At 66.0% G+C, this 56,872-nt stretch carries 52 protein-coding genes (1 of these 52 cut by a window edge); 35 read left to right on the forward strand and 17 right to left on the reverse strand.

The genetic code is table 11. The annotated features are described in order from the left end of the window. The first annotated feature begins 207 nt into the window (after positions 1-207). The 10 genes from P2G62_RS15010 to P2G62_RS15055 all read left to right on the forward strand — a co-directional run bounded on the left by P2G62_RS15010 (position 208) and on the right by P2G62_RS15055 (position 11,226). On the forward strand, positions 208-1,344 hold the full coding sequence (locus P2G62_RS15010) for an aminomethyltransferase family protein (protein WP_275735729.1): 1,137 nt from the start codon (positions 208-210) through the stop codon (positions 1,342-1,344). A 58-nt stretch (positions 1,345-1,402) separates the two neighbouring features. Next, complete coding sequence (locus tag P2G62_RS15015) at positions 1,403-2,005, forward strand: dimethylamine monooxygenase subunit DmmA family protein (protein ID WP_275735730.1); 603 nt, start codon at positions 1,403-1,405, stop codon at positions 2,003-2,005. Next, on the forward strand, positions 2,002-2,949 hold the full coding sequence (locus tag P2G62_RS15020) for a PDR/VanB family oxidoreductase (RefSeq protein WP_275735731.1): 948 nt from the start codon (positions 2,002-2,004) through the stop codon (positions 2,947-2,949). The genes P2G62_RS15015 and P2G62_RS15020 overlap by 4 nt, the downstream gene beginning before the upstream one ends. A gap of 9 nt (positions 2,950-2,958) precedes the next feature. Beyond that, complete coding sequence (locus tag P2G62_RS15025; protein ID WP_275735732.1) at positions 2,959-3,999, forward strand: DUF3445 domain-containing protein; 1,041 nt, start codon at positions 2,959-2,961, stop codon at positions 3,997-3,999. A gap of 160 nt (positions 4,000-4,159) precedes the next feature. Then, positions 4,160-5,371, forward strand: a complete 1,212-nt coding sequence (locus P2G62_RS15030) for a tetratricopeptide repeat protein (RefSeq protein WP_275735733.1) — start codon at positions 4,160-4,162, stop codon at positions 5,369-5,371. 494 nt (positions 5,372-5,865) lie between these two features. After that, the gene (locus tag P2G62_RS15035; RefSeq protein WP_275735734.1) at positions 5,866-6,945 is read left to right on the forward strand and encodes a UDP-glucuronic acid decarboxylase family protein; all 1,080 of its coding nucleotides are present in this window, start codon (positions 5,866-5,868) and stop codon (positions 6,943-6,945) included. Then, positions 6,942-7,940, forward strand: coding sequence for a UDP-glucose 4-epimerase GalE (galE, locus tag P2G62_RS15040; protein WP_275735735.1), 999 nt, complete (start codon positions 6,942-6,944; stop codon positions 7,938-7,940). Before P2G62_RS15035 ends, galE begins: the two co-directional genes overlap by 4 nt. Before the next feature lie 8 nt (positions 7,941-7,948). Then, positions 7,949-9,775, forward strand: coding sequence for a glycosyltransferase (locus tag P2G62_RS15045; RefSeq protein WP_275735736.1), 1,827 nt, complete (start codon positions 7,949-7,951; stop codon positions 9,773-9,775). A 30-nt stretch (positions 9,776-9,805) separates the two neighbouring features. After that, entirely contained in the window at positions 9,806-10,693 is an 888-nt protein-coding gene (locus P2G62_RS15050; protein WP_275735737.1) for a glycosyl hydrolase, read from the forward strand. Between the two features lie 242 nt (positions 10,694-10,935). Continuing rightward, positions 10,936-11,226 carry a hypothetical protein gene (locus tag P2G62_RS15055; RefSeq protein ID WP_275735738.1) on the forward strand — a complete coding sequence of 97 codons (291 nt, stop codon included), beginning with the start codon at positions 10,936-10,938 and terminating at the stop codon, positions 11,224-11,226. Positions 11,227-11,326: 100 nt separating this feature from the next. On the opposite strand, the gene P2G62_RS15060 is transcribed toward P2G62_RS15055, so the two are convergent. Next, the gene (locus P2G62_RS15060) at positions 11,327-11,755 is read right to left on the reverse strand and encodes an Lrp/AsnC family transcriptional regulator (RefSeq protein WP_275735739.1); all 429 of its coding nucleotides are present in this window, start codon (positions 11,753-11,755) and stop codon (positions 11,327-11,329) included. A 115-nt stretch (positions 11,756-11,870) separates the two neighbouring features. Here P2G62_RS15060 and rocF point away from each other — a divergent pair, with 115 nt between their 5' ends. From rocF to P2G62_RS15110, 10 genes are all read left to right on the forward strand, one after another. Further along, positions 11,871-12,797, forward strand: a complete 927-nt coding sequence (gene rocF, locus P2G62_RS15065) for an arginase (protein WP_275735740.1) — start codon at positions 11,871-11,873, stop codon at positions 12,795-12,797. Continuing rightward, entirely contained in the window at positions 12,797-13,849 is a 1,053-nt protein-coding gene (locus P2G62_RS15070; RefSeq protein WP_275735741.1) for an ornithine cyclodeaminase, read from the forward strand. Before rocF ends, P2G62_RS15070 begins: the two co-directional genes overlap by 1 nt. 153 nt (positions 13,850-14,002) lie before the next feature. After that, positions 14,003-14,887 carry a MurR/RpiR family transcriptional regulator gene (locus P2G62_RS15075; RefSeq protein WP_275735742.1) on the forward strand — a complete coding sequence of 295 codons (885 nt, stop codon included), beginning with the start codon at positions 14,003-14,005 and terminating at the stop codon, positions 14,885-14,887. 41 nt (positions 14,888-14,928) lie between these two features. Beyond that, entirely contained in the window at positions 14,929-15,705 is a 777-nt protein-coding gene (locus tag P2G62_RS15080; RefSeq protein WP_275735743.1) for an ABC transporter substrate-binding protein, read from the forward strand. Between the two features lie 30 nt (positions 15,706-15,735). Then, positions 15,736-16,443 carry an ABC transporter permease subunit gene (locus P2G62_RS15085; protein ID WP_275735744.1) on the forward strand — a complete coding sequence of 236 codons (708 nt, stop codon included), beginning with the start codon at positions 15,736-15,738 and terminating at the stop codon, positions 16,441-16,443. Beyond that, positions 16,440-17,153 carry an ABC transporter permease subunit gene (locus tag P2G62_RS15090; protein WP_275735745.1) on the forward strand — a complete coding sequence of 238 codons (714 nt, stop codon included), beginning with the start codon at positions 16,440-16,442 and terminating at the stop codon, positions 17,151-17,153. Before P2G62_RS15085 ends, P2G62_RS15090 begins: the two co-directional genes overlap by 4 nt. Continuing rightward, on the forward strand, positions 17,153-17,920 hold the full coding sequence (locus P2G62_RS15095) for an ATP-binding cassette domain-containing protein (RefSeq protein ID WP_275735746.1): 768 nt from the start codon (positions 17,153-17,155) through the stop codon (positions 17,918-17,920). The genes P2G62_RS15090 and P2G62_RS15095 overlap by 1 nt, the downstream gene beginning before the upstream one ends. 15 nt (positions 17,921-17,935) lie before the next feature. After that, positions 17,936-19,063: an o-succinylbenzoate synthase gene (gene menC, locus P2G62_RS15100; RefSeq protein ID WP_275735747.1), complete on the forward strand. Its 1,128-nt coding sequence runs from the start codon at positions 17,936-17,938 to the stop codon at positions 19,061-19,063. After that, positions 19,060-19,776 (forward strand): GNAT family N-acetyltransferase, encoded by a 717-nt coding sequence (locus P2G62_RS15105; RefSeq protein WP_275735748.1) that lies wholly within the window; start codon positions 19,060-19,062, stop codon positions 19,774-19,776. Before menC ends, P2G62_RS15105 begins: the two co-directional genes overlap by 4 nt. A 96-nt stretch (positions 19,777-19,872) precedes the next feature. Then, a complete protein-coding gene (locus tag P2G62_RS15110; RefSeq protein WP_275735749.1) occupies positions 19,873-20,541 on the forward strand; it encodes a GntR family transcriptional regulator in 669 nt (222 codons plus the stop codon). Between the two features lie 3 nt (positions 20,542-20,544). Here P2G62_RS15110 and P2G62_RS15115 read toward each other — a convergent pair whose 3' ends face one another. The 5 genes from P2G62_RS15115 to dctP are packed head-to-tail and all read right to left on the reverse strand — an operon-like array spanning position 20,545 to position 25,918. Then, complete coding sequence (locus P2G62_RS15115; RefSeq protein ID WP_275735750.1) at positions 20,545-21,372, reverse strand: sulfite exporter TauE/SafE family protein; 828 nt, start codon at positions 21,370-21,372, stop codon at positions 20,545-20,547. 2 nt (positions 21,373-21,374) lie between these two features. Continuing rightward, positions 21,375-22,961 carry a gamma-glutamyltransferase gene (locus P2G62_RS15120; RefSeq protein WP_275735751.1) on the reverse strand — a complete coding sequence of 529 codons (1,587 nt, stop codon included), beginning with the start codon at positions 22,959-22,961 and terminating at the stop codon, positions 21,375-21,377. Between the two features lie 3 nt (positions 22,962-22,964). Further along, positions 22,965-24,290: a TRAP transporter large permease subunit gene (locus P2G62_RS15125; protein WP_275735752.1), complete on the reverse strand. Its 1,326-nt coding sequence runs from the start codon at positions 24,288-24,290 to the stop codon at positions 22,965-22,967. Positions 24,291-24,303: 13 nt separating this feature from the next. After that, the gene (locus P2G62_RS15130) at positions 24,304-24,837 is read right to left on the reverse strand and encodes a TRAP transporter small permease subunit (RefSeq protein ID WP_275735753.1); all 534 of its coding nucleotides are present in this window, start codon (positions 24,835-24,837) and stop codon (positions 24,304-24,306) included. 1 nt (position 24,838) lies between these two features. Beyond that, positions 24,839-25,918, reverse strand: a complete 1,080-nt coding sequence (gene dctP / locus P2G62_RS15135) for a TRAP transporter substrate-binding protein DctP (RefSeq protein WP_275735754.1) — start codon at positions 25,916-25,918, stop codon at positions 24,839-24,841. 445 nt (positions 25,919-26,363) lie between these two features. Here dctP and P2G62_RS15140 point away from each other — a divergent pair, with 445 nt between their 5' ends. From P2G62_RS15140 to P2G62_RS15175, 8 genes are all read left to right on the forward strand, one after another. Continuing rightward, positions 26,364-27,107, forward strand: a complete 744-nt coding sequence (locus P2G62_RS15140; protein ID WP_275735755.1) for an FCD domain-containing protein — start codon at positions 26,364-26,366, stop codon at positions 27,105-27,107. Continuing rightward, positions 27,100-28,110, forward strand: coding sequence for an ABC transporter ATP-binding protein (locus P2G62_RS15145; RefSeq protein ID WP_275735756.1), 1,011 nt, complete (start codon positions 27,100-27,102; stop codon positions 28,108-28,110). Before P2G62_RS15140 ends, P2G62_RS15145 begins: the two co-directional genes overlap by 8 nt. Then, entirely contained in the window at positions 28,107-29,213 is a 1,107-nt protein-coding gene (locus P2G62_RS15150; protein ID WP_275735757.1) for an oligopeptide/dipeptide ABC transporter ATP-binding protein, read from the forward strand. Before P2G62_RS15145 ends, P2G62_RS15150 begins: the two co-directional genes overlap by 4 nt. A gap of 17 nt (positions 29,214-29,230) precedes the next feature. Continuing rightward, positions 29,231-30,739 (forward strand): ABC transporter substrate-binding protein, encoded by a 1,509-nt coding sequence (locus P2G62_RS15155; protein ID WP_275735758.1) that lies wholly within the window; start codon positions 29,231-29,233, stop codon positions 30,737-30,739. Positions 30,740-30,801: 62 nt separating this feature from the next. Next, positions 30,802-31,749, forward strand: a complete 948-nt coding sequence (locus tag P2G62_RS15160; protein WP_275735760.1) for an ABC transporter permease — start codon at positions 30,802-30,804, stop codon at positions 31,747-31,749. Next, positions 31,746-32,615: an ABC transporter permease gene (locus P2G62_RS15165; protein ID WP_275735761.1), complete on the forward strand. Its 870-nt coding sequence runs from the start codon at positions 31,746-31,748 to the stop codon at positions 32,613-32,615. The genes P2G62_RS15160 and P2G62_RS15165 overlap by 4 nt, the downstream gene beginning before the upstream one ends. A gap of 66 nt (positions 32,616-32,681) precedes the next feature. Beyond that, positions 32,682-34,472, forward strand: coding sequence for a gamma-glutamyltransferase family protein (locus P2G62_RS15170; protein ID WP_275735762.1), 1,791 nt, complete (start codon positions 32,682-32,684; stop codon positions 34,470-34,472). A gap of 12 nt (positions 34,473-34,484) precedes the next feature. Further along, complete coding sequence (locus P2G62_RS15175; RefSeq protein ID WP_275735763.1) at positions 34,485-35,210, forward strand: DUF1028 domain-containing protein; 726 nt, start codon at positions 34,485-34,487, stop codon at positions 35,208-35,210. A gap of 43 nt (positions 35,211-35,253) precedes the next feature. On the opposite strand, the gene P2G62_RS15180 is transcribed toward P2G62_RS15175, so the two are convergent. Beyond that, positions 35,254-35,898 carry a cupin domain-containing protein gene (locus P2G62_RS15180; RefSeq protein ID WP_275735764.1) on the reverse strand — a complete coding sequence of 215 codons (645 nt, stop codon included), beginning with the start codon at positions 35,896-35,898 and terminating at the stop codon, positions 35,254-35,256. 151 nt (positions 35,899-36,049) lie between these two features. Between P2G62_RS15180 and P2G62_RS15185 the strand changes: the two genes are divergently transcribed. From P2G62_RS15185 to P2G62_RS15215, 7 genes are all read left to right on the forward strand, one after another. Then, on the forward strand, positions 36,050-37,234 hold the full coding sequence (locus P2G62_RS15185; protein ID WP_275735765.1) for a branched-chain amino acid ABC transporter substrate-binding protein: 1,185 nt from the start codon (positions 36,050-36,052) through the stop codon (positions 37,232-37,234). Between the two features lie 70 nt (positions 37,235-37,304). Then, positions 37,305-38,225: a branched-chain amino acid ABC transporter permease gene (locus P2G62_RS15190; protein WP_275735766.1), complete on the forward strand. Its 921-nt coding sequence runs from the start codon at positions 37,305-37,307 to the stop codon at positions 38,223-38,225. A gap of 4 nt (positions 38,226-38,229) precedes the next feature. After that, entirely contained in the window at positions 38,230-39,411 is a 1,182-nt protein-coding gene (locus P2G62_RS15195; RefSeq protein WP_275735767.1) for a branched-chain amino acid ABC transporter permease, read from the forward strand. After that, entirely contained in the window at positions 39,408-40,184 is a 777-nt protein-coding gene (locus P2G62_RS15200; protein ID WP_275735768.1) for an ABC transporter ATP-binding protein, read from the forward strand. Before P2G62_RS15195 ends, P2G62_RS15200 begins: the two co-directional genes overlap by 4 nt. Next, the gene (locus P2G62_RS15205; RefSeq protein ID WP_275735769.1) at positions 40,184-40,891 is read left to right on the forward strand and encodes an ABC transporter ATP-binding protein; all 708 of its coding nucleotides are present in this window, start codon (positions 40,184-40,186) and stop codon (positions 40,889-40,891) included. The genes P2G62_RS15200 and P2G62_RS15205 overlap by 1 nt, the downstream gene beginning before the upstream one ends. Before the next feature lie 4 nt (positions 40,892-40,895). Beyond that, positions 40,896-41,999: a M20 family metallopeptidase gene (locus P2G62_RS15210; RefSeq protein WP_275735770.1), complete on the forward strand. Its 1,104-nt coding sequence runs from the start codon at positions 40,896-40,898 to the stop codon at positions 41,997-41,999. Then, positions 41,996-43,294, forward strand: coding sequence for an amidase (locus tag P2G62_RS15215; RefSeq protein WP_275735772.1), 1,299 nt, complete (start codon positions 41,996-41,998; stop codon positions 43,292-43,294). The genes P2G62_RS15210 and P2G62_RS15215 overlap by 4 nt, the downstream gene beginning before the upstream one ends. Positions 43,295-43,366: 72 nt before the next feature. On the opposite strand, the gene P2G62_RS15220 is transcribed toward P2G62_RS15215, so the two are convergent. The 10 genes from P2G62_RS15220 to P2G62_RS15265 form a co-directional block, all read right to left on the reverse strand. Then, positions 43,367-44,716, reverse strand: coding sequence for an esterase-like activity of phytase family protein (locus P2G62_RS15220; RefSeq protein ID WP_275735773.1), 1,350 nt, complete (start codon positions 44,714-44,716; stop codon positions 43,367-43,369). 147 nt (positions 44,717-44,863) lie between these two features. Then, on the reverse strand, positions 44,864-47,587 hold the full coding sequence (locus P2G62_RS15225; protein WP_275735774.1) for a DUF2339 domain-containing protein: 2,724 nt from the start codon (positions 47,585-47,587) through the stop codon (positions 44,864-44,866). 230 nt (positions 47,588-47,817) lie between these two features. After that, on the reverse strand, positions 47,818-49,080 hold the full coding sequence (locus P2G62_RS15230) for an enoyl-CoA hydratase-related protein (RefSeq protein WP_275735775.1): 1,263 nt from the start codon (positions 49,078-49,080) through the stop codon (positions 47,818-47,820). A gap of 10 nt (positions 49,081-49,090) precedes the next feature. Further along, positions 49,091-50,296, reverse strand: coding sequence for an acetyl-CoA C-acetyltransferase (locus tag P2G62_RS15235; protein ID WP_275735776.1), 1,206 nt, complete (start codon positions 50,294-50,296; stop codon positions 49,091-49,093). Positions 50,297-50,306: 10 nt separating this feature from the next. Continuing rightward, positions 50,307-51,068, reverse strand: coding sequence for an SDR family NAD(P)-dependent oxidoreductase (locus P2G62_RS15240; protein ID WP_275735777.1), 762 nt, complete (start codon positions 51,066-51,068; stop codon positions 50,307-50,309). 39 nt (positions 51,069-51,107) lie between these two features. Next, positions 51,108-52,259, reverse strand: a complete 1,152-nt coding sequence (locus tag P2G62_RS15245; protein ID WP_275735778.1) for an acyl-CoA dehydrogenase family protein — start codon at positions 52,257-52,259, stop codon at positions 51,108-51,110. Positions 52,260-52,282: 23 nt separating this feature from the next. After that, on the reverse strand, positions 52,283-54,088 hold the full coding sequence (locus tag P2G62_RS15250) for an AMP-binding protein (protein ID WP_275735779.1): 1,806 nt from the start codon (positions 54,086-54,088) through the stop codon (positions 52,283-52,285). An 11-nt stretch (positions 54,089-54,099) separates the two neighbouring features. Beyond that, positions 54,100-54,924 (reverse strand): ABC transporter ATP-binding protein, encoded by an 825-nt coding sequence (locus tag P2G62_RS15255; protein ID WP_275735780.1) that lies wholly within the window; start codon positions 54,922-54,924, stop codon positions 54,100-54,102. 3 nt (positions 54,925-54,927) lie between these two features. After that, positions 54,928-56,115, reverse strand: coding sequence for an ABC transporter substrate-binding protein (locus tag P2G62_RS15260; protein ID WP_275735781.1), 1,188 nt, complete (start codon positions 56,113-56,115; stop codon positions 54,928-54,930). A 67-nt stretch (positions 56,116-56,182) separates the two neighbouring features. Beyond that, positions 56,183-56,872: the 3' portion of a branched-chain amino acid ABC transporter permease gene (locus P2G62_RS15265; RefSeq protein ID WP_275735782.1), read on the reverse strand. It continues 354 nt past the right edge of the window; 690 of the gene's 1,044 nt are visible here — the last part of the coding sequence; its start codon lies off the right edge, out of view; its stop codon occupies positions 56,183-56,185.

A 56,872-nucleotide genomic window follows, 5' to 3' on the forward strand; every position in this document is an offset into this window, starting at 1 on the left:
GATCTACGCAGGCTTCGGCAGCGCCGAACTGTTCTGGATCGCCCTGTGCTACCTCTGCGTCCTGATCGCCGTCATCCTCGGATGGAAACACGAAAAACACGCTTATGACACGGCCAAAAACGGCCACCACTAAGCAAGATACCCACGGGCGGTAGGCCCGCCCGTGGGACCACACAAACGACTGATGACAGGACAAGGAAGCGAAACATGACCGCATCGTGGAGATTTTCGACGCTGGCCGACCGGCACCGCGCGCTCGGCTCCGGCCTCGAAGACTGGAGCGGGATGGGCACCGCATGGTCCTATGACGGCGACCCGCTGGCCGAATATATGGCGATCCGCACCAAAGCGGGGATCATGGATGTCTCGGGGCTGAAGAAGGTGCATATCACCGGCCCCGCCGCCAGCCATGTGATCGACCGCGCCACCACCCGCAATGTCGAAAAGCTGATGCCGGGGCGCGCGGTCTATGCCTGCATGTTGAATGACGCAGGCAAGTTCGTCGATGACTGCGTGATCTACCGCACCGGGCCCAATGCCTTCATGGTGGTGCATGGCGCGGGCGCGGGGCACGAGCAACTGACCATGGCCGCGACCGGCCGCGATGTGTCGATCCGGTTCGACGACAACCTGCACGATCTGTCGCTGCAGGGCCCGCTGGCGGTGGATTTCCTGGAGAAATACGTCCCCGGCATCCGCAACCTGACCTATTTCAGCCATATGCCGACGTCGCTGTTCGGCGTGCCCGCGATGATCTCGCGCACCGGCTATACCGGCGAGCGGGGGTATGAGCTGTTCGTGCGCGGTCAGGATGCGCCGATGGTGTGGGACCGGATCGTGGCGGAAGGTGCCGAAATGGGGATCATCCCCTGCCGGTTCACCACGCTCGATCTGCTGCGCACCGAAAGCTATCTGCTGTTCTTCCCCTATGACAATTCCGAGGCCTATCCGTTCGAAAACGAGCCCTGCGGCGATACGCTGTGGGAGCTGGGGCTCGATTTCACCGTCAGCCCGGGCAAGACCGGGTTCCGGGGCGCGGAAGAGCATTACCGCCTGAAGGGTCGCGAACGGTTCAAGATCTGGGGGCTGAAGATCGACGGCACGGTGCCGCCCGAAAACGGCGCGCCGGTGCTGCGCGACGGCCAGCAGATCGGTGTCGTGACGCAGGCGATGTATTCGCCGCTGAACGACTGGACCGTCGCCATCGCCCGCCTGCCGGTCGATTGTGCGAACGAAGGCACCCGGCTGGTCGTCGACAGCAAGGATGCGGGCCGGATCGGTGCCGTCACTGCGCCGATGCCCTTCTTCGACCCCGACAAGAAGCGCCGCACCGCCAAGGGCTGATGCGTCAGGGCAGGGGCGGCATCAGATCGCCCCGCCCGCAACCAACAGGGACCATGCCATGCCTCGAACTCAATTTTCCCCCTCGATCACGACCCGCCCGGTCTATCCCGGGCTGACCTCGCAGGGGGCCACGCCTGCGATCCTGCTGGCGGACGGCGCGGGTGCCGAGGCGATCCTGGATCTGGCGGCGCAGGACCGCTCGGTCATGGATCGCGCGCATCTGATGTTCATTCCCGCGGGCACCGATTTCGGCCCCCGGCTGGCGGCGCTGAACCCGCGGATGTATCGCGAGGCCCCCAGCTTCGCAGCCTGTCTGGAACGCTTCCGCAAGGCGCTGGCGGATGCGCATATGGGCACGCAGCTGTATCTGGCGGGGACCGAGGGGCTGATCGGGCAGGCCACGGCCGAGGCGCTGGCGGCGGGGCTGCCCGCCGATGCGATCCAATCCGAACACCGCGGCCATATCGCGCGGCGGATGCAATGCGTGCATTGCAAGGGGATGACCGAAAACGTCACCACCGACCCGTTCGTCTGTTCGCACTGTGGCCTGACGCTGTTCGTGCGCGACCATTTCTCGCGCCGTCTGGGGGCGTTTCAGGGCGTCTGCGTCGATGCCGAAACCCCCGGCCTCATCCCCCCCGTGCAGGAGATCAAACCATGAGCGCCCAGATGTTGCGCGTCACCGCGCGCGAAGCCTTGTCGCCGCTGGTCACCCGGTTCCGGTTCGAGCACCCAGAAGGCGCCGATCTGCCGCTGTTTTCCGGCGGCGCGCATGTCGTCGTGGAAATGCCGGACGGGGACATCCTGCGGCGCAATGCCTATTCGCTGATTTCCGATCCGCTGGATGGGTCGGGCTATGAAATCGCCGTGCGGCGCGAGGATGGCGGCCGCGGCGGTTCGGTCTTTTTGCACCGTCAGGTCGCGGTGGGGGACATGCTGCGGATTTCCGCACCGCTGAACCTGTTCGCGCTGGACCTGCGCGCGAAGAAACATGTGATGATCGCGGGCGGCATCGGCATCACGCCCTTCGTGGCGCAGCTGAAACAGCTGGCCCGCCTGCAAATGCCGTTCGAGCTGCACTATGCCGCGCGCTCACGCAGCGAAGCCGCGGGGCTGGCGCTGCTGCCCGATCTGCCGCAGATCCATGTGCATATCTCGGACGAGGGCAACCGGATGGATCTGGGCGCGGTGCTGGGCGGGCAACCGCTGGGCACGCATGTCTATACCTGCGGCCCCGAGGGCCTGATCGACGCGGTGGCGGAAACGGCTGCGCGGCTGGGCTGGCCCCGGGGCGCGCTGCATTCCGAGGTGTTCATGGCACCGCCCCCCGGCACGCCCTTTACCGTGACCCTTGCACGCTCGGGCCGGACGGTGACGGTGGGCGCGCATCAAAGCCTGCTCGAAGCGCTGGAGGCCGCGCAGGTGCCGGTCGACTGGTCATGCCGGGGTGGTGCCTGCGGGCGCTGTGAAACCGGGGTCAGCGCCTGCCACGGGCAGATCGAGCATCACGATCACTGGCTGTCGGATGACGAAAAATCCAGCCAGACCAAGATCATGCCCTGCGTGTCGCGGTTCCGGGGCGACACCCTCATTCTCGACCTCTAGGAGGCACTGATGACGCTGCAATTCCACGACGAAACCTTCCGCGACGACTATACCTTCCACAATTCGCCCGAAGGCATCCGCCGCTTCCCGTTCCCGTTCGACCAGGACAGCTACATGTATTCGGTCAACCTGGAGCCGCACGCCGGCGGGCGCGCGGGCAGCCCGTTCGAGAAACGCTTCGATGTCGACGAACATTATGTGGCCGAGATGCGCGATCGCGAAATCACCCTGCGTGACGATCCGCTGCGCTGCCAGTCGCTGCCGCATATGGAACTGGCAGGCTGGGATTTCCTGGAGCTGGTGATGGTGTCGAAATCCGAGGATTACCCGGATCTGTTCGAACTGCACCGCGACGGCGACCGCTGGCACTGGATCAACCGCCCGCTGGGGATCGAGCAGCGCTTCACTTTTCTGGATGCGACCACGCTGCCCTGCGGGCCGCTGGAATATATCACCCGCCAGACCCAGGGCGACCACGCGCTGCTGGATCAGCGTGAGGGCAATCTGTGGATGGATGCGGGCATGATTACCAGCCAGGCCGACTGGTCGCTGGATTTCGACATCGGGATGAACTTCTTCGAATGGCACGCCCCGGTGCCCAAGGCCAATGAGATGGGGGTGTTCCAGCGCGCGCTGAAATTCCTGCTGAACCTGCAACAAGGGGCGCCGACGCGGCGGCTGAACTGGACGATGACGGTCAATCCGCGGCTCGATACCAGCCCGGAAAACTACCATAAATGGGGCCCGGAAAAGCGCACGATCACGCCCGCGACGGTGGGATCGAAGCAATACCTGCGGGTCGAGTTGCAGACGCTGTGGCGGTTGCCGCGCTCGAACGCGATCGCCTTTCCGATCCGCTGCTACCTGTGTTCGCTGGAGGATATCGTGACGGTGCCGAAATGGGGCCGCCGTCTGCACCGGGTGCTGCGCGACCTGCCCGACGAGCTGGCCGAATACAAGGGCTTTGCGGTCAACCGGCCGGTGATCGTCGATTATCTGGAACACTTCGACGATGGCGCCGAAACCTCGCCCGGGATCTTCCCGGACTGAGCAAGCCTGCGATATCCGACACCTTTGCACTGCACAATTGCGCGAATATGTGCTAAGAACAGCGCAGGTCACGATCCATTCCGAATCCTGCACCGGGGCTTGCCGGTGCAGCGCGTGGTGTTCTGCTGCGCGTGCAAGATCAACGAACGGGAGGGTGATCATGACGAGTTTCGTTTCCAGGCAGTTGTGGCGGACGCGGGGGCTCCGGATCGGGGTTTGCGTTGCGGCCTTGGCGGTGTTCGCGGTCGATGGCACCCTTGCGCAAACCGGGGCGGCGCCGACGCATGCACAGGGCATGGCCCTGATCTATGGCGCCGAGGGCGTCACCCCGGATGTCGATGCCGGAATGGCGATCCTGCGGGATCTGGCCGCTGCGGGCGATGTCGTGGCGCAGCGCGATCTGGGCGAGATGCTGATCGGTGGCTGGGCGGGGCCAAGCGATCCCGCGACCGGGCGCGCGCTGCTGGAGACCGCCGCCGCGGCCGGGGATGTCAAGGCGCAGCTCTCGCTGGGGACGTTTCTGCTGTATGGCTCCGGCCTGCCGAAGGACATGGAACGCGCGCGCGAGCTGTTCGAACAGGCGGCCGACCGGGGCGATCCGACCGGGTTGCGGCTCTATGGCGAAGCGCTGATGTGGAGTCAGAAAGACCCCAAGGCCGCACAGGCCTATCTGGTTCGCGCCGGAGAGATGGGGCAGGGTGCAGCCTGGGCCATTCTGGCCGAGGGCGCGATGTATGGCTACCTGGGCGGCGGCAAGACCTCGCGGATGAAATTCGACGATTTTGCCCGCCGGGCGCGCGCCATGGGTAATGAGCGGATCGAGGTGCTGGATGCCATGCGGCAGATGTGGGGCATCTCGATGCGCGCCGACGGTCCGGCCACGCTGGCGAAACTGGGGGCGGCTGCGGATGCGGGCAACGCCGAGGCCGCGCGGTATCTGATCGGGTTGGTGCGGGATGGCAACGGCCTGAACATCCGCAAAGAGCCCGCCCGTGCCGCGACCCTGGTCGAGCGTCACGCCGCGCTGCTGAGCCCGGTCGAGCAATGGCGCTATGGCTTCACCATCGCTACGGCCAAGACCAAGCAGCTGCGCGCCTATGCCGGATTGCAAGAGCAATTGGCGGCTGCGCCCGAGCCGGTGGACGCGGATTTCGGCAAGGATCTGTTCAAGGCCAACCCGAATTTCGCGATCTACCTGCTGCAAGCGCGGATGAAACAGGCCGGGCAATATACGGGCAAGCTTGACGGGCTGGCGGGGGAAAAGACACTGCGCGGCCTGTCGCGGATGTGTCGTGCGACACTGGACCGGAACGATTGCGGTCATGGGGTGTTGCGCGGTGAACTGATCGGCGCGCTGATCGCCGCGCAGTAGCCAGGGGCGCCGTGGGGCATTTTGGACCGATTCGGACCCTGTGGGCGGTGGGGGGTGTTGGCTTGATGCCGAAATGACCGGGAACTAAATGATTTCCGGTCATTTTTTGCCAAACAGCAGACGGCAGCGGGGCAGGCGCGGCTGTGGATGAACGCGGTAAATAGAATGTAAAAACAGTCCCTTGGCTCGAAAAAGGGCTGTTTGCAAGGACGATATGATCGCCACCCGCCGTTTCGCGGCTGACGATGCGTGGCCGGTCGCGACACTATCCAAAAGGTTAAGTGGCGTTTCTGTAATAAAAATATTATAGTGAGGTCTTGGGGATCGAATATCCTCGCTGCGAAGATCGGAGGTGCTGGGGGGCACATCTGAGATAACGAAATCAAAAACTGTTTGGGATCTGATGAGACGCTATCTTCATCCGTGAGGGATGGAGGGTTATGGGATGTTTGTGTTTTGAAGCAAGCGCCCTCGTCTCAATTTGGGGGGCTAAAATGGGGAAGGATTATGTTTACACGCCCGATTTCGGGGGTGTTCCTAGGGCTTTGCGTTCGACAAGTAAGGAGCGGGGCAAAGAGCGGACGGTTCTGATTGCCGGGGGGGCCGGCTTTATCGGATCCAACCTGAGCCGACGCCTGATCGCCCGGGGCGACCGGGTCATCTGTCTGGATAATCTGGAAACCGGGCGCAGCGAGAATATCGCAGCCCTGTTGCCGCATCCGCGGTTTGCTTTCGTGCTGCACGATGTGGTCACGCCGTTCCGGGTGAACGGTCCGATCGACCAGATCTACAATCTGGCCTGTCCGGCCTCGCCGCCGAAATACCAGCGCGATCCGCTGCACACTTTCAAGACCAGCATCTTCGGCGGGCTGAACCTGCTGGCGCTGGCTCGCGAAAAGGGCGCGCGAATCCTGCAAAGCTCGACCTCCGAGGTCTATGGCGACCCCGATTGCCCGTTGCAGTCCGAAGATTATCGCGGGCTGGTCAACACGGTCGGGCCACGGTCGTGCTATGACGAGGGCAAGCGCGCGGCCGAGACGCTGTTTTACGAAACCAACCGTCAGCATGGGATTGATGTGCGCATCGCGCGGATCTTCAACACCTATGGTCCGCGGATGGACCCGGGCGACGGGCGCGTGGTGTCGAACTTCGTGGTGCAGGCGCTCAGCGGTGCGCCGATCACGATCTACGGCGAAGGTCTGCAGACGCGGTCGTTCTGTTATATCGACGACATGCTCGACGGGTTGATGGCGCTGATGGATGCCGACGAGCATCTGGCCACGATCAACGACCCGGTCAATCTGGGCAATCCGGGCGAGTTCACGATGATCGAGCTGGCGCAACTTGTGCTGCAGATGACCGGCTCGAAATCGGCGCTGACCTATCGCGACCTGCCGGTCGACGACCCGCGCCAGCGCCGCCCCGACATTTCCCGCGCCGGGCGTCTGCTCGACTGGGCGCCGAAGATCTCGCTTGCCGAAGGGCTGGTTCCGACCATCGCCTATTTCAGCGCCGAACTGGCGCAGATGCAGGGACTGGCAACCGCACGGCGCGCGGGGGAGGCGGTGTCATGACAGCCGCGCCGCGCATTCTGGTGACCGGCGGGGCCGGCTACATCGGGGCGCATTGCTGCAAGGCCCTTGCCCGCGCCGGGATCGAGCCGGTCAGCTTCGACAACCTGTCGCGCGGGCATCGTGATGCGGTGAAATGGGGCCCGCTGGAGGTCGGCGATCTGCGCGACCGGGATGCGGTGCTGGACGCGCTGGTCCGGCACCGGATCGAGGCGGTGATCCATTTCGCGGCCCTTGCCTATGTGGGCGAAAGCGTGACGCAGCCGACGCTGTATTACGACAACAACCTTGGCGGGATGGTCGCGCTTCTGGGGGCGATGGCGCAGGCCGGGGTTCGGCAGATCGTGTTTTCGTCAAGCTGCGCGACCTATGGCGTGCCGCAGGTGCTGCCGATCGACGAGGCGACGCCGCAAAACCCGATCAACCCCTATGGCCGCACCAAGCTGTTTTGCGAATGGATGCTGCGCGATGCGGCGGCGGTGGGCGATCTGCGCTATGTCGCGTTGCGCTATTTCAATGCGGCGGGCGCCGATCCGGAGGGCGAAATCGGCGAGCACCACACCCCCGAGACCCACCTGATCCCGCTGGCGTTGATGGCGGCCTATGGCACGGGGCCTGCGCTGCGGGTCTTCGGCACCGACTACCCGACGCCCGACGGCACCTGCATCCGCGATTACATCCATGTCGACGATCTGGCGCAGGCGCATCTGCGGGCGCTGACCCATCTGGCCGATGGCGGCGACAGTCTGGCCGTCAACCTGGGCACGGGGCAGGGGGCCTCGGTGCGTGCGGTGATTGCCGCGGTCGAGCGGGTGACCGGGCGCAAGGTTCCGGTCACGTTCGAGGCGCGGCGCCCGGGCGACCCGGCCGAGCTGACGGCGGACCCGCGGTTGGCGGAGGCGCGGCTGGGCTTTCGCGCGCGCCACCGCGATCTGGATCGCATCGTTGCCGATGCGGCACCCTGGTTTGCGCCGCAGTCCGAGGTCGCGTGTAGATGACTGCAGAAATGACCCATTCAAGGCTTGGCCATCCCGCCACCGAATCCCGCCCGTTTCTTGTCCCCATCCTGTCCGGGCGGCGTGCGGTGAAATATTATGTGGTGGCTGGGCTTTGGATGGTCGCGGCGGGTTGGTTTTGGGCATGGTGGCTGCGGCCTTCCCATGTCCTTGGTCTGGGGCGCTATTGGATCGTGACCGGCGCCATGCTCTGGATCTGGGGGATGCAGCTCTATTTCGTGCTGGTCTTCCTGGCCGCCCGCCGTTCATCTGCCCCCGATCCGGTGCCCGGGCGCTGGCGGGTGGCGATGGTGACGACAAAAACCCCGTCAGAGCCGTTTGCGGTGGTGCGCAAGACGCTGGAGGCGATGCTGGCGCAGGACTACCCGCATGACACCTGGCTTGCGGATGAGGCACCCGATGACGCCACCCGCGCCTGGTGTGCGGCGCATGGGGTGCGGATTTCGTCGCGGCAGGGGATCGCGGCCTATCACCGCGCCGAATGGCCGCGCCGGACCCGCTGCAAAGAGGGCAATCTGGCCTATTTCTACGATACCTGGGGTTATGACACTTACGACATCGTCGCGCAGCTCGACAGCGATCATGTGCCCCAGCCCGGTTATCTGCGCGAGATGCTGCGCCCTTTTGCCGATCCGAAAGTGGGCTACGTCTCGGCACCCTCGATCTGCTCGGCCAATGCACGGGAAAGCTGGGCCGCGCGCACGCGGCTCTATTCCGAAGCGGCGTTTCACGGCGTCTTTCAGGCGGGCTATTCAGCGGTGCTGACGCCGATGTGCATCGGGTCGCATTACGCGGTGCGCACCGTGGCGCTGAAGCAGGCCGGCGGTCTGGGCCCCGAACTGGCCGAGGATCATTCGACGACGATGCTGATCGCGGCGGCTGGTTGGCGCGGGGTGCATGCGATGGATGCCATCGCGATCGGCGACGGGCCCGCCACGCTGCCCGATCTGGTGACGCAGGAATTCCAGTGGTCGCGGTCGCTGATGACGCTGTTGCTGCGCTACACGCCGCGCTATCTGCGCGCGCTGCCGTTGCGGCTGCGGTTCCTGTTCCTGCTGTGCCAAAGCTGGTATGCGTTCTTCACCCTGTCGATGGCGATGATGTATTTCGTGCCGATCCTGGCGGTCAGTTTCGACATTCGCTTCGCCGATGTGACCTATGCCGCCTTCATCGGTCATTTCATTCCCTCGATGTTGCTGATGCTGCTATTTGCCACACTGATCAAGCGCGACGGGTTCTTCCGTCCGGTGGATGCCAAGGTCCTGTCCTGGGAAAAGGCGCTGTTTGTGCTGCTGCAATGGCCCTGGGTGTTCTGGGGCTGTGCGATGGCGGTTTACGACCGGATTTCCGGCGGTTTTGTCGATTTTCGCATCACCCCCAAGGGCGAGGCGGCCAGCGCGAAACTGCCGCCACGGATCATCGCGGTCTATGCCGCGCTTGCACTTGGGGCACTGATCCCGGTGCTGGTGGTCTCGGACCTGACCCAGGCGCGCGGGTTCTATCTTTTGTCGCTGGTCAATGTGTTTCTGTATCTGGTGTTGCTGGTCACCATCGTGCTACGCCATCTGTGGGAAAACCGTCGCGCCGGGCTGATCCGCGAAATGGGCGCCAGTCTTTCGGGTTATCTCGTGGGGCTGACCTGCATGATCGCACTGGTGATCTGGGCGGTGGCGATGCGCGGCGAGGAAAGCCTGCAGGCCCTGGCGATCGGGTTCGAGCCCGCCGGTCTGTCAACGGTCGAGTATGTGGTTTCGGGCGCGGGGATGGGCCGCCCCGGCGAAATCCGCGTTCACTTCGGGCCCATTTGGCGCAACTGAGCGCCGGATATTGTAAAGGAGGACACTACCATGATACAGATCGGGAAACGCATTCGCGCCGCGCTGTCGGTTAGCCTCATGCTTGCCGGGACCGCCAGTTTCGCGGCCCCCCCCGGGACGTTGCCGTTCGGCGTCTACGATCCTGACGGGGATTTCACCGCTGACGATCAGGTGGTGATCGAACATCTGTTCCTGCCCTGGGAAGACGTCTATCTGCCTTCGCTCAACGATGCCGATACCTATGCGCTGGAACGGGGCAGGGCGCTTCTGGTCACGCTGGAGCCCTGGACCTGGTCGCGCAGCGAGCGCAACACCGCGCAATATCTGCGCCGCGGTATCAAGGACGGGCGCTATGACGCGAACATGAAGGCGGTCTGCGATGTGCTGGGCACGCTGAAAAGCCCGGTGACGCTGCGCTTCGCGCATGAGATGGACGACCGCTCGGGGCAGTTCATCTGGTCGGGCTGGGAGCCGGAGACCTATATCGAAGCCTACCGCCACATGATCGACCTGTGCCGCAAGAGCGCGCCCAATATCACCGTGATGTGGTCGCCTCTGGGGGACGAGGAGATGGCGAAATACTATCCGGGTGACGATTACGCCGATCTGATCGGGCTAACGGTGTTCGGGCTGCAGGCCTGGGATCAGGCGAAATATGGCCACGACCGGAGTTTCGACGAAATCTTCGGACCCCGCTACGAACGTGCGGCGGCCTTCGGCAAGCCGGTCGTCGTGGCCGAACTGGGCTATGTCGGCAAGGAAGGTTACGTCAAGACCTGGAACGCTTCGGTCCGTCAAGAGAAGCCGGAATACCCGAATCTTGTCGGTGTGGTCTATTTCAACCAGCCCGAGGTCTATCCCTGGCCTGAAGGGTTCGGCGCCCCCGATTGGCGTGTGAAGAACCAGATCTTGAAATAATATCCGACTTCGACACCACAGGTGGCGAAAATCCGCCACTTGTGGTTCGGTTTGCAAGGCAATGAAAACGCGCAGGAAATTTCCTGCGCGTTGTTTTTCATGTTTCGCCACATCTTCGCCGCAGTTCTGCCACGTCAAGGTTTTTATTGACCTGTAGGAAGATTTTTAACACTTGTGGTTGCCAATAAGAGCTGAAGACGGCTTTCGCGAGTGGTCTGACGTGCAACAATGAGGCGGAGCAAATGACCGATATTTCCATTCTGAAGTCGGCCGCGGCGGCGGCGCTGATCTCGTGCACTCTCGTCGTTTCGACGGCACCGGCTATGGCCGAAGGGCCGAGCGACGATACCCGCGCGGCCGCAAGCAAGGTGAAAACCCACGCTGGCAAAGGCGCGGCGCGGTTCGACTGGCTGGCCGCCCGCACGGCCCCGGCAGAAGAGCGCCTGGTTATCGCGGCGCGGGCGCCGGGCTCGGGCAGCTGGATCTGCTCGCCCGCGGGCTTCGGCTCCAAATCGCGCTGCTACAAGCGCTGATCCCGGCGGCAGGCCGGGGGCGACCCCTGCCGCCCGTTAGCCGATAGATTTGCGGGATGCCGGCGATGGGTCGGCATTCTGCGGTGCGCGCCGGCGCCGATCATCCCGCCACATGCGCCAGCAACAGGCAGCTTTGACTGTTGAGTACACCGGGCACCTCCCGGATCGCGCGCAGCACCCGGTCGAAATTGACCAGCGAGTCGGTGCGGATTTCCACCACCAGATCCCAGGCGCCGTTGGTCGCATGCACGGTGCTGACCTCGGGGATCGCTGTGATCGTGCGGATCACGTTGCGCGACAGCTTGCCCTGCAATTCGACCAGCGTGATCGCGCGCACCTCGCCTTCGACATCCACATCCGTTTCGATCGTGAAGCGCCGGATCCGGCCATCGGCCACCAGCGCATCCAGCCGCAGCTTGGCCGTGGTGCGCGACACCTGCGCGGCATGGGCCAGTTCGGTGATGCTCAACCGCGCATTCACGCGCAGCGCGGCGATGATAGCGCGATCGGTGGCCGATAGCTCTGGCATTTCACTTTGTCCATCTGGCTTTGCAATATGACCAGATAAATATTCAGATTGCGTAAGATGGCAATCGAAACCTGCAATCCCCTCTGTGACTTTCGATCCAGAACGGGAGAGCCATATGCCGAAATCCACTATCATCCTCGGGGCGCCGATCCAAAGCGGCACCCACCAGCCCGGCTGCCTGATGGGGCCGGCCAGCCTGCGCACCGCGGGCCTGCCCGAAACCCTGCGCGCCTTGGGTTGGCAGGTCGAGGATCGCGGCGATCTGTCGATCCCCGCGCAGGCGCCGCAGGGCCACGCCAACCCGGCGGTGCACCATCTGGCCGAAACCCGCGCCTGGATCGACCTGCTGGTGACCCAGGCCGAGACCGCCGCGGCCGCCTGCGATCTGCCGATCTTTCTGGGCGGCGATCATTCGATGTCGGCGGGCACGATCCCGGGCATTGCGCGGCATGCGCGCGCCTTGGGGCGCCCGCTTTATGTGCTGTGGCTTGATGCGCACCCCGATCTGCACAGCCTCGACACCACGACCAGCGGCAACCTGCATGGCACGCCGATGGCCTATGCCTGCGGCCTGCCGGGTTTTGGTGCCTATCCGGCGCTGGAGGTGGCGCTGGACCCGGCCAAGGTCTGCATGATGGGCATCCGCTCGGTCGATCCGGCGGAACATCAGCGCCTGATCGACACCGGGATCGAGGTGCATGACATGCGCGCCATCGACGAGACCGGCGTTCTCGCGCCCCTGCGCGCCTTCATCGCGCGGGTGCAGGCCGACAACGGGCTTTTGCACGTCAGCTTCGATGTCGACTTTCTGGAACCCGGCATTGCCCCCGCCGTCGGCACCACCGTGCCCGGGGGCGCAACCTTCCGAGAGGCCCATCTGATCATGGAATATCTGTGCGATTCCAAGGTGGTGACCTCGCTCGATCTGGTCGAACTGAACCCGTTTCTTGATGAGCGGGGCCGCACCGCGAAATTGCTGTGCGACCTGACCGCCAGCCTGTTCGGCCGCCGTGTGCTGGACCGCCAAACCCGGAGCTACTGATGACCCCGCGCCCGCAACCCTCGCCCCTGGCCTATGTGCCCTTCGTCTCGGTCGAAAACATGATGCATCTGGTCAATGCGACCGGCGTCAAACGGTTCATCGCCGATCTGGCCGGCTATATCGAGGATGATTTCCGCCGCTGGCCCGATTTCGACAAGACCCCGCGCGTGGCCAGCCATTCCGCCGAGGGCGTGATCGAGCTGATGCCGACGGCGGATGCCGAGAATTACGGCTTCAAATATGTCAACGGCCACCCCAAGAACACCCGCGAGGGGTATCAGACGGTTACCGCCTTCGGTGTGCTGTCCTCGGTCAGCAATGGCTATCCGATCTTGCTGAGCGAGATGACGGTGCTGACCGCGCTGCGCACGGCGGCGACCTCGGCGCTGGTCGGGCGCTATCTGGCGCCGAAGGGGGCCGAGGTGATGGCGATGATCGGCAATGGCGCGCAATGCGAATTTCAGGCGCTGGCCTTCCGGGCGCTGTGCGGGATCAACCGGCTGCGGCTGCATGATGTCGACCCGGCCGCGACCGAAAAGGCCACGCGCAACCTGCGCGCGCAGGGCTTCGAGATTACCGCCTGCGCCGATGCGCAAAGTGCCGTCGAGGGCGCGCAGATCATCACCACCTGCACCGCCGACAAGCAATATGCGACGATCCTGACCGACAACATGGTCGGCGCCGGGGTGCATATCAACGCGATCGGCGGCGATTGCCCGGGCAAGACCGAGCTGCACCGCGACATCCTGCTGCGTTCGGATATTTTTGTGGAATACCCGCCGCAGACCCGGATCGAGGGCGAGATCCAGCAGCTGCCCGCCGATCATCCGGTGCACGAGTTGTGGCAGGTGATGCGCGGCGAGATCCCGGGCCGGACCCATGACAAGCAGATCACGCTGTTCGATTCCGTGGGCTTCGCGACCGAGGATTTCTCGGCCCTGCGCTTCGTGCATGAACGCATCGCCGGCACCGCGTTTTTCGAGCCGCTCGACATGCTGGCCGATCCCGACGATCCGCGCGATCTGTTCGGTATGTTGCAGCGGGCACGCTGATTGATGGCGGGGGCGGGCATTGCGGGGGCAGGGGTGCCGCAAAATGCGGCATCTGCGGGCGGGGCGACGGTTTTGCTCCGCATTTTTTGCAAGATATTTGACATTGTGGATCATATGGCAAAAAACTGTCATAAAGCCACCCGTGAGACCCTGATGACCGCCCCCCTGCCACTGCATGCCCGACTGACTGACGCCGCCGAGGCCGGGTCGCGCTCGAACCGGGCGATTGCGCGGTTCATGCTGGCGCGGCTCAAGGACCTGCCGTTTGAAACCGCCGCAACGCTGGCCGAAAAGGTACAGGTCAGCGAGGCCAGCATCGGGCGGTTCTGCCGGGCCATCGGCTATGCCAATCTGAAAGACCTGAAGGAACATCTGAAGGACGACATCGGCGATCAGCCCTGGCTGATCAAGGACCGGCTGGATGCGCTGCGTCAGGCGCCGGGCCAGCGCGAAGAGCGGTTGTCGCAGGGGCTGGAGGCGGAAATCGCCGGGCTCGTCGGCGTTTACGAAATGGCACGCACGCCGGATTGGCAACGCGCGGTCGTGCGGTTCGCGCACTGCCCGAAGGTCTTTGTCGCGGGGTTTCAGACCGAACGCGGGCTTGCGCTCTATTTTGCCAGCCAGATGCAATATGTCCGCCCCGGCGTGCAGATGATCGACCTGTCGATGGGCAATTTCGCCGAAGTCCTGGCCGAGGCGGGCGAGGCCTGCCTGGCGATCTTCGAGGCGCGGCGCTATTCGCGTCAGGCGCTGGTGCTGGCGCGCGAGGCGCGCGCGCGCGGCATCGCGGTGACGATCTTCACCGATCAGTTTTGCAGCTGGGGCGCGGATTTCGCGACCGAGCAGTTCATGGTCGCCACCCAGTTCAACCAGTTCTGGGATTCCACCGCGCATCTGGCGGTGTTGAGCAACCTGATGATCAACGACATCTTCCTCGCGCGCGGCGAGGGGGCCGAGGCGCGGCTCAACGAAGTCGCGCGGCTGTACGGCGCCTTCACCGGCCATGTCGGCAACCCGCTGACCCCGGTCGCCGAATAGCCACTCCGTTTTCGATAAACCAACCACCAACAGGGACTATCATGGCCAAACTTTCCAAACTTCTGGGCACTGCGGTGCTGCTGTCGGGCATCGCCTCGGGCGTGTCGGCGGAAACGCTGAAACTGGGGACCGAGGGCGCCTATCCGCCCTTCAACTACGTCACCCCCGAGGGCAAGGTCGAAGGCTTCGACATCGACGTCGGGCTGGAGCTGTGCAAGCGCATCGGCGCCGAGTGCGAGATCGTGGCGCAGGACTGGGACGGCATCATCCCCGGGCTTCTGGCCAAGAAATACGACTTCATCATCGCCTCGATGTTCATCACCGAACCCCGCAAGGAACAGGTGGCCTTCACCGACCCCTACTATATGGCCGCGATGACCCATGTCGTGCCGAAGGATTCGGAACTGACCGAGTTCACCAATGACACGCTGAAAGATCTGGTCGTGGGGGCGCAGGCGGGCACGACGCAGGCCGATTATGCCGTCGCCTCCTATCCCGACGCGGATGTGCGGCTGTATCCGACGCAGGACGAAGCCAGCCTCGATATGGCCTCGGGCCGGCTGGACGTGATGGTGGGCGACATGCTGCCGCTTCTGGATTTCGTCGAAAAGACCGAAGACGGCGCGTGCTGCAAGATCGCCGGCGCCCCGATCACCGATCCGAAATTCGTGGGCGAAGGTGTGGGCATCGCGCTGCGCAAGGAAGACAACGACCTGCGCGAGCGTCTGAACAAGGCGCTGGCCGAGATCCGCGCGGATGGCACTTACAAGGCGATCAACGACAAGTATTTCTCGATCGACCTTTACACGATGCAGTAACCCTCGCCGCCCTGGTCAAAGGTGACAATCATGTTTGAGCTGTTCTCCTATGGGCCCCTTGGCTGGGGCGACGAGATCCTGGCGGGGCTGTGGGTCACGCTGCGTCTGGCGGTGACCACCCTGCCGGTGGGATTGCTGATCGGTTTTGCGGTGGCGGGTCTGTCGCTGTCGCACAATCGCGGGCTGCGCGCGCTTGGGGTGGGCTATACCACGCTGATGCGCGGGCTGCCCGAAATCCTGACCCTGTTCATCGTCTATAACGGCGTGGGTCTACTGCTGAACAGGGCGATGGCGATGCTGTCGCCCGAGGCCGCGCCGGTCGAGTTTTCGCCCTTCGCCGCCGGGGTGGTGGCGCTGGCGCTGGTCTTTGCCGCCTTCGCGGCCGAGGTGCTGCGCGGTGCCTTTCTGGCGGTCCCCGAGGGGCAGATCATGGCCGGGCGCGCCATTGGCATGACCCCGCGGCAGATCTTCTGGCGCATCAAGCTGCCGCAGCTGTGGCGGTTCGCGCTGCCGGGGATGGGCAACCTGTGGCTGAACCTGCTGAAGGACACCGCGCTTGTCTCGGTCATCGCGCTGGATGATCTGATGCGCGCCACCAAGGTTGCGGTGGGCGTCACCAAGCAACCCTTCACCTTCTATCTGGTGGCCTGCCTGATCTACTGGCTGCTGTGTCTGGTCTCGGAACTGGGCCTGGCGCGGCTGGAACAGCGCGCCAACCGCGGCGTGAGGAGAGCATGAGCATGGCCCTGATCGACACATTGGCGCAGAACTGGCCGAAGCTGATTGATGGTGTGGGCACCACGCTGGCGCTGACGGGGCTGGGCGCGCTGATCGCGGCGATGGCCGCGCCGCCGCTGGCGCTGCTGCGCGCGCAGGGCTCGGCCCTGGCGCAGGCGCCGCTGCGCATCTACATCTCGTTCATTCGGGGCACCCCCATTCTGGCGCAGCTGTTTCTGGTGTTCTACGGCTCGGGCCAGTTCCGGGTGGAATTGCAGTCGCTGGGGTTGTGGGGGTTTTTCCGCGATCCGTTCAACTGCGCGGTGCTGGTCTTTGCGATCAACTCCTGCGCCTATCAGACAGAAATTCTGCGCGGCGGCATTCAGGCCGTGGCGCCGGGTGAAATCGAGGCCGGCCGCGCGATCGGCATGTCGCGGCTGACGGTGCTGCGCCGGATCGTGTTTCCGCACGCCTACCGCATCGCCTGGCCCGCGCTTGGCAATGAAATCATCTTGCTTATGAAAGCCTCGGCGCTGGCTTCGGTCGTCACCGTCTTCGATCTAATGGGCCGCACCCGGCAGATCTTTTCGCGCAGCTTCGACTTCTCGATCTATTTCTGGGCGGCTGTGCTCTACCTCGCGATGACGATCAGTTTCGTCCTTCTGTGGCGCCTGGCCGAGCGCCGCCTTTCTCGACACATGACGGGGCACACCCCGCAGGGAGTTCAGTGATGCAGCCGCAACCTTCGCAAGATGTCGTGCTCAGCGCGCAGAATATCCACAAGAGTTTCGGTACGCACGAGGTGCTCAAGGGAATTTCGCTGGACTCGCGCAATCACGACGTGATCTCGATCTTGGGCTCGTCCGGGTCGGGCAAGTCGACCTTCCTGCGTTGTCTGAACTTTCTGGAAATCCCGACATCGGGTCAGGTGTCGGTGCATGGCGAGGAAATCGTGGTGCGCAACGGCCGCCCCGGCGACCCGCGCCAGATCGAGCGGATGCGCCAGCGGCTTGGAATGGTGTTTCAGCAGTTCAACCTGTGGACCCACCGCACCGTTCTGGAAAACGTGATGGAAGGCCCGGTGCAGGTCAAACGCCGCCCCAAGGCCGAGGCGCGCGATCAGGCCGAGGCGCTGCTGGCCCGTGTCGGTCTGGCCGAACGCATGCACATGTATCCCGCGCAACTGTCGGGCGGCCAGCAGCAGCGCGTGGCGATTGCACGCGCGCTGGCGATGGAACCCGACGCCATCCTGTTCGACGAGCCGACCTCGGCGCTGGACCCCGAACTGGTGGGCGAGGTGCTGAAGGTAATGCAGGATCTGGCCGCCGAGGGCCGCACGATGATCGTCGTCACGCATGAGATGGCCTTCGCGCGCGAGGTTTCGACCGAGGTCGTCTTCCTGCATCAGGGCCGGGTGGCCGAGCAGGGCACGCCCGACAAGCTGTTCAACCATCCCGACAGCGAGGCATTCGCCCGCTTCATCTCGAACATCCGCTAACTCTGGAGCCGTAAAATGGCATCTGTTTTCGAAGGCCTGCGCATCGACGGGGCCGAATTGCGCGTGGTCAGCCTGCCGCTGATTACCCCCTTCGTCGTCTCGAACCAGACGATGACCGACAAGGTCTTTCCGCTGCTGGTGCTGCGCGGCGAGGGGCTGGAAGGCTACGCCGAGGCGGTGATGGACCCGTTCCCCGATTATCTGGAGGAAACGATCCCCGGCGCGCTGGCCTTCCTGCGCGAACTGATCCTGCCGCAGATCGTCGGGCGTCGCTTTGCCTCGCCGGCCGAGCTGACCGCGCTGATGGCGCCTTGGCGCGGCCACCGGATGAGCAAGGCCGTGGTCGAAATGGCGTTCTGGGATCTGTGGTGCAAGGCGCTGGATCTGCCGCTGAAATCCGCGCTTGGCGGCGTGCGCGATGCGGTGCCGGTGGGCGTTTCGATCGGGATCGCGCCGATCAGCGCGACGCTGGCGCGCATCGCGGTGGCGCAGCAGGCGGGGTACAAGCGGATCAAGCTGAAGGTGGCGCAGGGGCATGATCTGGACTTGCTGGCCGCCGTGCGCCGGGATTTCCCGAAGATCAAGCTGACGGTCGATGCCAACACCGCCTACGGGCTGGCCGATCTGGCCACGCTGCGCGCGATGGACGATTTCGATCTGGATTATATCGAGCAGCCGCTGGCGGTCGATGACATCCACGACCACGCCATCGTGCAGCGCCAGATCCGCACTGCGATCTGTCTGGATGAATCGATCCGCACCCCCGCCGATTGCCGCAAGGCGCTGGCGGCCGAGGCGGCGCGGGTCATCAACATCAAGGTCGGACGGGTCGGCGGCTATGCGGCGGCGCGCGCGATCCATGACGTGTCCGAGTCCTTCGGCGCCCCGGTGTGGTGTGGCGGCATGCTGGAAAGCGGCATCGGGCGGGCTCATAACATCCATCTGGCCACGTTGCCCAATTTCACCAAGCCGGGCGATACCTCGTCCTCCAGCCGCTATTTCCACCGCGACATCATCAACGAACCGCTGGAGGCTGCGGGCGGCCTGATGCCGGTGCCGGGCAATGGCGCGGGCATCGGCGTAACGCTGGACTGGGACTTCCTGAACACCGTTACGCTGAGCACCGAGGAGTTTGGCGCATGAGCGGCGATGGCGTGATCTTGCGCGAACTGTCGGGGCTGGACGAACTGGCCCGGGCCGAGGCGTTTCAGGTCGAGGTTTGGGGCGCGGGCGAAAAACCCGACAATTCCGACATTATGATGGCGCTGCAATCCGAAGGCGCACTGGTCGCGGGCGCGTTTCGCGGGGCCGAGATGCTGGGCTTTCTGCTGGGCTTTCCGACCGCCACGCCGGAGCTGCAGCATTCGCACCGGCTGGGCATTCACCCGGATGCGCGGGGCTTGGGTCTGGGCGCGCGGATGAAATGGTTTCAGCGCGACTGGTGTCTGGCGCGCGGCATCACCTCTGTGCGCTGGACCTATGATCCGCTGCGCGCGATCAACGCGGGGCTGAACATCGGCGTGCTGGGCGCGGTTTGCCACGACTATCTGGTCGATTATTACGGCCCGATGCCCGGGATCAATGCGGGCCTGCCCTCGGACCGGGTGATGGCCGTCTGGCATCTGGGCAGCCCTGCGGTCGTGGCGCGCGTCAGGGGCACCGCCGCCGTCCCGCAGGCCGAGGCGGGGCAGGCATGGCTGCAAATCCCGCGCGACATCGACGCGCTGCTCGCCCAGGATCGGCAAACAGCCCTGGCCGAGCGTTTGCGGGTGCGCGCCGCGCTGCAATCGGCCTTTGCGGCGGGGCAGGGTATCGTGGGCTTCGACCGTGCGCGCCACAGTTATCTGCTGGGCTGAACGGGGGCATCGGCGCCGGGCGCTTGGGCTGGAAACCCGTCTGGCGGTCGGCTAGAACATCATCACAACCCTTACCCTGCAGTCGAAGGATGACGCATGTCGCCCCCCGAGGAAGTCTCGTCCCAGTCCCCGCGTCCGTTGCAAAGCACGCTGATCGCGGCGCAGTTGGAGGCCGAGATCATCGCGGGCGATCTGGCCGCAGGCAGCAAGCTGGACGAGCAAAGCCTGACGCAGCGCTTCGGCGTGTCGCGCACCCCGATCCGCGAGGCACTGCACCGGCTGGTGGCGCTTTCGCTGGCCGACCGGGCGCCGTTTCGCGGCGTGGTCGTGGCCAATATCACCCGTGACCGGATCGAACAGATGTTCGAGGCGATGGGCGAGATGGAGGCGCTATGCGGGCGTTTCGCGGCCGAGCGGATGACGATTGGCGAACGTGGCGAGCTGGAGGAGTTGCACCGCGCGATGGCGCAGATGGCGCAGCGCGGCGAAATCGCCGCCTACGAGGCCGCCAACAGCGTCTTTCACCAGCGGATCTTCGAGGCCACGCATAACCGCGACCTGATCGAACTGGCCAATGCGCTGCGGCTGAAACTGGCGCCGTTCCGCAAATCGCAGCTGCAAAGCGACGCCCGGATGGCGCGCTCGAACGAGGAACACGAGGCGATCGTCTCGGCCTTGCTGGACCGCGACCCGAAGCGGGCCGAAAACGCGTTGCGGCGGCACCTTGTGAGTGCCGCGCGCGAGGTTCTGTCGCGGATGCGATAAGGATCAGCCGAAGGCCGAGATCAGCATCCGCACGGCGGTGATCATCAGAAACAGCGCGAAGGCGCGTTTGATCCAGACCGTATCCAGGCTGTGCGCCAGTGCGGCACCTACGGGCGCGAACCCCACCGTGAAGGGCAGGATGATGCCTGCGGCCAGCAGGTTGACATAGCCCAGCGACAGCGGCGGGCGGTTCGGCACCCCCAGACCCGAATAGATGAAGCCCAGCACGGCGGGCACCGCAATCATGAAGCCAAAGGCCGAGGCCGTGCCCACCGCACGGCGGATCTCGACCGAGAAGCCGGCCAGCAGCGGCACCGACAGCGTGCCGCCGCCGATCCCCATCAGCGCCGACAACAGCCCCGTCACATAGGAAATCGCGCCGTTGACCGCGCGGCTGCGGGGCAGGTGGTCGCTGATCACCAGCGTCTTCGGCGTGGCCATGTTGATCGACACCAGCAGCGCCAGCGTGCCGAAAATCGCCTTCAGTCCGCTTGCGTCGATGTATTTCGCGGCCAGCCCGCCGCTCAGCGCGCCCAGCACGATCCCCGGCGCCCAAAGCCGCAACAGCGCCGGGTCGACCGAGCCGCGCTTGTGATGCGCGCGCGCCGAGGAGACCGAGGTGAAGATGATCGTCGCAAGCGAGGTGGCCACGGCCATATGCATCGACAGTTCCGGCGGGAAATGGGTCAGCGACAGGATCCAGAACAGCACCGGCACCAGAACGATGCCGCCGCCGACCCCCAGCAGCCCGGCCAGAATGCCGGCCAGAATTGCGGTGGCCGCGACGCCGCCAAGGATCATCGCCAGTTGCAGAATTGATAGGTCGGTCATGGTCAGTAACTCACTGCGGCGCCATCGGCGCGGGGGTCGGTTGCGGCTTCGAAAAGCCCGGTGGGATGCAGGACAACGCCGCCGGCGTGTCCCACAAGATCGGAAAATTCAGGCAGGATCTCGACCTGATGGCCCGCGCCCCGCAACTGCGCCACCAGCGTCGGATCGAAGCGGGATTCCAGCTTGAGCGAGGTGGTGTTGTCGCCCCAGGTCTTACCCAGCAGCCAGCGCGGCGCCGTCACGGCCGCCTGCAGATCCATGCCGAATTGCGCGTAGCGGGTGAAGATCGCCGATTGCGTCTGCGGCTGGCCCTCGCCGCCCATCGTGCCATAGGCCAGCACCCGGCCGTCGGGCAGATGCGCGAGCGCGGGGTTGAGCGTGTGAAACGGGCGCTTGCCGGGCGCCAGCTGGTTCGGGCCGGGCTGCAGCGAAAACCCCGCGCCGCGGTTCTGGAAGAAGACGCCGGTCTGCGGGCAGGTCAGGCCCGACCCGAATTCCCAGAACACGCTTTGAATGAAGCTGACGACGGTGCCGTCGCGGTCGGCGGCCCCCATCCAGATCGTGTCGCCCTGTTTGGGCTCGTACGGCCAGGGCAGGGCGCGGGCACGGTCGATCCGCGCGGCCATCGCGTCCAGCCGGTCGTCGGCCAGCCAGTCCTGCGCGGGTTCAGCCATCGCCGCCGGATCGCCCAGTCCGGCATTGCGCAGAAGGAAGGCCTGCTTGGTGGCCTCGATCAGCCCGTGGGTATGGTCGAACCCTTCGCCCGTCTGCACCCCCAGCCGGTCAAACAGCCCCAAAATCATCAGCGAGGCCACGCCCTGCGTCGGCGCGGTCATGTTATAGAGCGTGCCTTGCGAGGTCGTGACCTGCAAGGGCGTGACCTGCTGGGCGCGATAGGCGGCGAAATCGGCGGCGCGCAGCGGGCTGCCGTGGGCCGCCAGAAAATCGCCGTGGATCTGCGCGATCTCGCCCTCGTAATAGCTGCGCAGCCCCTCGGTCGCCAGACGTTCCAGCGTGCGCGCCAGTGCGGGCTGCCGCATCCGGGAACCGGCTGCGGGGGCGGCGCCGTCGTTCAGGAAGATCTCGGCAAAGCCCGGTACATCGCGCAGACCGTCCAGCTTCTCGGCGGTGGTGCGCGCCTGATTGCCAGTGACTGCGATCCCGTCGCGCGCATATCCGATAGCCGAGGCCAGCAGTTGCGCCAGCGGCAGACGCCGCGCGGCGGGGATCAGATCGAGCGCCGCCTCCCAACCGCCGATGGTGCCCGGCACCGTCAGCGCGGCCAGACCGCCGCGCGCGGGGATCGCCTCGGTCACCCCCTGCGCCGCATACCAACCGGGCGTGGCCAGCGCCGCCGCGTGGCCGCCCGCGAAAATCCCCACCGGCGCCTGACCGGGGCGATGGATCAGCCAGAACCCGTCGCCGCCGATCCCGTTCATATGCGGGTAGGTCACCGCGATCGTGGCGGCGGCGGCCACCATCGCCTCGATCGCGCTGCCGCCCGCGGCCAGAATGTCGCGTCCGGCCAGCGCCGCCGCCCGATGGGGCGCGGTGATCGCGCCGCTATAGCCAAGTGCGGAATGTAGCATGTCTTACCATCCGATTGCATTGGGCAGCCAGGTCGCCAGCTGCGGGAAGAAGAACACCAGCGCCAGCGCCAGAAGCTGCAGGCCGATGAAGGGGATGACACCGCGGTAGATGTCGCTGGTCTTGACCGAGGGCGGCGCCACGCCTTTCAGGAAGAACAGCGCCCAGCCAAACGGCGGCGTCAGGAACGAGGTCTGCAGGTTTACCGCAACCAGGATCGAAATCCACGCCATGTCGGCGCCCGCCGCGTGAAAAATCGGCAAGAACAGCGGCAGGGCGATATAGGAGATCTCGATCCATTCCAGAAAGAAGCCCAGCACGAACAGCAGCAGCATCAGAAACGCGATCTGCCCGTTCAGCCCGCCGGGCACCGCAGCAAAGGCATCCTGCACCAGCCGTTCGCCGCCCAGACCCCGGAAGGCCAGACCGAAGGGCTGCGCGAAGATCAGGATCAGGAACACCATCGCGCTGGTGACGAAGGCGCCGCGCACGGTGTCGCGCAGCACCGGCCAGCTCAGCCGCCCGGAAAAGGCGGCCAGCACGATACTGCCGAACGCGCCCATCGAGGCGGCCTCGGTCGGGGCCGCGATGCCGCCGATGATCGAGCCCAACACCAGCACGATCAGCGCGATCGGCGGCAGCACGACGCGCAGCAGCTTCATCGCGATGTCGGCGCGGGTATATTGCGCGCGTTCGTCCTGCGGGATTGCGGGGACGCTGGCGGGTTTGAAGATGCCCAGCAGCAGCACATAGCCGATGAACAGCCCCGACAGCATCAACCCGGGGATCAGTGCCGCGGCAAACAGCGTGCCCACGGATTCGCCCATGATGTCGCCCAGCAGGATCAGCACCAGACTGGGCGGGATGATCTGCCCCAGCGTGCCCGAGGCACAGATCACACCGCTGGCTACCCCGGTGTCATAGCCGCGCCGGATGATCGGCCCAAGCGCGATCAGCCCGACGGTGACCACCGTCGCGCCCACAACGCCAGAGGCCGCGCCCATCAGCACGCCGACCAGAATGATCGCCAGCGCCATGCCGCCGCGCAGGCCGCCCATGGCAAGGCCGATCACCTCCAGCAGGTTCTCGGCGATTTTGGATCGCTCCAGCATGATGCCCATGAAGATGAACAGCGGCAGCGCCAGCAGCGTGTAATTGGTGATGACGCCATAGATCCGCGCGGGCAGCAGCGAAAACAGCATCGGGCCGAACCCGGCATAGCCGAACACAAGGCCGGTCGCACCAAGGCAGATCGCCACCGGGACACCGCCCAGAAGCAGCAGGAAGAAGGCCCCGATCATACACAGGGCAAGGATTTCATTCACGGGCATCGGACAGGGCCATTCATTCGGATTGCGATCCGCGCCGCAGCCGCCGCAACAGGCGGGCAAGGCTTTCGGCGGTCATCGCAAGGGATTGCAGGGCAAGCAGCGCAAAGGCCGCCGGGATCGCGGCCTTGAGCAGATAGCGATAGGGCAGGCCCCCCGGATCGGGCGAGCCTTCGGCAATGGCATAGCTGCTTTGGACATAGGCGATCGACAGCCAACCGATGATCAGCGCGATCACCCCAAGCGCGGCATGCGAAATCACATCGACAACCGCCTGTTTGCCGCGCGACATCCGGGCATAGAAGATGTCGACGCGCACCTCGCCGCCCTGATTGAGCCCGTAGGCCATGCCAAACAGCGCGCCCACCGCCATCAGATGCCATTCCGCCTCTTGCAGCGCGACCGAGCCGAGCGCGAAGAAATAGCGCAGCAGCACGTTCAGCGCGACCAGCAGCACCAGCGCCAGACCGCTCCACGCCGCGATCTGGCCGATGTGACGAACGGTGCTTGCGGCACCGTTCGCGATCTTGTCCAGGAAACCCGTCGTCATCTTACGCCGGCAGGTTGTGATAGGGTTTCTCTGAAACCGCCGCCCAGTCGCGATGCTCGGCCCGGAAGGCCATGAAGGCATCGTGGATCTTTTGGGTTGCCGGATCGGCGGCGGCGCCTTCGGCCAGCACCTCTTCGGTGACGCGGCGCAGTTCGGCCACGACCTCATCGGGCAGGACATTGGCGATCACGCCCGAATTTTCCACCAGATCCTTCAGCGCGGCGGCGTTGTTGGCCTCGCACCAGGTGTGGCTTTCCAGATTGCACGCCATTGCCGCGGTCGACACGATCGCCTGCAGATCGGCGGGCAGGCTGTCCCACGCGGCCTTGCCGATCAGCAGTTCGGTCACGTTCGAGGGTTCGTGCCAGCCGGTCGTGTAGTAGTATTTCGCGGCATTCTGCAGGCCCAGACGACGATCCTGATAGGGGCCGACGAATTCCGCCGCGTCGATCACGCCGCGTTCCAGCGCCGGGAAGATCTCGCCGCCCGGCAGCAGTTTCACATCGACGCCAAGCTTGGCGTAAACCTTGCCCGCAAGGCCCGGGATACGCATTTTCAGATCCTTGAAATCCGCCACGCTTTCGATCGGCTTGCGGAACCAGCCGGTCATCTGCACGCCGGTGTTGCCCATCGGCAGGGCCTTCAGCCCCAGCGGCGCATAAAGCTCATCCCACAGATCCATGCCGCCGCCGTGGTAGAGCCAGGCGTTCATGCCCTGGAAGTTCAGGCCGAAGGGCACGGTGGTGAAATACTGCGCCGCCGGGATCTTGCCGGCCCAGAAGTAGGAGTTGGCCGCGTTCATCTCGACCGCGCCAGAGCGCACCGCATCGAAGCCTTCCAGCGCGGGGATCAACTCACCCGCGGCGAAATGCTGGATCTTCAGGCGGCCGTCCGACATCGCCTCGACCTTCTTGCAGAAGTCGGTCGGGCTGCCCGGGCCTTCGACATAGAAGGGCGATCCAGGGCCATAGGCATTGGTCATCTTCCAGTTGAAGCTGGTTTGCGCCCGCGCCACCGAAGGCGCGGCCAGCGGAACGGCGGCCAGGGTCGCGCCGGTTGCCAGGAATTTACGTCTGTCCATTCGCTGTCCTTTCAAGGGGGAGGTCTGTCCGTCCTGCTTAGGGCGGCGAGATGGAGATGGCGCCAGTTGTGGATGCAAAGCTGCGTATGGATCGCAATATTGTATACAAAATGAACAATGAAAAGCGAAAATGTGTTCGAAATTGGCGCAATGTGAACTTGAGAAAGGGCTGATTTAAGACTGAAAGCCGAATCGTCGGTGCGAACCAATCTGGCACTTGGATCGCATGGAATTGAAAAGAGCGCGAATGTGATTCGTTTCAGGTCTGAAGCGCCGTGCGGAGGCTGAATTTCCCAGAAACCTCGTAAATATTGGGCTTATTGCGTTTATTTGGTGGAATTTTCGATTAAATTTTGTGCAATTGGGGCGTGTTTGTCGGATGGAAATTGACAGAGGACACATTGCTGATCCTGCATGAGTGAACCAATCAAGAAGTGGTCCGAAGATGTCAGACGCCAAAAATACAATCCAGGATGGCGAAAACTCGTCCTTCGTGCTCCGGCAGCTCCGGTTTCTGGTCACAAGTGGCGAGGTGGACAGCACGGGCAAGCTGCCGACCGAGCGTGAATTGTCCGAAACCCTGGGCGTCGGGCGGCGGGCCGTGCGTCGCGCGCTGGAGGCGCTGGAAGCCGAGGGGCTGGTCTGGCGCAAGCAGGGCAAGGGCACTTTCATCGGCCAGCCGCCCGATCCGACCGGGGCGCTGGCAGCGGCGATTGCCGGGCAGACGCGGGCCTCCGAAGTGGCCGAGGCCCGGCTTTACATCGAACCCGCGCTGGCGGGCCTGTGCGCGGCGCGGGCCAAGCCTGACGACGTGCGCCGGATGCGGGTGCTGGCCGAACGCACGCATCAGACCGCCGATCGTGACGCGGCCGAACTGTGGGACGGTGCGCTGCACCGGATGATCGCGCGCACCGCTGGCAATCGCGTGCTACTGACCGCATTTTCGCTGGTCGACGAGATACGCTCGTCGGATGCGTGGCGGGCGCTGCGGGAAAAGGCGCGTAGCCCGGGCAGCAATGATCTGTATTTCCGTCAGCACATGCATCTGATCGACTGCATCGAGCGCGGCGATGTCGTGGGCGCCGAAGAGGCGATGCGCGCGCATCTCAATACGCTGTCGGCGCGGATGAAACATGTGATCGACGACGCCCAGGGCGCAGCAGATGGTATCGGGGGCGCACATGACTGAGTCCACGCCGCTGCTGCAGGTCTCCGACCTGTCGATCCGGTTCGCCGGAGTGCCGGGCAATCTGGTGGATGGCGTTTCGCTGACGCTGAACGCAGGCGAAACGCTGTGCGTCGTGGGCGAGTCCGGGTGCGGCAAATCGCTGACCGCGCTGGCGCTGATGGGGCTGTTGCCGATGCCGCCGGCGCGGCGGATGTCCGGGCAGGCGATCTTCGAGGGGCAGGATCTGTTCGATATGTCGCTCGAAACCCTGAAGGACATTCGCGGCAACCGCATGGCGATGATCTTTCAAGAACCGATGACCTCGCTCAACCCGGCGATCAAGGTCGGCGAGCAGATCGCCGAGGCGGTGCGCCGCCACAAGGGCGTGAACCGAGAACAGGCGCGGGCGCGGGCGCTGGAAATGCTGCGGCGCGTGCGCATCCCGGCGCCGGAAAAGCGGCTTGACGAATATCCCCATCAGATGTCGGGCGGCATGCGCCAGCGCGCGATGATCGCGATGGCGCTGGCCAATGACCCGGCGCTGCTGATCGCGGACGAACCGACGACGGCGCTGGATGTGACGGTGCAGGCGCAGGTGCTGGATCTGATGCGCACCCTGCAGCGCGAAACCAATGCCGCGCTGATCATGATTACCCACGATCTGGGAGTGGTGGCGGAAATGGCCGATACGGTGGTGGTGATGTATGCGGGGCGGATCGTCGAGGCGGGCCCCGTGCGCAAGGTCTTCGAAGACCCGCAGCACCCCTATACGATCGGGCTGATGAGTTCGATGCCCGATCTGGGGCCGCGCGGCGGGCGTCTGGTCACCATCCCCGGTGTCGTCCCCCCTGCCGATGCAATGCCCGAAGGTTGCCGTTTTGCCGCACGCTGCCCTTTCGCCGGGGCCGACTGTGCCGCTGCACCGCCCTTGCGCGATCTGGGGGACAGGCACCGTGTCGCCTGCTGGCGCGCGCCGCTGGAGTTCGGTGCACCCGATCTGGCTGCACAGGGGGTCGCGCCATGACCACGCCCGATCTGATCCTGGAAACCCGGTCGCTGCGCCGCCGTTTCGTCACCCGCAAGCCGCTGCTCGGGCCGCCGGTCGAGGTGCGCGCGGTTGACGGGATCGACCTGCGCATCCGCCGCGGCGAGACCTTCGCCATCGTCGGCGAATCCGGCTGCGGCAAGTCCACGCTGGCGCGGATGCTGGTGCGTCTGATCGAGCCGAGCGAAGGCACCGTGCTGTTCGAGAACCGCAACATCACCGGGCTGCGCGGCGAGGAAATGCGTGCGATGCGGCGTGATCTGCAATTCATCTTCCAGGACCCGTTCGCCTCGCTCAACCCGCGGATGACGGTGGGCGCGCTGATCGAGGAACCGCTGCGCGCGCATGGTCTGGGCGGGCCGGACGAACGGCGCGCCCGGGTGGCCGAACTGCTGGAGCGCGTGGGCCTGCTGCCGCAGCACGCCGACCGCTACCCGCATGAATTCTCGGGCGGGCAACGCCAGCGCATCGGGATTGCGCGCGCGCTGGCCTGTGCGCCCAAGCTGGTGATCGCGGACGAGCCGGTTTCGGCGCTTGATGTGTCGATCCAGGCGCAGGTGGTCAATCTGCTGCAGGATCTGAAGGATGAATTTGCGCTGACGCTGATCATCATCGCGCATGATCTGGCCGTGATCCGTCACATGGCCGATCGGGTGGGGGTGATGTATCTGGGGCAGCTGGTCGAGGTCGCCGACACCGACACGCTGTTCACCCGCCCGCGGCACCCCTACACCGAGGCGCTGATCTCGGCGATTCCGGTGCCGCGGGTGGGCGTGAAACCGCCTGCGCACGGATTGCAGGGCGAACCGCCCAACCCGATCGCGCCGCCTGCGGGCTGCCGGTTCCATCCGCGCTGCCCCTATGCCACCGAACTTTGCCGCAGCACGCCGCCGCCCCTGACGCGGCTGGCGGCGGGCGCCTCGGTCGCCTGCCACCATGCCCCGGACCTGAGCCTGCAAGGGCTGAACGACACGGGCACGGGGCGCAGTCCGGCCGCCGAACGCCGTTTCGCGCTCTATCGCGCGATGCGTGAACAACGAGAAGGGCAAACCCTTCCGGTCCCCCCCGAACCTGAGATCTGACAAGGAGCGATACCCCAATGGCACGAATTCGAACTGCAGCCCTTGCGCTGGCCATGAGCCTGGCCGCGACGGGCACCTTCGCGGCAGACCTGCGCATCGGTCTGCAAGAAGACCCCGATGTTCTGGACCCCGACCAGTCGCGCACTTTCGTCGGGCGCATCGTCTATGCCTCGATGTGCGACAAGCTGGTCGACATCACCCCCGAGCTGGAAATCATCCCGCAACTCGCGACCGGCTGGGAATGGTCGGCGGATGGCATGGCGCTGACGATGACGCTGCGCCAGGGCGCCACCTTCCACGATGGCGAACCCTTCAATGCCGCCGCCGTCGCCGCCAATATCGAACGCAGCCAGACGATGCCCGAAAGCCGCCGCAAGTCCGAGCTGACCTCTATCGCCTCGACCGAGATCGTCGACGACTACACCATCAAGTTCAACCTGACCGCACCCGACGCCACGTTGCTGGCGCAGCTGGCCGACCGTGCGGGGATGATGGTTGCCCCCAAGGCCGCGGCCGAGGCGGGCGTGGACTTCGGGCTGAACCCGGTCTGCTCGGGCCCGTTCAAGTTCAAGGAACGGGTGCAGCAGGACCGCATCGTGCTGGAGAAATTCGCCGAATACTGGAACGCCGACGCCTATCATTTCGATACCGTGACCTTCCTGCCGATCCCGGATACCACCGTGCGTCTGGCCAACCTGCGGGCGGGCGATCTGGATATGCTCGAACGGCTGGCCGCGACCGATCTGGCCTCGGCCAAGGCGGACGCGGGGCTCAAGGTCGAACAGGCGGTGTCGCTGGGCTATCAGGGCATCACCATCAACCTGGCCAATGGCGAGCGCGCGAAAAACCCGCTGGGCGAGAACAAGCTGGTGCGTCAGGCGCTGTCGCTGGCGATCGACCGCGACGTGATCAACCAGGTGGTGTTCGAAGGCGCCTTCGCGCCGGGCAATCAGCCGTTCCCGCCGAACTCGCCCTGGTATGACGCGAAATACCCGGTTCAGCCGCGCGATGTCGAAGCCGCCAAGGCCAAGCTGAAAGAGGCGGGTCTGGACAGCGTCGACATCGAGTTCCAGGTCGCCAACAATCCGGTGCAGATGCAGATGATGCAGGTGGTGCAGGCGATGGCCGCCGAGGCGGGCATCAACATCACCCTGACGGCCAAGGAATTTGCCACGCTGCTCAAGGATCAGACCGCGGGGGACTATGTCGCCAGCCAGGTCGGCTGGTCGGGTCGGGTCGACCCGGACGGCAACCTGCACCAGTTCGTGACCTGCAAGGGCGGGATCAACGACGCCAAGTTCTGCGATCCGGCTGTCGATGCCGCGCTGGAAACCGCCCGCACCACCACCGACACCGCCGCGCGCAAGGCCGCCTATGATGCCGCGCAGGATGTGCTGATGGAGGAGCTGCCGCTGATCTACCTGTATCACCAGACCTGGATCTGGGCGCTGAACGACAAGCTCAGCGGCTTCGTGCCCTATCCCGACGGGATGATCCGCCTGCAGGGCGTCAGCGCGGCCGAATGATCTGAAACCGGGTCCGGCGCAGTGCTGCGCCGGGCCTGCCTGACCCTGCCGAAAGCTTCCCCATGATCGGTTTTCTCATCCGCCGCCTGCTGATCGCCATTCCGACGATCCTGCTGATTTCGGTCTTCGTCTTTGCCTTGCAGAAGTTGCTGCCGGGCGACCCGGTTCTGGCGATGGCGGGCGAAGAGCGCGACCCCGCCGTGCTGGAGTTCCTGCGCGAAAAATACCACCTGAACGACCCGCTTCACCGGCAGTATCTGTCGTGGATCGGCGGGGCGGTGCAGGGCGATCTGGGGGTCTCGTTGCGCACCCAGCAGCCGGTGCTGACGCTGATCGGGGAAAAGCTGCCGGTGACGATCCAGTTGGCGGTGATGGCGCTGATCATCGCGCTGGTGATCGGGGTACCGACCGGGGTGATTTCGGCCTATCGCAAGGGCAGCCTGATCGACTGGGGCGCCAATCTGGTGGCGCTGTCGGGGTTGTCGATTCCGAATTTCTGGCTTGGCATCATGCTGATCCTGCTGGTCTCGGTGAAATGGGGGCTGCTGCCTGCCTCGGGCTATGTCCCGCTGTCCGAAGACCCGCTGCAGTCGATCCGAACGATGATCATGCCCGCCTTCGTGCTGGGCACGGGACTGGCCGCCACGCTGATGCGCCATACCCGGTCGGCCATGCTGGGGGTGCTGCGCTCGGATTATGTGCGCACCGCGCGCGCCAAGGGCCTGAGCGAGCGTGTCGTGGTCATCAAGCATGCGCTGCGCAACGCGCTGGTGCCGATTGTCACGGTGACCACGCTGCTGTTTGGCGAATTGCTGGCCGGTGCCGTGCTGACCGAACAGATCTTCACCATCCCGGGCTTTGGCAAGCTGGTCGTCGATGCGGTGTTCAACCGCGACTACGCCGTGGTGCAGGGCATCGTTCTGTGCACCGCCGTGGCCTTCATCGCGATGAACATCCTGGCCGATGCCATCTATCGCATTCTCAACCCGCGCATGAGAGACGAGCAATGACCGCACTGACCGACACGACCCATCCGCCGCGCAAGCCCCGCAGCCGGGTCTGGCGCAAGCTGCGCGCCAACCCTTCGGCGCTGCTGGGGGCGGTTCTGGTGGGGTTCTTCACCCTGATCGCCGTGCTGGCGCCGGTGCTGCCGCTGCCCGGCCCGATGGAGACCGACTGGATGGCGGTGCGCAAGGCGCCCTCAGGCGCGCATCTGCTGGGCACGGACGAGATTGGCCGCGACGTGCTGGCGCGGATGGTCTGGGGCGCGCAGGCCTCGTTGCTGGCGGGGGTGGTGTCGGTGGCGATTGCGCTCGCCATCGGGATTCCACTGGGCGTGGCCGCGGGCTATGCGCGGGGCTGGACTGATGCCGTCATCAGCCGCGGGACCGAGGCGCTGCTGGCAGCGCCCTTCCTGATCCTGGCGATTGCGCTGGCGGCGTTTCTGGGGCCTTCGCTCAGCAATGCGATGATCGCGATCGGCCTGTCGGCGATGCCGGTCTTCGTGCGGCTGGCGCGGGGCCAGACGATGAGCGTGATGACCGAGGATTACGTCGAAAGCGCGCGCGCCGTGGGTCTTGGCCATATGGCGATCATCTGGCGCTACATCCTGCCCAACATCTTTCCGCCGCTGCTGGTGCAGGCGACGCTGACGGTGGCCACCGCGATCATCGCCGAGGCGTCGCTGTCGTTCCTGGGCCTGGGCCAGCAACCGCCGGCACCCTCCTGGGGCTCGATGCTGAACGTCGCCAAGAATTTCCTCGAACAGGCGCCCTGGATGGCGCTGTGGCCGGGCATCGCGATCTTCCTTGTGGTGCTGGGCTTCAACCTGCTGGGCGACGGGCTGCGCGATGCGCTGGACCCGCGCGACAGCTGACGGATTTGACAGATTTACCGACATTCCGTGCCCAACCGGGCCGGACAGACAGACGGAAGGACCATCATGACGTTCACCACACGCCCCGAAATCGCCGGGACATTCGGGGTTGCCACCTCGACCCACTGGATCGCCTCGGCAGTGGGCATGAGCCTGCTGGAACAGGGCGGCAACGCCTTTGATGCGGCGGTGGCCATGGGGCTTGTTCTGAATGTGGTCGAACCGCATCTGAACGGCCCGCTGGGCGATCTGCCGGTGATCTTCCGGCCTGCGGGCGCGGACGAGCCCACGGTGATCTGCGGGCAGGGCGTGGCCCCGGCGCGCGCCACCATCGCGCATTACCGCGCCGAGGGGCTGGACATGATCCCGGGCTCGGGCCTGCTGGCGACGGTCACGCCGGGGGCGTTTGATGGCTGGATGCTGCTGTTGCGCGATCATGGCAGCATGAGCCTGCGTCAGGTGCTGGAACCCGCGATCCATTATGCCGAGGCCGGTCACCCGATGCTGCCGCGTGTCTCGGCCACCATCGCCGGGCTGGCCGATTTCTTCCGCGAGGAATGGCCGACCTCGGCCGCGACCTGGCTGCCGGGCAATGCGGTGCCGCAGGCGGGCGCGCTGTTTGCCAACCCCGATCTGGCCGCGACCTGGCGCCGTCTGGTGGCCGAGGGGGAAACCGTCACCGGCCGCGAGGCGCAGATCGACAAGGCACGCGCGGCCTTCTCGCAGGGCTTCGTGGCCGAGGCGATCGACGCCTGGATGAAGGATGCCTGCGTGATGGATGCCGCAGGCGGGCGCCGCAAGGGCGTGCTGAGCGGGCAGGACATGGCGGAGTGGAGCGCCACCTATGAACGCCCGCTTTCCGTCGATTATGGCGACTGGACGGTGTACAAGACCGGACCCTGGGGGCAGGGGCCGATGCTGCTGCAGGCGCTGCGGATTCTGGAGGGCACCGGGATCGAGGCGATGGACCCGAACGGCGCCGAGTTCGTGCATACCGTCACCGAGACCCTGAAACTGGTGATGGCCGACCGCGAGGCCTATTACGGCGACCCGGATTTCACGGAAATCCCGATGGATGTGCTGCTGTCGCGCGACTATGCGCAGGCGCGCCGCGCGCTGATCGGGCCAACCGCCTCGCTGGAACAGCGCCCCGGCCGGGTTCCGGGATACGAGGCCTGGGCCGATGCCGCGATTGCCCGGGCGGGCACGCAGACCGCGCAAGAGGCGGGCGCCGGGGCGGGCGAGCCCACGATGGCGCATCTGACCGAAAAGCGCGGCGATACCGTGCATCTGGATGTCATCGACCGCTGGGGCAACATGGTGTCGGCCACGCCCTCGGGCGGGTGGCTGCAATCCTCGCCGGTGGTGCCGGGGCTGGGGATGCCGCTCAACAGCCGGGCGCAGATGTTCTGGCTGGACGAAGGGCTGCCGACCTCATTGGCGCCGGGGCGGCGGCCGCGCACGACGCTGACGCCCTCGATCGGGCTGCGCCGCGATGGCGCGGCGCTGGCCTTCGGCACGCCCGGCGGCGATCAGCAGGACCAGTGGCAGCTGATCTTCTTCCTGCGGCTGGTGCATCAGACCGCGAACCTGCAGGCGGCCATCGACGCGCCGCTGTTCCACACCGCGCATAACCAGGCCTCGTTCTATCCGCGCGGTACCCGGCCGGGGCACCTGATGCTGGAGCCGAACTTCGGCGAGGCGGTGATTGCCGATCTGCGCGCGCGCGGTCACCGCATCGAGGTGGCCGAGCCCTGGACCGTGGGTCGCCTGACCGCGGCGCAGCGCGATCCGTCCGGGCTGCTGCGGGCGGCGGCGACGCCGCGCCTGATGCAAGCCTATGCCATCGGCCGATAAGGAGGCGCTCAGATGACCTGGTCCATTGTTGCGCGCGACCCGCAGACCGGCAATTTCGGCATCGCCGTCGCCACGCGGTTCTTCGCGGTGGGATCGCTGCTGCCGCATATCCGGGGCGGGCAATGCGCGGTCGCTACGCAGGCCTTCATCAGCCCGCTCTGGGGGATGGAGGCAGCGGACCGGCTGGCCGCAGGCGAGGCGCCGGAAGCGGTGATCGCCGATCTGACCGCCCGCGACCGCGGGCAAAGCCAGCGCCAGATCCATATGATCGACGCGCGGGGCCGGATCGGGGCGCATACCGGGGCGGCCTGCATCGACTGGTGCGGGCAGGTTCAGGCCGAGGGGGTCTCGGTCGCGGGCAATATGCTGGCCAACGGACAGGTCATCGCGGACACGCTGGCGTGCTATCTGGATCATCCCGATCTGCCCTTCGCCGAACGGCTGCTCGGCGCGATGGAGGCGGGCGAGGCCGCGGGTGGCGACAAGCGCGGCAAGCAATCGGCGGCGCTGCGGATTCATCGCAGCGAAGATTACCCCTGGATCGACATTCGCGCCGACGATCACCCCGACCCGCTGGCCGAACTGCGCCGGCTGTATGACGTTGCGCATGAACGCTATCTGATCGTGGCGGATGCGATGCCGACGCGGGCGAATTTCTCGGGCGTCACCGACCGCACCGAGATCGACCGCGCCATCGCCGCCGAAGAGGCGCGGCGCAAGGCCTTGGTGCAGAAATGACAGGCGCGGGCAGGGCAGGGACGACCCGCCTTGCCCCGCCGCATCAGAAGGTGGCGGGCGTGGCCACCCACAGGATGCGCGTCACCCCGGGGTCGATGTTGCGGTAGCGATGCGGCAGGTTCGAGGCGAAGAAGAAACTGTCGCCCGGCCCCAGGAAGTGGCTTTTGCCGTCGACGATCAGCTCGGCGCGACCTTGCAGCACATAGCCCACTTCCTGACCCGCGTGCTGGATGTCGCCGCCGCTGTCGGCGCCGGGTTCCAGCGTGTGGATATTGGCGTCCAGCATCAGTTCGGGGAAGGTGGGCGTCAGCCGTTCCAGCAAGATCGCCGGGGCCTCCGCCGCATGGCTGACCCGGACCGAGGGCCGCGCGTCGGCGCGCATCAGGCTGATGTCGTCATGGCTGGCCTCGCCCGCGAACAGATGCACGATCGAGGTGTCCAGCGCCGCCAGAATCCGGTGCAAGGTGCGCAGCGAGGGCGCGGCCTGATCGTTTTCGATCTTCGACAGCATAGAGGGGGAACAGCCGACCTCTTCGGCCAGCATCCGCAGCGTTTTCTTCTTGGCCTTGCGTGTCTCGCGCAGCCGCCGGCCCAGATCCGACATCGTGCTGGTGCCCGACATGCCGGGGCCCGAGTCGCCCTGTGCATCATCGTCTGTGGCCCGGTCCTGCCCGATTTCCCCGCTCATTCCCTCAATTCCTGCCTGCAAATGCAGCATGTCGGGAATGGTATTCACTTTTGTTGAGTTTCACCCCAAAAAAGTTGAATGGCATTCAAGTTGCTGCATCAATTTTTGTGTCCGGGTCAAATCGCCCGCAGGTAATTTCGAGGAAAGTGGAATGAAATTCAATATCGGAACCAAGTTTCACCGCATCGTGCTGGCGGCTGGCGCCTGTGCGGGCCTTGCATGCGGCACCGCGGCCACGGCGAAAGAGACCGTCGCACTAGGCTTCATCGGCCCGCTGACCGGGGGCGTGTCGTCGGTCGGTCTGGGCGGGCGCAACTCTGCCGAGCTGGCGATCCGGCTGCGCAACGCCGACCCGGCCGCGAAATACAGCTACGAATTGGAAGCGCTGGATGACGAATGCAAGCCCAATGTCGGCGTGCAGGTCGCGACCAAACTGGCCACCAACCGCAAGCTGGCGGGGGCCGTGGCACATTACTGTTCGGCGGTGGCGATGGGGACGGTCGATGTCTATCACCGCTTCGGCCTGCCGATGACGGTCTGGGGCGCGGTGCTGCCCGACATCACCTATGGCAATGACTACCCCGAGATCACGCGCGTGAACGGCACGATGATCAACCAGAACGAAACCGCCGCGAAATTCATGACCGGGCTTGGCTACAAGACCTTCGCGATCATCCATGACACCACCGATTACGGCAAGGGCCACAACAGCTATCTGTCGAAGTTCCTGGCGGAAGATGGGGCGACGGTTGTGGGCGCCTTCGGTGTCAGCGCCGATCAGCAGGACTTCACCGCCGAACTGACGCAGGTGAAGGCGCTGAACCCCGATGTGGTGGTCTACGCGGGCCTGACGCCGGGCGGCGTGCGGGTGCGCCAGCAGATGGCCAAGCTCGGGATCACCGCAGTGTTCCAGGGCGTGTCGGGGATCAAGTCGGATGCCTATTTCGAGGGGCTGGGCGGCGATCTGGCCGAAGGCACGCTGACCTTCCTGGAAGGGGCGCCTGCGGAAAAACTGCCCGGCGGTGCGTTCTTCCTGACCGAATACGAGAAGGCCGGGTTCAGCACCCCGCCCGAGGCCTATGGCCCCTTCGCCTTTGCCGCGATGAACCTGCTGATCGACGCGGTCGAAGCGGTCGGCCCCGATCGCAAGGCGATTGTCGAATATATGGGCACCGTCAAGGATCACGAGTCGATCACCGGCCTGATCACCTTCGACGATCACGGCCAGAACACCGTGGCGCTGATTACCGGCTATGTCGCGCAGGACGGCAAATGGGTCGTCTGGGAAGACAGCGACTATGCCAAGGGCACGCGCTCGCTGCCCGCGCCCAAATGATCCACCGACCCGCGATGCGGCAGGCCGGAAGGCCGCGCCGCATCGCCCCTTTTCAAGGAAAGACGACACGATGGATTTCGGACTGATCGCGCAATACCTGGCCAACGGCATTCTGCTGGGCACGATGTATGCACTGGTGGCGGTGGGCTTCACCCTGTTCTTCGGCGTGCTGGATGTCATCAAGTTCAGCCATGGCGACGTGCTGATGCTGGGCACCTTCATCGGCTTCACCGCCTGGATGGGGCTGGCGGCGATCGGCGTGACCAACCCCTGGGTGCAATTGCTGGGCGTGCTGATCTGCAGTCTGGGCGGCACCGCCCTGATCGGGGCGGCGATTGCGAAATGGCTGGTGCTGCCGCTGAAGAAGGCGCCGCAGCTCAACACGCTGCTGATCACGCTGATGCTGGGCACCGCGATCCGCGAGGCGGTCCGTCTGTTCTATCCCAATGGCTCCAACCCCAAGGCGTTTCCCGCGCTTCTGCCCGATGCCGCGGTCGAGCTGGGCAGCTTCTCGTTGCGCGCCGACAGCGTGATCCTGGTGCTGGCGGGGCTGGGGCTGATCGGTGTGCTGAGCCTGGTCATCAACCGCACCCGGCTGGGTCTGGCGATCCGCGCCGTGGCGCAGGACGAGGAAACCGCCCGGATCATGGGCATCAATTATACGCTGGTGGTTCTGGCCACCTTCGCCATCGGCTCGGGCGTGGCGGCCTTCGCAGGGATCATGAACGGGCTTTACTACAACGAGATCAACTTCGGCATGGGGCTGATCCTGGGGCTGATCGGCTTTTCCGCGGCGATCATCGGGGGGCTTGGCAACCTGTATGGCGCGATTCTGGGCGGGTTCCTGTTCGCGGGCCTGCAGGTGATCGGGGCGGCGCTGCTGCCTTTCGCCTCGGCCTACAAGGACGTGTTCGCCTTTGCCGTCGTCATCGCGCTGATGGCGTGGAAACCGACCGGGCTGATCCCCGAACGCTCCAGTGACAGGGTGTAATCACATGACCGATTTTCCGATCTCTTCCACCGCCGCCGCCGCGCGCCCCTGGGCCGCCGGGGCCGCCGTGATCGTGACCGCCGGGGTCTATGCCTGGGCGCTGCTGGTGGCCGAAGAAACCTGGCAGGTGACCGGGCTGCTGGTGCTGGCCGTGGCCGCGGTTCTGGCCGCGCTGAAGAGCGGCTTCGCGCGGCGCCTGCATCAGGACTGGACCGCATCCGAGCCGCGGCTGAACCGGCTGGCCTTTGCCACGCTGATCGTGCTGATCTTCGCCTTGTCGGATGCGCATTTCGCGCTGTTGATGGTGGCGACGACGCTGTTGTATTTCACTGCTGCGATGGGGCTGAACATCCAGTTCGGCTTTGCTGGCATGGCGAATTTCGCGGGGGCTGCGTTCTTCGGGGCGGGGGCCTATACCGCCGCCGTGCTGGGCACTGTCACCGCTGTGCCGCCCCTGCTGACGCTTGCCATCGGTGGCGCGGTTGCGCTGGTGTTGAGCCTGCCCCTGTTGCTGCCGATCCTGCGCACCACGGGCCATTATGCGGCGGTCGTGACCATCGCTTTCGGCGTGCTGTTCCGCACCTTTCTGGAAGTGAACGAGATCCTCGGCGGTCCGCAGGGGTTGATGGTGGCGCCGATGCGGCTGTTTGGCTGGGATTTCAACAGCGCGCCGGTGATCGGCGGTTACGAGATGTCCTTCTATGTCAATTATGCGCTGCTGGCGGCGGCGCTGGCCGGACTTGTCTTCGTTCTGGTGCGGCGGTTGGAGCGTAGCTGGATCGGCCTGCATATGGATGCGGTGCGGCTGGATGAAACCGCTGCGGCCTGTTTCGGTGTGCCGATTGCGCGCATCAAGCTGACGGCCTTTTTGCTGGGGAACGCGATCCTTGGCGTCAGCGGCGCGCTGTACGGGATGATGATTTCCTTCATCGCGCCGGCGTCCTTCACCTTTTCGGACAGCCTGTTGCTGGTGTCGATCGTGCTTCTGGGCGGACTTGGCAGCCTGTGGGGCAGCGCGGTGGCGGCGGCGATCGTGGTGCTGCTGCCCGAAAAGCTGCAACTGCTGCAGGAATACCGGTTCCTGCTGTTCTCGATCTTGGTGATGCTGGTGCTGCTGTTCCGCCCCGATGGCATCCTGCCGCGCCCGCTGCGGACCTTCTTTGCCAGCCGGAGGGCGGGGAAATGACCCAGACACTTCTTGAATTCCGCAATATCGTCAAACGTTTCGGCGGGGTAACGGCGCTCGATGATTTTTCGATGCGCTTGGGGCAGGGGGAAATCCTGGGCCTGATCGGGCCGAACGGCTCGGGCAAGACGACCAGCTTCAACGTGCTGACCGGGATCTATCCGGCCACCGCCGGGCAGGTGCTGTTCGAGGGGCGCGACATCACCAATGCCGCCGCGCGCGCGGTCTATGAGGCGGGGATCGTGCGCACCTTCCAACGCTCGCGCCTGTGCCTGCCGCTGTCGATCTATGACAACATCATGATTGGCGACACCGCGCGACTGACCGGCAGCCTGTGGTCGAACCTGATTTCGCGCAAGCGGTTGCAGGGGCAGATCGACACCTCGTATCGGCTGGCGCGCGATCTGGTGGGCGGTTTCTCGGGGCATCTGGCGGACCGGATGGATCAGCCGGTCGGCGCCCTGCCGATGATCGAGCGACGCCGGATCGAGATTTGCCGCGCGCTGATTTCCGGCCCGCGGCTGTTGCTGCTGGACGAGCCCTCGGCCGGGATGACGCATGATGAAACGCATCAGTTGATGGACGACATTCTGGCGGTGCGCGCGCGTGGCGAAGGCCTGTCGATCATCATCGTGGAACATGAAATGGGCGTGATCGAGAGGATCACCGACCGCTGCATCGTGCTGAGCTACGGGCGCAAGATCGCCGAGGGCACCTATGCCGAAGTGGCGGCCGATGCCGAGGTGCAAAACGCCTATCTGGGAGCGGACTGATGGCTGGGATCGAAATTCGCGGGCTGCGGGCGGCCTATGACAAGGCCGATGTGTTGCATGACGTATCGCTGAACGTGGCGCCGGGGCAGATCACCTGCCTGCTCGGCTCGAACGGGGCGGGGAAATCGACGCTGATCCGCGCCATCCTGGGGCTGACCCCGCCGCACAGCGGGCAGATCCTGCTGGAGGGCGAGGACATCACCGGGCTGGCCACGCACAAGGTGATCGCGCGCGGCATCGCCGCGATCCCCGAGGGGCGGCGGATGTTTCCCAAGATGACAGTGACCGAGAACCTGCGGCTGGGGGCGTTTCAGGTCACCGACGCGGCGCTGATCCGGCAGCGGCTGGACACGGTCTTTGCCACCTTCCCGCGTCTGGCCGAACGGCGCGATCAGCTGGCGGGCACCATGTCGGGCGGCGAGCAGGCGATGGTCTCGATCGGGCGCGGGCTGATGGGCGGGCCGAAGATCCTGCTGATCGACGAGCCGTCGCTGGGGCTCTCGCCGCTTTACGTCAAAGAAAACTTCCGCATCATCAAGGACATCCGCGATCAGGGCATCACCGTGTTTCTGGTGGAACAGAACGTGCGTCAGACGCTGGCGATTGCGGATTACGGTTATGTCCTGTCGGGGGGCAAGCTGGTGGCGCAGGGCCCGGCCGCCGATCTGGCGGGGGATGAAGCCGTGCGCGAAGCTTATTTCGGGTGAAATCATGGATGTCATCGAACTGACGCAACGTCTGATCGCCTTCGACACGGTGAACCCGCCTGGGGCGGAACGTCCGGCGATGGAGTTCTGCGCGGGTCTTCTGGCGGCGGGCGGTTTCGACTGCCGGATGATCCCGCAGGGGCCGGGGCGGTGCAACCTGATCGCCACGCGCGGCACTGGAACGGGGCGGGCGCTCGGCTTCACCGGTCATCTGGATACGGTGCCTTTGGGGGCCGCGCCCTGGGCCTTTGCGCCCCATGCCGGGACGGTCCTGGACGACCGGCTTTATGGCCGGGGCAGCACCGATATGAAGGGTGGCGTCGCGGCGTTCATGGTCGCCGCGCTGGACGCACCGCCGCCGCCGGGGGGCGTGGCGCTGCTGTTGACCGCGGGGGAAGAGACCGGCAGCGACGGCGCGCGCGCCATGGTTGGCGCCGGGCCGCTGCCGCCGATCGGCGCGCTGATCGTGGCCGAACCGACCGAGAACCGCGCCGTGCCCGGGCACAAGGGCGCGCTGTGGCTGCGGCTGCGGGTCCATGGCGTGACCGCGCATGGTTCGATGCCCGAGCGCGGGGTGAATGCGATCGGTCTGGCCGCCCGCGCGCTGGCACGGATCGAGGCGCTGGACCTTGGGGCGGCGCATCCGGTGATGGGGGCGCCCACGCTGAACATCGGAACGATTGCGGGGGGGCTGAACACCAATTCGGTGCCGGATCTGTGCGAGGTGACGCTCGATCTGCGCTCTGTCCCCGGGGTCGCGCATACCGATCTGATCGCGGCGATCCGGGCGCTGTTGCCCGCAGGAACCGAGGTCGAGCCACTGATCGACCTGCCCGCGGTCTGGACCGACCCGGCAACGCCCTGGCTTGGCGCCATCACCCGCGCCAGCGCCGCGATTTCCGGCGCGCCCACCGACCCCGTGGCGATGAGCTATTTCACCGACGCCTCGGTCTTTACCCCAGCGCTGGATGGGGTTCCGACTGTCATTCTGGGCCCGGGCGATCCCGCGATGGCCCATAAAACCGATGAATATGTGTCCATTGCCCGCCTGCACGAGGCAGTCGCGATCTATCGCGGGGCGCTGGCCTGTTGGGAGAGTGAGCGATGAAAGACCGAAGCGCGGATTTGCCCGGCGCGTTGGAGACCTGCCGCGCCATCGCGCAGGGTGAATGGAGTGCCGAGGCCGCACTGCGCGCCCGGCTCGATCGCTGCGCGGCGTTGGAGGACGATCTGGGCGCCTGGGTGCATATCGACGCGGCCGGGGCCCTGGCGGCGGCGCGGGCGCTGGACCAGGGGCCGGTGCGGGGCAAGCTGCACGGGGTGCCGGTCGGGGTGAAGGATATCTTCGCGGTCCGCGACCTGCCCTGGCGCTGCGGCTCGCCGATCTGGCGCGACCGGGTGGCGGATTTCGACGCGGGCGCAGTCGCGCTGGCGCGGCAGGCGGGTGCGGTGATCCTGGGCAAGACCGAGACCACGGAATTTGCGGGTTATCAGCCCGCGCGCACCCGCAACCCGGTGGTGCCCGGCGCGACGCCCGGGGGCTCGTCTGCGGGCTCGGCGGCGGCGGTGGCGGCGGGGATGGTGCCGATCGCGCTTGGCACGCAGACCTCGGGCTCGATCATCCGTCCGGCCTCGTTTTGCGGGGTGGTGGGGTTCAAGCCCTCGTTCGATCTGATCGAGACGGGCGGCATCAGCGTCTTCGCGCGCAGCTTCGACACGGTCGGCGTCTTTGCCCGCACGGTGCCCGATGCAGCGCTGGCGGTCGAGGCGCTGAGCGGGCTGGAGTTGCAACCCGAAGACGGGATGGGGGCGATTGCGCTGTCGACCCTGCGCAGCCCGGTCTGGGATGCGGCCAGCCCCGAGATGCAGACCGCCTGGGTCGAGTTTGCCGACCGGCTTGCGCTGCGCACCCGGCTGCGGCACGCGCCGTTTTCCGAAGGTCTTTATGATGCGATGGCCGGGATCCCCGCGCTGCATGCGCGGATCATGGCGGCCGAAGCGGCGCAGGCGCTGGCCTATGAAGCGATGATCGCGCCCGATCAGCTGTCGCAGGGGTTGCAGGCGCAGATCGCGCAGGGCGCCGCGCAATCGTCCGCGCAACGCCATGCCGACCGGGCGCAGATGATTGCGCTGAGGCAGCGCGCGATGGCCGAGACGCGCCCGGGCGACATCTGGCTGACGCCCGCCACCCCCGGTGCCGCGCCGCCCTTCGACAGCGGCACGGGTGATCCGATCTTCAACCGGATCTGGTCATTGCTGGGTTTTCCCTGCTGCACGGTGCCGATCCTGCGCGACCCCGCGCGCCGCCCGATGGGGGTGCAGGTCGTGGGCCGCCATGGCGATGACCGCGCGGTGCTGAGCGTGGCGCACTGGCTGCTGGAGCGGTTCGGCGCAGGTGTCTGAGCCGGCCTGACGACCGCAAAAAGACCGGCGACATCCCTGCCGCCGGTCTGAATCTTGCCACCTGTCCCGGTGTTATTTCGCCGACAGAAGTTCGGGCACCGACAGCAGGATAAATTCGTTCTGCGCCGCCTGGCCGATCTCGCGCCCGCCCGAGAAGGGCAGGTTGTTGTCATTGGCGACCATGATATGCGTTTCGTCCACGCGGGCCACGTCCTCGATGGTGAAGAACGGGAAGGTGAACGGCCCTTCGGCGGGTTTCAGGCCGGGCAGGGCCTTGCCGTCCGGGTCCTGAATGTTCATCAGGTCGATATGGCCGATGCGGCGGATGAAGCCGTCCGCGTCGATATCGGCGGTGTCGAGCAGGACGATGTTCTTCACGCGGGCCGGGTTCGGGAAGCAGGCGCTGGTGTCGCTCGCGCCCTCGGCACAGGCTTTGGCCGCGTCGCCCTCGCCATTGTCACGTTCGATCACCAGCGCGCGGGTCGCGTCGATGAAGTTGAAATCGCCGATCGCCTTGGCGCCCTCGGACAGCTTGAACTTGAAGCTTTGGCCGGTCCAGTCCTGCGCGGCGGTGTCGAAGGTGATGACACGCAGGAAATCGCCTTCGGTTTCGCCGCCTTCGACCAGCAGCGGTTTTTCCAGCATCGCCCACAGCAGCCCGGTGTCGGGTTGCAGCGCCATGCCTTCATAGCCGCCCGAACGCTGCACGCGGAAGTCCTTGCCCGCTTCGGCCGGAACCCGAACGCCGGGGGTATCCGGCCCCGCGATCACCGCGCCGTCAAGTTTGGTCTCGAAGACCCCGAGCACGCGCCCATCCAGCGCCACGCGCAGCAGATAGGGGCCGAATTCCTCGCCGATCCAGATCTCGCCGTTCAGATACTGGATGCTTTCGGGGTCGAAATCCGCGCCGGTCAGATAACGCGCCTCGCTCGCCTCGTTGGCGATGCGGAACGGGATCTTGCCGTCGGGGTCATGCAGGAAGACGGTTTCCTTGCGCGCCACGGTGCCGGTGGTGAAATCGGGCATCATGCGATGGAAGAACAGCGCCGCATCGGGGCTGTTGAGCTTGGAGCCGAAGCCGTTGTCGGTCAGCACGAACCAGCTGCCATCCTCGGCGCGGTTCATCGCGAAGCCCGACATGCCCTGCACCGGCTGGCCCAGGAAGGGCAGCGCGATGCCGGTGTCGTGGCCGCCATAGCTTTTGCCGACATTGCCCATCACGCTCATCGGCTGATCGTTGCGGGCGGTGCCGGTGAACTTGCCCGAGACCCACAGATCGCGCGGGGCATCGGCGGGCGGGGCCACCATGCTCAGCGCGGGCAGATAGGCGTGACCGGCCAGGGTGGCGGGAAACACGTCTTCGGCCAGGGCCGGGGTGGACAGGGCGGTGCAGGCCGCCAGAAATGCGAGTTTGAAACGCATCGGAAACTCCTTTGATTTGCCTGCACGGGGTAGCCGCATCGCATGACGCTCAGGCGGCGATGGGGTAAAGCTTTCTTGACGCGGAAAAGACACCGCCCGCCGCCCGGCGGTGCGGAGGGCGTTATGGGCGCGCGCGCAGGCCCGGGCTCAGGTGTCCGGCGTGGTCCCGGGGGGCGGCGCCGGTACTTTCGGGCGTTCCGCCGCGCCCCAGAAGCCGTCGATCTTGCGGTTGATCCAGGCAAGCCCGGCCAGCGCCAGCCCCAGCCCGACGAAGGACACCACCCGCGTCAGCCCCGACAGCCCGCTCATGTCGATCAGGAAGACCTTGGCGATGGTCAGCGCGACCCCGGTCATCGCCGCGCGCCGCATCCAGCCCGAGCGGCGCAAGACCGCCACGGCCAGCAGCCCCAGCGACACCGCCAGCATCGCCACCGTATAGCTGTAAAGTTCGCCATCCGAAGGGCCGGGCTGCCACAGTTCCGGCCCGCGCCAGAGCCTGCGGATTTCGACAAATCCCCAAAGCAGCACAAACAGCGCCGCACTTGCCCCCAGAACCGGACGCAGCATCCGCGCCAGCGGGCGCCCCGGCTGACCCAGGGCCCAGGACCCGACGCCCAGCGTCGCGGCCAGTGGCAGGAAGGCCAGCGTCAGGCTGTCGAAGATCGGCGGGCCCAGAACCCTGTCTGCCCACTCGAAGGTCAGCATTTCGGATGTCGTGGTGCTCAGCCGCAGTGCGAAGATCAGCGCGACCCCGCCAGAGATTGCGGCAAAGACCGCGCGCAGCCTGCGCAGCAGCGATGCGCTCGCGGCCAGTCGCCACATCTGCCCCAGGGCCGAGCCTGCCCAGATCGTGGCGCTCAGCCCCTGCATCCAATGGGTCGAGAAGGCGTCTTGCGTGCCGATCGCGCGGGCAAGGGCCAGCATTGCAATCAGGGCCGCCGTGGTGAGCAGCGCGGATTCAGCCACCGCCCGCAGCGCGCCCCTCTCGGCGCGGGCGAGGCGACGGGTCGCTTCGAACCCGGCCAGCGCGCCCAGATGGCCAAGCAGGAATTCACCCCAGCTGGCGACGTGCAGGCTGTGATCGAGGCCCGGGTCCACCAGCAGCCGATACCCGATCACCGCGGCTCCCAGTTGCGCGATCCAGGCCAGTGCGGGCAGGGCGAAGCGGCGGTCCACCGCGCTTGTCAGCGCCATCAGCAGCGCCAGCCCCAGCGTCAGCGCGGCCTTGCTCAGCAGCAGGAAGAAGGCCAGCGCGATCATCAGCGTGGCCGCCGCGGCAAAGAGCCCGGTATCGCGCGCGCGGGTGGGGCCGCCCAGCCGGGCGCGCCGCTCGGCCATCAGCACCAGAACCGCGGCGCTGACCATCGCGGCCATCGCCCAGGGCGCATTGCCGATCACCAGACGCGGTTGCCACAGGAATTCGAGCGTCAGTGCCGTCGCGGGCAGGATCGCGGCCGAAATCAGCGCCCAGATCAGGCTGGCCTCGGGGGGCGCATCGCTGCGGGTCCGCACCGTCCGGTGCAGCCGCCAAAAGGCTGCGGCCGCCATCGTCGCCGCGGCCGCCATCACCCACCACAGCGCCGTCGGCATATCGGTTTCCGGTGGTGCAAGACGATAGCTGTCGAACCCGGAAAACAACGCCGTGCCCAGGATCGGTTGCGCGGCCAGTGCGGCCAGGAAGCCCGCCGTGGGCAGAGAGATGGCGCCATCCAGCGCCGGTGCCCGATGAAGCCACAGCGCGATCGCGACAAACAGCCCCGCAAGGGCGGCAAGGCCCAGACCGGCGTCGGCGGGGCTGCCTGCGCGGTCAAGGGCCACAAGCGTGGCGGCCCCCGTGGCGATCGCGATGCCTGCTGCGCCCAGCAACGTGGGAAACGCGGGCCGCGCGCCGCGCCGCGGCGGCCACAGGGGCGCCCCGGTTTGCACCGGTTGCAGCTGCCGTTCGGGCAAGATCAGTGCCCCGGCGGCCAGCACGAATGCCGCCCCGATGAACCCGGGCGCAAAGGTTGCATCGGCATGCACGGCCAGCAGCCCCAGCGTGGCCACACTCAAGGCCAGCGCCGATACCCAGGCCCAGCGGCGCAGGCTGTCGATCGCAAGCCCGGCCAGCCCGAGGATCGCGAAATACCCGTAAAGCGGTGTCGCATCCACATCGCTTGCGGCGACAAGGAACGGGGCAACCCCGGCCCCGAGCAGCCCCACCGCGGGTAGCACCGGCCCATAAAGCCAGCCCAGCACCACCGCGCCCGCCGCCACCAGCGCCACGCCGCTCAGCGCGGCGCCGGCTCCGATCAGCCCGTAAAGGGCGTTGGCCGACAGCAGGCCGATGAACAGAACCACCACACCGGCCCCGGCCAGGGTCGAGGGCAGATGGCGGATCGTGGGCGTTTCCACGTCCCCGTGACGGCGCCGCAACCACTCGCCCCCCGCGACAAGGGCAGCCCCGAGCGCGAGCGCGCCCAGAACGCGCATGGGCGGCGTCAGCAGCCCGCGCTCGACACCGTATTGCACCATGAACAGCCCGCCCAGCACCAGCGACAGCGCGGCGATTGCCAGCGTCCAATTCGCGCGCAGCCAGGCCCCGAGCCGTGCGACGTTTTCAGCGCGCAGCACATAGGACCGGGACGGCGGGGCGATGGGTTCCGGGCGGGGCGCTGGCGACGGTTGTTCGGTCATGCGCTCTGCCGCGTCTTGCCGGGGCAGGGCCAGCGCCGGCTCTTTCTCCGGCGCTGTCGCGGTTTCTGGCGCGGCGGGCCTGTCGGGCTGCTGGGCTGCGGGCGCGATGCGGGCGATCTCGGCTTCGAGCCGGGCGATCCGGTCCTTCAGGCCGCGCTGCCCAAGCAGCAGGACGGGCAGCCCGATCAGGATCATCAATCCATAAAGGATGCCCAAAAGACCCAGTAAAATCAGACCGCTGTCCATCGACTTGAAAACCCCGTCACATTCAATCCGCGCAGTCTGTTGCTTTTGCCCCTCAATATCAAGGCGCAGGCTGTCAATCCGGGGCGCGACGGGCCCCCGAACGGACGATGCAGATAACGTGCGGCGCTGGCGAAAATCGCCATGCCGGTAACGGCATGGCGCAGGGGATGGCGCGGCCTTCAGGCCGCGTGCCAGCGGCTGGGTCCGCCGGTCCAGTCCGGGAAGCCGGCCAGTTCGAGCGCGGCAAGATCGACGAGATCGCGATCTTCCTCTTGCGCGACGGCCGCCGCCCCGGCGCTCAGCAGCGCATGGGCGATCCGGTCCAGATCTTCGGCCGGAACGGGGCGGGTGGAGCGGGGCGGCGCACCTGCATCGGCCAGCTGCAGGGCGGGCAATCCGGCGCGCAGCGCGGCGTTGCGCAGCACGGGGGCCGTCACCCCGTTTTGCGACAGACGCTGTGCCTCGGCCAGGATGGCCGCGCCGATCCGCGCGGCCAGCGCCGCCTGCACCGGATCGCCCGCGTCGGCCGCACGCAGCCCCCGCTTGTTCAGCCGCTGGCGCAGGAAGAACCGGGTCGCAAGCAGGTTGCGCGCGGCGGGTGTGGTCAGAAGCGTGCCGAAATACCCGGCCTCGATCTGCAGGCCCTGCGCGATCGGCAGCCGCAGCCCTTCATAGACGCACGACAGGATCGCCGCCGCAGCCGGGCGGAACGGGCCCGCAGTGCTGGCGGCCTGGGCATTGGCAAAGGTGAAGGCGGTGAAGGCCTCGATGCTGTTGACGGGCAGGCCCGGCGGGCGAAAGCCGCGCTGATCCCAGGGCTGGATGGCGGGAACCCGGCCTGCCTCCAGCGCCGCGCGGGCGGCGGCCAGCAGTTCGGCGGCCGGAACCACCGCGTCCAGAAGCCCGATTTCCAGCGCCTGGGACGCGTCAATCGGTGTGCCGCCGGTCAGCAGGGGCAGGGCGCGCGCGATCCCGATCAGCCGGGGCAGACGCTGGGTGCCGCCCGCGCCGGGCAGCAGACCCAGACCGACCTCGGGTAGGCCGAAGCGCGCGTCGGGTGTCGCCGCGGCGATCCGGGTGTGACAGCCAAGCGCCAGTTCCAGCCCGCCGCCCAGTGCCGTGCCGGGCAGGGCCGCGCAGACCGGCTTGCCGCAGGTTTCGATCCGGCGGATCAGGGCGCCGAGACTGGCGAAACGGGCCGCCGCCTCGGGCGCGCTCAGCCCGGCGTCGAGCACCTGTGCGACCTCGGCCAGATCGGCGCCCACGACGAAGTTGGGCTTGCCCGATGTCAGGATGACCCCACGGATCTGCGGATCGGGGGCCAGACGGTCGAATTCGGCGGCAAGCGCGGCAGCCAGGTCGGTCGAGATGACATTCATGCTCCGCCCGGGCTGGTCGATCGTCACGGTGGCGATGCCGCAGGAAATTTCTGTGTTCAGCATGGCGACCTCCTCAGATCCGCTCGATGATGGTGGCCACGCCCATGCCCGCGCCGACGCACAGCGTGACGAGCGCGGTCGTCTGGCCGCGGCGTTCCAGCTCGTCCAGTGCGGTGCCCAGGATGATCGCGCCGGTGGCGCCCAGCGGATGGCCCATGGCAATGGCGCCACCGTTGACGTTGACCTTGCCGGGGTCGAGTTCCAGCGCCTCGATGAAGCGCAGGGCGATTGCGGCGAAAGCCTCGTTCACCTCGAACAGGTCGATATCTGCGGCGGTCATGCCCGCGCGCCTCAGGGCCTTTTGCGCCGCCTCTGCGGGGGCGGTCAGCATGATCGTGGGTTCCGAACCGATTTCGGCCCATGCACGAATGCGCGCGCGCGGGCGCAGGCCTGCCGCAGCCCCCGCCGCCGCCGTGCCCAGCAGAACCGCCGCCGCGCCGTCCACGATCCCCGAGGAATTGCCGGGGTGATGGGCATGCACGATCTCGTCGAGTTGCGGATACCGGTTCAGGGCGACGCGGTCGAAGCCCGCAGCCCCCATTCCGGCGAACGAGGGTTTCAGGCTCGCCAGGCTCTCGACACTGGTGCCGGGGCGGATGGTTTCGTCCTGCGCCAGCAGGATCTGGCCATCGCGCCCATGGACCGGCACCACAGAGCCCGCGAAATGGCCTGCCGCCCAGGCCGCGGCCGCGCGGCGGTGGCTTTCGGCGGCATAGCCGTCCAGCGCCCCGCGGTCATAGCCCCAAAGCGTGGCGATCAGATCGGCCGAGACCCCCTGCGGCACGAAATGTGTGGGCAGGGCCACCGCCGGATCGGCCCCCCAGGCGCCGCCATCCGACAGGATCGGCACCCGCGACATGCTTTCCACGCCGCCCGCCACGATCATGTCGGCCTGTCCGGCCATGATCTTGGCGGCGGCCATGTTCACCGCCTCCAGCCCCGAGGCGCAGAACCGGTTCACCTGAACCCCGGCCACGGTTTCGTCCCAGCCCGCGGCGATGGCGGCGATCCGGGGCAGGCACTGGCCCTGTTCGCCCACCGGGCCCACGATGCCCAGGATCACGTCGTCCACGCGGCCGGTGTCGGGAATGGCGCGCGCCTCCAGCGCCTGCAGAAGGCCGGTGGCCAGCCGCACGGGCGTCACGCTGTGCAGCGCGCCATCGGCCCGGCCGCGTCCGCGCGGGGTGCGCAGGTGGTCAAAGATGAATGCGTCGGTCATCGTATGCGCCTCACTTCGGGGGCAGGCGCAGCGCGCCGTCGATGCGGATCGTCTCGCCGTTCAGCATCTGGTTGGCCACGATATGCAGCACCAGATCGGCATATTCGGCAGCATTGCCCAACCGCGAGGGATAGGGCACCGAGGCCCCCAGACTGTCTTGGGCGGCCTGCGGCAGCGAACGCAGCATCGCGGTTTCGAAAATCCCCGGCGCGATGGTGCAGACCCGGATGCCAAGCGGCGCGAATTCGCGCGCGGCCGGCAGGGTCAGCCCGACGACCCCGGCCTTGGACGAGGCATAGGCGGTCTGGCCGATCTGGCCCTCATAGGCCGCGATCGAGGCGGTGTTGACGATCACGCCGCGCTCGCCGCCCTCCAGCGGATCAAGGGCCTGCGCATCCTGCGCAAACAGACGCAGCATGTTGAAGGTGCCGATCAGGTTGACCTCGATCCCGGCGCGATAGGCATCAAGCGACATCAGCCCCTGCTTGCCCAGCACCTTGCAAACGGGCGCGACGCCCGCGCAGTTCACCAGGATGCGGGCCGGGCCGTGCGCGGCGGCCGCGCGGGCGAAGGCGGCCTCGCCGCTGGCGGCATCGGATACATCGACCGGGATCGCGAGCCCGCCGATCTCGGCCGCGACACGGGCGGCGGCCTCTTCGCTCAGGTCGAACAGGGCGACACGCGCGCCGCCCGCGGCCAGCGCCCGGGCCGTTGCCGCGCCCAGGCCCGAGCCCGCGCCGGTGACGATTGCGGAGGTTCCGTTCAGTTTCATGGCAGGTCTTTCTTTCGCTGTGGTCCGTGCATCGGCGGGTCAGAACTCCCGCGCGATGATCTCTTTCATGATTTCGTTGGCGCCGGCATAGATCCGCTGCACCCGGCTGTCGGCGAACATCCGGGCGATCCGGTATTCCTCCATGAAGCCATAGCCGCCGTGCAGCTGCAGGCAGGCATCCAGCACCCGGCTTTGCATTTCGGTGGTGTGCAGCTTGGCCATCGAGGCATCGGCGGGGCCAAGCGTTCCGGCGATATGGCGCGCGATGCAGTCATCGACGAAGGTGCGGCTGACGCGCACCTCGCGCAGGCAATCGGCCAGCATGTGACGGGGCACCTGCAGATCCAGCAGCCGCCCGCCGAACGCCGCCCGGTCGCGGGCGTGGTCTAGCGTCAGCTCGATCCCGTGTTCGCTCATCGCCTGCGCGCCGACCGCAACGCCCAGCCGTTCCTGCGGCAGTTGGGTCATCATCTGGATGAAGCCCTGACCTTCGATGCCGCCCAGCAGGTTTTCGGCCGGAACCCGGACATTCTCGAAGAACAACTCGGCCGTGTCCGATCCCTTCATCCCGATCTTGTGCAGGTTGCGCCCGCGCGCAAACCCCGTGGCATTGGCGGTTTCCAGCACCAGAAGCGAAATTCCCTTGGCGCCGCGCGCGGGATCGGTCGAGCAGGCAACGATCACCAGATCGGCCATGATCCCGTTGGTGATGAAGATCTTCGATCCGTTGATGACATAGCTGTCACCATCGCGCCGGGCGGTGGTGCGCAGTGCCTTCAGATCGCTGCCCGCGCCCGGTTCGGTCATCGCGATCGCGCCGATCATCGCGCCGCTTGCCATCTGTGGCAGCCAGCGGGCCTTTTGCTCTGCGGTGGCATAGGCCAGCAGGTAATGGGCGACGATGGTGCCGTGAATGAGCTGCTGGAACGAGGTCAGCCCGCAATAGCCCAGTTCTTCGGCGATCACCGCCTCGAAAGCGAAATCGCCGCCCGAACCGCCGAAATCCTCGGGGATCGAGGGCAGGAGGGCGCCGATCTCTCCGGCCATCTGCCAGAACTCGCGGTCCACGAAGTTCTGCGCACGCCAGCGCTCTTCGCGGGGCAGGGCCTCGTCGGTCAGAAAGCGGCGCAGGGCCGCGCGAAACAGGGCCGCTTCCTCGGTTTCCCAAGGGCGGCGGGGTCGCAGATCCATCGGTTTGTCCTTTCGTGCGGGGATCAGGCGTAAAGCGCCTCGATTTCCGGGTCGTATTTCTTGAAGATATTGGCGCGGCGCACCTTCATCGTGGCGGTCACCTCGTCGTCGTCATGGTCCAGTTCCTTGGTCAGCAGGTGGAATTTGCGCACCTGCGCGACCTGCGCGAGGCTGGCGTTATGGGCCTGCACCTCGCTGTCGATCAGCGCCACGACCCGCGGGTTTTCCACCAGCGAGCGATAGGTGGTGTAGGCAAGCCCCTGTTCCTCGGCCCATTTGCCGACGATCTCGGCGTCGATCTGGATCAGCGCCGAGACGAATTTGCGCCGCTCGCCGATGACGATGCATTCCTTGATGAAGGGGCTCGATTTCATCGTGTTCTCGATTTCCGAGGGGGACAGGTTCTTGCCGCCCGCGGTGATCATGATGTCCTTGAGCCGGTCGACGATGCGGAACTGCCCGTCGGTCTGGCTGACCACATCGCCGGTATGCAGCCAGCCGTCGCGCATCGCCTGTGCGGTCGCCTCGGGGTTGCGGTAGTAACCCGCAAAGACGGTTTCACCGCGCATCTGCAATTCGCCCTGTTCCCCGATGCGCACCTCGGCATTGGGGATCGGCACCCCGACCGAACCGGGCTCCAGCCGGTCCAGACGCTGCGCCAGGGCCACGCCCGAGGTTTCGGTCGCGCCGTAGACCTCGATCAGGGGCAGGCCGATGGTGCGGAAATACTGCACGATCTTGGGCGAGATCGGCGCGGCGCCGGTCAGCACCAGACGCGCCCGGCGCAGGCCTACGAAATTCTGCAGTGCGCGGAACACCAGCCAGTAATAGAACTGGAAGGTCGCCTTCTGGCGCAGGCTGCGGCGGGCAGGGGGCACGTTGGCAAAGCCCTCGCAGGCGCGCAGCGCGCGTTCGTAGATCGCCTTGCGCAGCCCGCCCGCCTCCAGCACGCCGATATGGATCGAAGAGTGCATCTTCTCCCAGATCCGCGGGACGCCCAGAAAGGTGGTGGGGGCGACCTCGCGCAGGTCTTCATGCACGGTGCGCAGGCTTTCGCCGAAATCCACCCTGGAGCCCGCATAGATGGGGGTCATCGTGGTCAGCATCTGTTCGGCCACATGGCACAACGGCAGATAGGACAGATGGGTGTCGCGCGCGCTCAGCCCCAAGGTCTGCTGCACCGCGAAGGCCTGCGCGCGCAGGTTGCGATAGGACAGCATCGCGCCCTTTGGTTTGCCCGTCGACCCCGAGGTGTAGATCATCAGCGCGATGTCATCGAGCCGCTGCTGTGCCAGTGTCTCGGGCACCAGACCCGGCGCGCGGGCCCGATCGGCCGCACCGTCGGATTCAAGCTGCGCGAACGAGATGACCAGATCGGCGGGATAGCTGCGCATCCCCTTGGGTTCGATCACCACGATGCGGTGCAGCGCGGGCAGGCTGTCGCGCACCTCGATGACCTTGTCGACCTGCTCCTGATCCTCGCAGATCACCACCTCGGCGCCGGAATGTTCCAGCACATAGCCAACCTCATTGGCGGGCGAGGTTGCATAGACGCCGACGGTGACCGCGCCGCACAGGCCCGCGCCCATCTGCGCCAGCACCCATTCGATGCGGTTTTCCGACAGCACCGCGACATGGCCGCCACGCCCGACCCCGAGCGCACGCAGCCCGTGCGCCAGATCGGCCGAGCGTTCGAAATAGCTGCGCCAGCTGGTCGGGTTCCAGATCCCGTAATCCTTTTGCCGGATCGCCGTGCGCGCCCCCAGACGTTCGGCATTCTGCGCCAGCATTTGCGGCAGGGTCAGTTCGGGCAGGGTATTTGGCGTCATTGCGGTCTCTCTCAGGACAGCCAGCGCTTGCGGCGCTTGTAATGCTTGATGTTGCGATAGGATTTTTCGCCGCCGTGGCCACCATGGCCGAGGTAGAATTCGCGCACGTCCTGGTCGTGCATCAGCTTTTCGGTCGGCCCGTCGAGCTGGATCTTCCCGGTTTCCATGATGTAGCCGTAATGCGCGATGGCCATGGCGACATTGGCGTTCTGTTCGACCAGCAGCATCGACACGCCGGTCTGGCGGTTGATCCGCCCGATGATGGTGAAGATCTCTTCCACCAGCAGTGGCGACAGCCCGAGCGAAGGCTCGTCGAGCAGGATCAGCTTGGGCTGGGCGATCAGCGCGCGGCCGATGGCCAGCATCTGCTGTTCGCCCCCCGACATGTAGCCCGCGCGCTGGTGGCGGCGTTCGTGCAGCCGGGGGAAATAGTCATAGACCAGATCGAAGGGCGTGCGCGCGACGCCGCGCCCCGACAGCGCAAAGGTGGCGGCGGTCAGGTTTTCCTCGACCGTCAGATCCTCGAAGATGCGCCGCCCCTCCATGATGTGAAACAGCCCCGCCCGCACCAGATCGTGCGGGCGCATCCGGGAAATATCCTGTCCGTCGAACAGGATACGCCCGGCGCTCAGGGCGCCGTCCTCAAGCCCCAGAAGCCCCGAGATCGCCTTGAGCGTGGTGGATTTGCCCGCCCCGTTGGAGCCGAGCAACGTCACCACCTTGCCTTTCGGGACCGACAGGGACAGGCCGCGCAGGGCCTGCACCGCCTTGTTGTAGATCACTTCGATATTCTCGACCTGAAGGATCGGGTCGGATGCGTCTTGGCCCTGCGCCATGGATCAGCCCCCGACCTTGATCCAGTCGGACACCGGCAGCATCTTCTGCTCGGCGGCGCTGTATTGATAGACCCGCCCGACCGGGATCGAGTTGCCGGGGATCGAGATCGGAACGCCGATCAGCCCGCCGGTGTCGAAATCGGTGATCGTGTTCATCGCGGCCTTCAGCGCGGGCGCGGTCATTTCCTGCCCGGCCTCGATCACCCGCCGGGCCGATTCCAGCAAGACCATCGCGGTGATCATGCCCTGGGTATAGCCGGTGGCCTGATACTCGGGGCGCATCTGGCGGATCGTGTCGAGCATCGGCGCGGGTTCGTCGTCGTAGTAATAGCGATAGGGCATCACACCCATGAAGCCGTCGGCCGTCTCGCCCACATCCGCCCAGATCGAGCTGTCCATGCTCCAGAACGTGCCCATGAATTTGGTGTCGAGGCCCATCTGCTTGGCCTGGCTCATGAATTCGGGCAGCGGGGCCAGAATGTAGCCGTGGAAGATCACAAAGTCGGGCCGCGCGCGGCGCAGTTTCAGAACCTCGGTCGACACATCGACGGCGGTTGGCGGCGTGATGATTTCGGCGGTTATTTCCAGCCCCAGATCAGCGGCCTTCTTGCGCGACGATTCAATCGGATCACGGCCGAACTCGCTGTCGGAATTGACCAGCACCACCTTGGCGCCGGGCTTCTCGGCGGCGATGTATTCCATCAGGATCGAGATCATCTCGGAATAGTCGGGGCCGGCCATGAACAGGTTCGGGTAGGCCTCGGGGTCGTTGAGTTCCGAGGCGAAGGACGCGCCGCCCATCAGGATCTTGCCGCCGCGCTGCAACTCGGGGGCGATGGTCTTGGCGAAGGCGGTCGAGTCGCCGTAATAGAGGTTCAGATCGTTCTGGCTGGTCAGCTTGTTGAACACCGCGACCGAAGTGTCGGGCTTGTAGCCGGTATCCTCATAGGCCAGCCGCACCCGACGCCCGGCGATCCCGCCCGCGTCGTTGACGATCTTGATGTAGTCCTGGATGCCGCGCTCGATGGCGATGCCGGCGAAGGCGAAGACCCCGGTCAGCGGCAGCGAACCGCCGATGACCAGTTCGCCCGCCTCGGCGCGGACCTGCAGGGCGCTTCCTCCCAGAACGCCTGCAGACAGCGCCGTGGCGCCCATCAGTTGCAGCAGATTTCGACGTGAAACCGTAGTCATGCGTTTTCCTCCCAGAATGCGACACGGATGCGTTGTCGGCCGGGTGCGGCCGGAATGCGGGGATGGCTCAGGTGCGGAATGGCCAGAGCCGGAAGAAGCGGCGGATGCGTTGGACGATCTCGGTCAGGCCCTGCGGCTCGAACACCAGAAAGCCCACGATCAGCGCGCCGAAGACGATGGTGCGCACGGGCGACAGGATCAGCCCGGCGTTGGGGATGACCGGGCCCAGCAATTCGACGCCGAAGCGCAGCAGTTCGGGCACCAGCGTCATGAACAGCGCGCCGATCACCCCGCCCAGGATCGTGCCCATGCCGCCCACGATCACCGCCGCCAAAAGGAAGATCGAGGTCAGCAGAGGGAAGCTTTCGGGCGTGACGACGCGGAAGAAATAGGCCCACAATCCCCCCGCGACCCCGGCGTAGAACGACGCCAGCGCAAAGCTCATCAGCTTGTAGCGCAGGATCGGAATGCCCAGCACCTCGGCCGAGATGTCGCGGTCGCGGATCGCGATGAAGGCGCGCCCGATGCGGTTGCGAAACAGGTTGGCCGCCCCCGTCACCATCAGCACGCAGATCGGCATGATCAGCCAGTAAAGCTGGGTATAGTCCACAAGCGCGACCCCGAAGACCGTGCCCGGTTGCAGGCTGATACCCGCGCTGCCGCCGGTGACCGCGGTCCATTCGACGAAGACGAAATGCAGGATGAACGAGGCCGCAATCGTGGCGATCGCCAGATAGAGCCCCTTGACCCGCAGGCT

Source organism: Paenirhodobacter sp. CAU 1674 (assembly GCF_029222945.1).
Lineage (GTDB): Bacteria > Pseudomonadota > Alphaproteobacteria > Rhodobacterales > Rhodobacteraceae > Rhodobacter.

Excerpts from the sequence above, each read along its gene's own strand:
- P2G62_RS15010 (WP_275735729.1), top strand. The coding sequence starts at position 208 with ATGACCGCATCGTGGAGATTTTCGACGCTGGCCGACCGGCACCGCGCG.
- P2G62_RS15015 (WP_275735730.1), top strand. The coding sequence starts at position 1,403 with ATGCCTCGAACTCAATTTTCCCCCTCGATCACGACCCGCCCGGTCTAT.
- P2G62_RS15020 (WP_275735731.1), top strand. The coding sequence starts at position 2,002 with ATGAGCGCCCAGATGTTGCGCGTCACCGCGCGCGAAGCCTTGTCGCCG.
- P2G62_RS15025 (WP_275735732.1), top strand. The coding sequence starts at position 2,959 with ATGACGCTGCAATTCCACGACGAAACCTTCCGCGACGACTATACCTTC.
- P2G62_RS15030 (WP_275735733.1), top strand. The coding sequence starts at position 4,160 with ATGACGAGTTTCGTTTCCAGGCAGTTGTGGCGGACGCGGGGGCTCCGG.
- P2G62_RS15035 (WP_275735734.1), top strand. The coding sequence starts at position 5,866 with ATGGGGAAGGATTATGTTTACACGCCCGATTTCGGGGGTGTTCCTAGG.
- galE (WP_275735735.1), top strand. The coding sequence starts at position 6,942 with ATGACAGCCGCGCCGCGCATTCTGGTGACCGGCGGGGCCGGCTACATC.
- P2G62_RS15045 (WP_275735736.1), top strand. The coding sequence starts at position 7,949 with ATGACCCATTCAAGGCTTGGCCATCCCGCCACCGAATCCCGCCCGTTT.
- P2G62_RS15050 (WP_275735737.1), top strand. The coding sequence starts at position 9,806 with ATGATACAGATCGGGAAACGCATTCGCGCCGCGCTGTCGGTTAGCCTC.
- P2G62_RS15055 (WP_275735738.1), top strand. The coding sequence starts at position 10,936 with ATGACCGATATTTCCATTCTGAAGTCGGCCGCGGCGGCGGCGCTGATC.
- P2G62_RS15060 (WP_275735739.1), bottom strand. The coding sequence starts at position 11,755 with ATGCCAGAGCTATCGGCCACCGATCGCGCTATCATCGCCGCGCTGCGC.
- rocF (WP_275735740.1), top strand. The coding sequence starts at position 11,871 with ATGCCGAAATCCACTATCATCCTCGGGGCGCCGATCCAAAGCGGCACC.
- P2G62_RS15070 (WP_275735741.1), top strand. The coding sequence starts at position 12,797 with ATGACCCCGCGCCCGCAACCCTCGCCCCTGGCCTATGTGCCCTTCGTC.
- P2G62_RS15075 (WP_275735742.1), top strand. The coding sequence starts at position 14,003 with ATGACCGCCCCCCTGCCACTGCATGCCCGACTGACTGACGCCGCCGAG.
- P2G62_RS15080 (WP_275735743.1), top strand. The coding sequence starts at position 14,929 with ATGGCCAAACTTTCCAAACTTCTGGGCACTGCGGTGCTGCTGTCGGGC.
- P2G62_RS15085 (WP_275735744.1), top strand. The coding sequence starts at position 15,736 with ATGTTTGAGCTGTTCTCCTATGGGCCCCTTGGCTGGGGCGACGAGATC.
- P2G62_RS15090 (WP_275735745.1), top strand. The coding sequence starts at position 16,440 with ATGAGCATGGCCCTGATCGACACATTGGCGCAGAACTGGCCGAAGCTG.
- P2G62_RS15095 (WP_275735746.1), top strand. The coding sequence starts at position 17,153 with ATGCAGCCGCAACCTTCGCAAGATGTCGTGCTCAGCGCGCAGAATATC.
- menC (WP_275735747.1), top strand. The coding sequence starts at position 17,936 with ATGGCATCTGTTTTCGAAGGCCTGCGCATCGACGGGGCCGAATTGCGC.
- P2G62_RS15105 (WP_275735748.1), top strand. The coding sequence starts at position 19,060 with ATGAGCGGCGATGGCGTGATCTTGCGCGAACTGTCGGGGCTGGACGAA.
- P2G62_RS15110 (WP_275735749.1), top strand. The coding sequence starts at position 19,873 with ATGTCGCCCCCCGAGGAAGTCTCGTCCCAGTCCCCGCGTCCGTTGCAA.
- P2G62_RS15115 (WP_275735750.1), bottom strand. The coding sequence starts at position 21,372 with ATGACCGACCTATCAATTCTGCAACTGGCGATGATCCTTGGCGGCGTC.
- P2G62_RS15120 (WP_275735751.1), bottom strand. The coding sequence starts at position 22,961 with ATGCTACATTCCGCACTTGGCTATAGCGGCGCGATCACCGCGCCCCAT.
- P2G62_RS15125 (WP_275735752.1), bottom strand. The coding sequence starts at position 24,290 with ATGCCCGTGAATGAAATCCTTGCCCTGTGTATGATCGGGGCCTTCTTC.
- P2G62_RS15130 (WP_275735753.1), bottom strand. The coding sequence starts at position 24,837 with ATGACGACGGGTTTCCTGGACAAGATCGCGAACGGTGCCGCAAGCACC.
- dctP (WP_275735754.1), bottom strand. The coding sequence starts at position 25,918 with ATGGACAGACGTAAATTCCTGGCAACCGGCGCGACCCTGGCCGCCGTT.
- P2G62_RS15140 (WP_275735755.1), top strand. The coding sequence starts at position 26,364 with ATGTCAGACGCCAAAAATACAATCCAGGATGGCGAAAACTCGTCCTTC.
- P2G62_RS15145 (WP_275735756.1), top strand. The coding sequence starts at position 27,100 with ATGACTGAGTCCACGCCGCTGCTGCAGGTCTCCGACCTGTCGATCCGG.
- P2G62_RS15150 (WP_275735757.1), top strand. The coding sequence starts at position 28,107 with ATGACCACGCCCGATCTGATCCTGGAAACCCGGTCGCTGCGCCGCCGT.
- P2G62_RS15155 (WP_275735758.1), top strand. The coding sequence starts at position 29,231 with ATGGCACGAATTCGAACTGCAGCCCTTGCGCTGGCCATGAGCCTGGCC.
- P2G62_RS15160 (WP_275735760.1), top strand. The coding sequence starts at position 30,802 with ATGATCGGTTTTCTCATCCGCCGCCTGCTGATCGCCATTCCGACGATC.
- P2G62_RS15165 (WP_275735761.1), top strand. The coding sequence starts at position 31,746 with ATGACCGCACTGACCGACACGACCCATCCGCCGCGCAAGCCCCGCAGC.
- P2G62_RS15170 (WP_275735762.1), top strand. The coding sequence starts at position 32,682 with ATGACGTTCACCACACGCCCCGAAATCGCCGGGACATTCGGGGTTGCC.
- P2G62_RS15175 (WP_275735763.1), top strand. The coding sequence starts at position 34,485 with ATGACCTGGTCCATTGTTGCGCGCGACCCGCAGACCGGCAATTTCGGC.
- P2G62_RS15180 (WP_275735764.1), bottom strand. The coding sequence starts at position 35,898 with ATGAGCGGGGAAATCGGGCAGGACCGGGCCACAGACGATGATGCACAG.
- P2G62_RS15185 (WP_275735765.1), top strand. The coding sequence starts at position 36,050 with ATGAAATTCAATATCGGAACCAAGTTTCACCGCATCGTGCTGGCGGCT.
- P2G62_RS15190 (WP_275735766.1), top strand. The coding sequence starts at position 37,305 with ATGGATTTCGGACTGATCGCGCAATACCTGGCCAACGGCATTCTGCTG.
- P2G62_RS15195 (WP_275735767.1), top strand. The coding sequence starts at position 38,230 with ATGACCGATTTTCCGATCTCTTCCACCGCCGCCGCCGCGCGCCCCTGG.
- P2G62_RS15200 (WP_275735768.1), top strand. The coding sequence starts at position 39,408 with ATGACCCAGACACTTCTTGAATTCCGCAATATCGTCAAACGTTTCGGC.
- P2G62_RS15205 (WP_275735769.1), top strand. The coding sequence starts at position 40,184 with ATGGCTGGGATCGAAATTCGCGGGCTGCGGGCGGCCTATGACAAGGCC.
- P2G62_RS15210 (WP_275735770.1), top strand. The coding sequence starts at position 40,896 with ATGGATGTCATCGAACTGACGCAACGTCTGATCGCCTTCGACACGGTG.
- P2G62_RS15215 (WP_275735772.1), top strand. The coding sequence starts at position 41,996 with ATGAAAGACCGAAGCGCGGATTTGCCCGGCGCGTTGGAGACCTGCCGC.
- P2G62_RS15220 (WP_275735773.1), bottom strand. The coding sequence starts at position 44,716 with ATGCGTTTCAAACTCGCATTTCTGGCGGCCTGCACCGCCCTGTCCACC.
- P2G62_RS15225 (WP_275735774.1), bottom strand. The coding sequence starts at position 47,587 with ATGATCCTGATCGGGCTGCCCGTCCTGCTGCTTGGGCAGCGCGGCCTG.
- P2G62_RS15230 (WP_275735775.1), bottom strand. The coding sequence starts at position 49,080 with ATGCTGAACACAGAAATTTCCTGCGGCATCGCCACCGTGACGATCGAC.
- P2G62_RS15235 (WP_275735776.1), bottom strand. The coding sequence starts at position 50,296 with ATGACCGACGCATTCATCTTTGACCACCTGCGCACCCCGCGCGGACGC.
- P2G62_RS15240 (WP_275735777.1), bottom strand. The coding sequence starts at position 51,068 with ATGAAACTGAACGGAACCTCCGCAATCGTCACCGGCGCGGGCTCGGGC.
- P2G62_RS15245 (WP_275735778.1), bottom strand. The coding sequence starts at position 52,259 with ATGGATCTGCGACCCCGCCGCCCTTGGGAAACCGAGGAAGCGGCCCTG.
- P2G62_RS15250 (WP_275735779.1), bottom strand. The coding sequence starts at position 54,088 with ATGACGCCAAATACCCTGCCCGAACTGACCCTGCCGCAAATGCTGGCG.
- P2G62_RS15255 (WP_275735780.1), bottom strand. The coding sequence starts at position 54,924 with ATGGCGCAGGGCCAAGACGCATCCGACCCGATCCTTCAGGTCGAGAAT.
- P2G62_RS15260 (WP_275735781.1), bottom strand. The coding sequence starts at position 56,115 with ATGACTACGGTTTCACGTCGAAATCTGCTGCAACTGATGGGCGCCACG.